This window comes from Xanthomonas sp. LMG 12461 (assembly GCF_009192935.1).
Classification (GTDB): Bacteria; Pseudomonadota; Gammaproteobacteria; order Xanthomonadales; family Xanthomonadaceae; genus Xanthomonas_A; species Xanthomonas_A sontii.
Map to the genome: position 1 here is coordinate 1 of NZ_NQYT01000067.1, position 50755 is coordinate 50755.

The 50755-nt window shown below is 67.9% G+C and carries 37 protein-coding genes and 1 tRNA gene; 19 read left to right on the forward strand and 19 right to left on the reverse strand.

Annotated elements, in window-relative coordinates; translation table 11 throughout:
• A partial coding sequence (locus tag CEK68_RS17025; RefSeq protein WP_152240091.1) for an integrase core domain-containing protein occupies nucleotides 1-140 on the forward strand: 140 nt, incomplete at its 5' end.
• Here CEK68_RS17025 and CEK68_RS17030 read toward each other — a convergent pair.
• Nucleotides 137-1183, reverse strand: coding sequence for a prealbumin-like fold domain-containing protein (locus tag CEK68_RS17030; RefSeq protein WP_152181671.1), 1047 nt, complete (start codon nucleotides 1181-1183; stop codon nucleotides 137-139). The two genes, CEK68_RS17025 and CEK68_RS17030, sit on opposite strands and share 4 nt — an antisense overlap.
• Nucleotides 1184-1748: 565 nt before the next feature.
• Between CEK68_RS17030 and CEK68_RS17035 the strand changes: the two genes are divergently transcribed.
• The 5 genes from CEK68_RS17035 to CEK68_RS17055 all read left to right on the forward strand — a co-directional run bounded on the left by CEK68_RS17035 (nucleotide 1749) and on the right by CEK68_RS17055 (nucleotide 11180).
• Entirely contained in the window at nucleotides 1749-4850 is a 3102-nt protein-coding gene (locus CEK68_RS17035; protein ID WP_226977929.1) for a maltotransferase domain-containing protein, read from the forward strand.
• A complete protein-coding gene (gene treS, locus CEK68_RS17040; RefSeq protein WP_152240093.1) occupies nucleotides 4847-8200 on the forward strand; it encodes a maltose alpha-D-glucosyltransferase in 3354 nt (1117 codons plus the stop codon). Before CEK68_RS17035 ends, treS begins: the two co-directional genes overlap by 4 nt.
• A complete protein-coding gene (gene glgB, locus CEK68_RS17045; RefSeq protein WP_152240094.1) occupies nucleotides 8197-10380 on the forward strand; it encodes a 1,4-alpha-glucan branching protein GlgB in 2184 nt (727 codons plus the stop codon). Before treS ends, glgB begins: the two co-directional genes overlap by 4 nt.
• Nucleotides 10381-10500: 120 nt before the next feature.
• Nucleotides 10501-10866: a hypothetical protein gene (locus CEK68_RS17050; RefSeq protein ID WP_226977930.1), complete on the forward strand. Its 366-nt coding sequence runs from the start codon at nucleotides 10501-10503 to the stop codon at nucleotides 10864-10866.
• 238 nt (nucleotides 10867-11104) lie between these two features.
• Nucleotides 11105-11180 (forward strand) — tRNA-Ile (locus CEK68_RS17055).
• Nucleotides 11181-11280: 100 nt separating this feature from the next.
• On the opposite strand, the gene CEK68_RS17060 is transcribed toward CEK68_RS17055, so the two are convergent.
• The gene (locus CEK68_RS17060; RefSeq protein ID WP_226977931.1) at nucleotides 11281-12063 is read right to left on the reverse strand and encodes a DUF3883 domain-containing protein; all 783 of its coding nucleotides are present in this window, start codon (nucleotides 12061-12063) and stop codon (nucleotides 11281-11283) included.
• 366 nt (nucleotides 12064-12429) lie between these two features.
• Between CEK68_RS17060 and CEK68_RS17065 the strand changes: the two genes are divergently transcribed.
• A complete protein-coding gene (locus CEK68_RS17065; protein WP_043094581.1) occupies nucleotides 12430-12684 on the forward strand; it encodes a type II toxin-antitoxin system Phd/YefM family antitoxin in 255 nt (84 codons plus the stop codon).
• A complete protein-coding gene (locus tag CEK68_RS17070; RefSeq protein WP_152240096.1) occupies nucleotides 12684-13112 on the forward strand; it encodes a type II toxin-antitoxin system VapC family toxin in 429 nt (142 codons plus the stop codon). Before CEK68_RS17065 ends, CEK68_RS17070 begins: the two co-directional genes overlap by 1 nt.
• Before the next feature lie 147 nt (nucleotides 13113-13259).
• Here CEK68_RS17070 and CEK68_RS17075 read toward each other — a convergent pair whose 3' ends face one another.
• Nucleotides 13260-13919 (reverse strand): hypothetical protein, encoded by a 660-nt coding sequence (locus tag CEK68_RS17075; RefSeq protein WP_152240097.1) that lies wholly within the window; start codon nucleotides 13917-13919, stop codon nucleotides 13260-13262.
• A 68-nt stretch (nucleotides 13920-13987) separates the two neighbouring features.
• Entirely contained in the window at nucleotides 13988-14125 is a 138-nt protein-coding gene (locus CEK68_RS21065; protein WP_193314234.1) for a hypothetical protein, read from the reverse strand.
• Between the two features lie 769 nt (nucleotides 14126-14894).
• Between CEK68_RS21065 and CEK68_RS17080 the strand changes: the two genes are divergently transcribed.
• Together CEK68_RS17080 and CEK68_RS17085 are read left to right on the forward strand one after the other, a co-directional pair.
• A complete protein-coding gene (locus CEK68_RS17080; RefSeq protein ID WP_193314235.1) occupies nucleotides 14895-15326 on the forward strand; it encodes a SymE family type I addiction module toxin in 432 nt (143 codons plus the stop codon).
• Nucleotides 15327-15710: 384 nt separating this feature from the next.
• A complete protein-coding gene (locus tag CEK68_RS17085; protein WP_152181663.1) occupies nucleotides 15711-15968 on the forward strand; it encodes a helix-turn-helix transcriptional regulator in 258 nt (85 codons plus the stop codon).
• 199 nt (nucleotides 15969-16167) lie between these two features.
• On the opposite strand, the gene CEK68_RS17090 is transcribed toward CEK68_RS17085, so the two are convergent.
• The 3 genes from CEK68_RS17090 to CEK68_RS17100 all read right to left on the reverse strand — a co-directional run bounded on the left by CEK68_RS17090 (nucleotide 16168) and on the right by CEK68_RS17100 (nucleotide 18067).
• Nucleotides 16168-16836, reverse strand: coding sequence for a serine/threonine protein kinase (locus tag CEK68_RS17090; protein ID WP_226977932.1), 669 nt, complete (start codon nucleotides 16834-16836; stop codon nucleotides 16168-16170).
• Between the two features lie 8 nt (nucleotides 16837-16844).
• The gene (locus CEK68_RS17095; RefSeq protein WP_193314236.1) at nucleotides 16845-17348 is read right to left on the reverse strand and encodes a sigma-70 family RNA polymerase sigma factor; all 504 of its coding nucleotides are present in this window, start codon (nucleotides 17346-17348) and stop codon (nucleotides 16845-16847) included.
• A 302-nt stretch (nucleotides 17349-17650) separates the two neighbouring features.
• The gene (locus tag CEK68_RS17100; RefSeq protein ID WP_152240101.1) at nucleotides 17651-18067 is read right to left on the reverse strand and encodes a hypothetical protein; all 417 of its coding nucleotides are present in this window, start codon (nucleotides 18065-18067) and stop codon (nucleotides 17651-17653) included.
• 516 nt (nucleotides 18068-18583) lie between these two features.
• Here CEK68_RS17100 and CEK68_RS17105 point away from each other — a divergent pair.
• The 6 genes from CEK68_RS17105 (at nucleotide 18584) to CEK68_RS17130 (ending at nucleotide 31108) form a co-directional block, all read left to right on the forward strand.
• Nucleotides 18584-21949 carry a GH92 family glycosyl hydrolase gene (locus CEK68_RS17105; protein ID WP_226977933.1) on the forward strand — a complete coding sequence of 1122 codons (3366 nt, stop codon included), beginning with the start codon at nucleotides 18584-18586 and terminating at the stop codon, nucleotides 21947-21949.
• A gap of 295 nt (nucleotides 21950-22244) precedes the next feature.
• Nucleotides 22245-25346, forward strand: a complete 3102-nt coding sequence (locus tag CEK68_RS17110) for a TonB-dependent receptor (RefSeq protein WP_193314237.1) — start codon at nucleotides 22245-22247, stop codon at nucleotides 25344-25346.
• 139 nt (nucleotides 25347-25485) lie between these two features.
• Nucleotides 25486-27930 carry a GH92 family glycosyl hydrolase gene (locus tag CEK68_RS17115; protein ID WP_152240102.1) on the forward strand — a complete coding sequence of 815 codons (2445 nt, stop codon included), beginning with the start codon at nucleotides 25486-25488 and terminating at the stop codon, nucleotides 27928-27930.
• A 75-nt stretch (nucleotides 27931-28005) separates the two neighbouring features.
• On the forward strand, nucleotides 28006-29181 hold the full coding sequence (locus CEK68_RS17120; RefSeq protein WP_226977934.1) for a LacI family DNA-binding transcriptional regulator: 1176 nt from the start codon (nucleotides 28006-28008) through the stop codon (nucleotides 29179-29181).
• Nucleotides 29182-29367: 186 nt separating this feature from the next.
• Nucleotides 29368-29811 (forward strand): DUF2231 domain-containing protein, encoded by a 444-nt coding sequence (locus CEK68_RS17125; protein WP_152240103.1) that lies wholly within the window; start codon nucleotides 29368-29370, stop codon nucleotides 29809-29811.
• Nucleotides 29804-31108: a sorbosone dehydrogenase family protein gene (locus CEK68_RS17130; protein WP_226977935.1), complete on the forward strand. Its 1305-nt coding sequence runs from the start codon at nucleotides 29804-29806 to the stop codon at nucleotides 31106-31108. Before CEK68_RS17125 ends, CEK68_RS17130 begins: the two co-directional genes overlap by 8 nt.
• A 128-nt stretch (nucleotides 31109-31236) precedes the next feature.
• On the opposite strand, the gene CEK68_RS17135 is transcribed toward CEK68_RS17130, so the two are convergent.
• The 5 genes from CEK68_RS17135 to CEK68_RS17155 all read right to left on the reverse strand — a co-directional run bounded on the left by CEK68_RS17135 (nucleotide 31237) and on the right by CEK68_RS17155 (nucleotide 41400).
• Nucleotides 31237-33789: a polynucleotide kinase-phosphatase gene (locus tag CEK68_RS17135; RefSeq protein WP_152240104.1), complete on the reverse strand. Its 2553-nt coding sequence runs from the start codon at nucleotides 33787-33789 to the stop codon at nucleotides 31237-31239.
• A 16-nt stretch (nucleotides 33790-33805) separates the two neighbouring features.
• Complete coding sequence (locus CEK68_RS17140) at nucleotides 33806-35206, reverse strand: 3' terminal RNA ribose 2'-O-methyltransferase Hen1 (protein ID WP_152240105.1); 1401 nt, start codon at nucleotides 35204-35206, stop codon at nucleotides 33806-33808.
• A 264-nt stretch (nucleotides 35207-35470) separates the two neighbouring features.
• The gene (locus tag CEK68_RS17145) at nucleotides 35471-36553 is read right to left on the reverse strand and encodes a macro domain-containing protein (RefSeq protein ID WP_226977936.1); all 1083 of its coding nucleotides are present in this window, start codon (nucleotides 36551-36553) and stop codon (nucleotides 35471-35473) included.
• 491 nt (nucleotides 36554-37044) lie between these two features.
• A complete protein-coding gene (locus CEK68_RS17150) occupies nucleotides 37045-40176 on the reverse strand; it encodes an efflux RND transporter permease subunit (RefSeq protein ID WP_152240107.1) in 3132 nt (1043 codons plus the stop codon).
• 15 nt (nucleotides 40177-40191) lie between these two features.
• The gene (locus CEK68_RS17155; protein WP_226977937.1) at nucleotides 40192-41400 is read right to left on the reverse strand and encodes an efflux RND transporter periplasmic adaptor subunit; all 1209 of its coding nucleotides are present in this window, start codon (nucleotides 41398-41400) and stop codon (nucleotides 40192-40194) included.
• Nucleotides 41401-41490: 90 nt separating this feature from the next.
• On the opposite strand from CEK68_RS17155, the gene CEK68_RS17160 reads away from it, so the two are divergent.
• Nucleotides 41491-42222: a response regulator gene (locus tag CEK68_RS17160; protein ID WP_051067644.1), complete on the forward strand. Its 732-nt coding sequence runs from the start codon at nucleotides 41491-41493 to the stop codon at nucleotides 42220-42222.
• Nucleotides 42219-43322: an ATP-binding protein gene (locus tag CEK68_RS17165; protein WP_152240108.1), complete on the forward strand. Its 1104-nt coding sequence runs from the start codon at nucleotides 42219-42221 to the stop codon at nucleotides 43320-43322. The genes CEK68_RS17160 and CEK68_RS17165 overlap by 4 nt, the downstream gene beginning before the upstream one ends.
• Before the next feature lie 12 nt (nucleotides 43323-43334).
• Here CEK68_RS17165 and CEK68_RS17170 read toward each other — a convergent pair whose 3' ends face one another.
• Nucleotides 43335-43946, reverse strand: coding sequence for a cytochrome b (locus CEK68_RS17170; RefSeq protein WP_152240109.1), 612 nt, complete (start codon nucleotides 43944-43946; stop codon nucleotides 43335-43337).
• A 43-nt stretch (nucleotides 43947-43989) separates the two neighbouring features.
• On the reverse strand, nucleotides 43990-44583 hold the full coding sequence (locus CEK68_RS17175) for a TetR/AcrR family transcriptional regulator (protein ID WP_043094607.1): 594 nt from the start codon (nucleotides 44581-44583) through the stop codon (nucleotides 43990-43992).
• Between the two features lie 423 nt (nucleotides 44584-45006).
• Here CEK68_RS17175 and CEK68_RS21070 point away from each other — a divergent pair, with 423 nt between their 5' ends.
• Nucleotides 45007-45162, forward strand: coding sequence for a hypothetical protein (locus CEK68_RS21070; protein WP_017910105.1), 156 nt, complete (start codon nucleotides 45007-45009; stop codon nucleotides 45160-45162).
• 34 nt (nucleotides 45163-45196) lie between these two features.
• Here the strand turns inward: CEK68_RS21070 and CEK68_RS17180 are convergent, their stop codons facing one another.
• The 5 genes from CEK68_RS17180 to CEK68_RS17200 form a co-directional block, all read right to left on the reverse strand.
• Entirely contained in the window at nucleotides 45197-45436 is a 240-nt protein-coding gene (locus CEK68_RS17180; protein ID WP_152240110.1) for a DUF1653 domain-containing protein, read from the reverse strand.
• 191 nt (nucleotides 45437-45627) lie between these two features.
• Complete coding sequence (locus CEK68_RS17185; RefSeq protein WP_152240111.1) at nucleotides 45628-46617, reverse strand: MBL fold metallo-hydrolase; 990 nt, start codon at nucleotides 46615-46617, stop codon at nucleotides 45628-45630.
• Between the two features lie 118 nt (nucleotides 46618-46735).
• Nucleotides 46736-48034, reverse strand: coding sequence for a carbohydrate porin (locus tag CEK68_RS17190; protein WP_193314238.1), 1299 nt, complete (start codon nucleotides 48032-48034; stop codon nucleotides 46736-46738).
• Between the two features lie 282 nt (nucleotides 48035-48316).
• Entirely contained in the window at nucleotides 48317-49246 is a 930-nt protein-coding gene (locus CEK68_RS17195; protein ID WP_026144587.1) for a dihydrodipicolinate synthase family protein, read from the reverse strand.
• Nucleotides 49247-49355: 109 nt separating this feature from the next.
• A partial coding sequence (locus tag CEK68_RS17200) for an MFS transporter (protein ID WP_226977938.1) occupies nucleotides 49356-50755 on the reverse strand: 1400 nt, incomplete at its 5' end.

Genomic DNA, 50755 nt, shown 5'->3' on the forward strand with positions numbered 1-50755 from the left:
TTATCGACTCCACGCAACGCGCCAACGCCTTCTCGGGCTGGCTGCATCATTACAACTGGCATCGACCACACGCCAGCCTCGGCTACAAACCTCCCATCTCCCGAATTCCACTGAACAACGTGGTGGGTTTACACAGCTAGATGCAACCGAGCAGCCCGGCCCGCCCTTTAAAGAAGCCTTTAGGCGAAAGCGTGACTTTCACGGTCTGTCCAGGGGTCTTGATCTCGACGAATTTCTCGAGGACATCATTGAATCTGGATGTGAAATTCTCGGTCTGATAATAGGTGGTCACCGTAGGCCGGCCTTCGACGCCTTCCAGGCTGGTGCCCAGATTCCTGGTGGTGCTTCCCTGGACATCCAGCGCCATCGTCGCCAGGAGGTAGTAGTTTCCCGGCTTGAGGTTGGAGAATTGAAATTGTCCCTTGTCGTCGGTCATGCCATCGACGCGGACCTGCAGGGCCATTGGCGAGACCTTGAGGGTGTCGCGCCCCTGCTTCATATTCGACGAAAGCGCAATTGCTTCCTTGAGGTAGGGCGTAACCGGGAATAGGGAGATGGATTGGTTGCGCGCCAGGTAAGTGCCTCCGCCATTCTCCACGTGATGCACCGCGCAGGCCGTGCCCTTGATGGTGGAGGTGCCCGGCTCGAGCGCGGCCTGAGCAGCGCCAAGGTCGAAGACCGATCGGGGTTCCAGCACGTTGAGCTTGCCGGATGCCGATGCCGTGGACTTCGCGGTCCCTTCGTTCCTGCCGTCGCCGGTGTCTAGTCTTACCTTCGCCAACATCCCGCACATGGCGCTGCGCATGTCCTCCGGCTTGGCTTGCATGCCGGGCGGCAATACGGCAATGAGCGTCAATGTATTAAGGTTTCGGTCCGCCGTGGCAACGACATCAAAGCTGCGGGAGTTGCTCGTGGCGTCCTGGGAAAACGTGAGTTCCGTTTTCCCGCCTTCGCTCTTCTGTTCGCCGATGGTGAATCCTTCTTGCTTGGCGACTTGATGGATTTGCGCGATGGCTTCGAGTGGGTCCAGTTTTTCCGACGTTCTCCATGCGCTGAACATCAAGACCTGCGACGAGGAACTCATGCTGAAGTTCTCTTCGCAGGAGGCTGCACTGGCCATTGGCGCATGACACGCCAGCAAGGCGCCGAACGCCGAAAAACAAATGAGTTTCGAAAATCGCATTGCGCTCTCCATGCCCGATGAGCTCCGAGTCCTTGCGAATTGTAGTCGATGCCAATTGCTTAGTGACGGCGAGAGCCTTGCGACGGTACCAGGGCTGCCTCTCTACCGTTCGAGCCGCCACGGCATCCCTGCGACCTGCGGTACGGCGTGTAATAGGAGTGTGAATTCGCGATGAAGTTAAGACGCACTGCCGTGGCGATACGTCTCATTGTCCCCTGAAACGCCAGGGGTGGCGGTGCGTTGGCGCCGGTCCAGCCCATGCGCGGGCGCGCCGGCGTATGCGCTTGCTTAATGCCATGAACACGTTTCATTGGCATCCCCTGTGGTCTTGTGACCCTGCCGCGTGCCACCGAGGGTCATGGGCGCTTCGGCGCCTGATTCGATCGCGACGCGGCGTATCGCAGTCGCACCCGTTTGCGCCCAGTGACATGGCTGATCCGGGTTGCCGATGTCGCCGCTGCGGTCTGGATCGCGTACTCCTCATCACGCTGAACGGGATATACGAATGCATGCTTGTCTGTTGGCCCCTCTTAGCCACCACGATGAGGCCACGCTTGAGGTGGCCATGGGCGCCGCCAAGGCCAATGGCTGCGATCACGTAGTGATGTCCAATCCTTTCGTTCAGGACGCGGATGGCCGCCTGCAGGATCCGACAAGCGAGGATCCGGCTGGGCAGGCGCGACTGCGGCACTGGCTGCAACGCGCCGAACAGCACGGCCTGCGCGTGCTGCTGGACCTGCGCATCGACGAGATCGGCGGCGGCAGCCGCCTGCTGCAGGAACATCCGCACTGGTTCCGCGCACGCAGCTCGGCGCTGCCGGATCCGCGCGCCGAACGCGCCGCGCCGGACATCGCGGTGGGCCGCTTCGCCTCCGCGGAAGAAGGAGCTGGACTGGCACAGTGGTGGAGCGCGCGGCTGCTCGACTGGGTGCATAGCGGCGTGGCCGGCTTCCGCGTATTGCAGCCGCAGCGCGTGCCGGCGTCGCTGTGGCGCACGCTGATCGACGGGGTCCACGCACATGCGCCGCAGGCGCGGCTGCTGGCGTGGACGCCCGGCTTGGGCCTGGACGCCTTGCGCGGCCTGGCCGGCGCCGGCTTCGATGCCGCGTTCTCCTCCCTGGCCTGGTGGGACGGTCGCGGCGACTGGTTCTTCGACGAGGACAGCGCCCTGCGTGCGCTGGCGCGCTGCGTGGTCGCCACCGTCGATGCCGAGACGGCCTCGGATACGCCGCTGCCCTTGCCGCGCGTACAGCGGCAACGCCTGGCCGCGGCGTTCGGGGGGGCCTGGGCGATCGCCGCGCAGGACACACCGACGGAACACGGGCAGCCCACGTCTGCGCAGCACGAATCCTCCGAGAGCGATGCGTCCACGCCGGCCGCATCGCTGCCCGACGCCACCGCGTCGCTGCGCCTGCGCCCGCTGCTGCGCGACGGCGCGCTCACCGCGGTGGCGGTGGAACCGCTGGACGCCGCGCCATGGCTGGTGCTGCTCAACAGCGACCGCGACCACCTGCTGCCGGTGCCCGGGCCGGCGTTGCTGCGCCTGCTCGGCGACAGCGAGGGTCTGCTCAGCGACCATGGCGAGCCGATCCAGGGCGAGCAGGGCGGCACCCTGGAAGCGGGCGAGGTGCGCATCTATCGCAGCCTGCCGGCGCGCCCGGTGCTGACCGCGGCGCGCGCACGCACCCCGGCCGAGGTCGCCGCCGGCGAGGCGCGGGTGTGCATCGAGGCGGTGACGCCGTCGGTGGACGACGGACGCTTCCCGGTCAAACGCACGGTCGGCGACCGCGTCTGCGTGGAAGCCGACGCGTTCTGCGATGGCCACGACCGCATTGCCGTGGCGCTGCTGTGGCGTGCCGCCGATGCGCGTACCTGGTCGAGCGCGCCGATGCGCGCGCTCGGCAACGACCGCTGGCGCGGCGAGTTCCCGCTGCAGCGCCTGGGCCGCTACGAGTTCCGCATCGAAGCCTGGCGCGACGTCTACGCCACCACCCACGCCGACCTGGAAAAGAAGCGCGCCGCCGGCACGCTGCTGCCGGTGGACGTGCAGGAAGCACTGGCCCAGGTCGAGGCCGCACGTGGCCGTAGCCGCGGCGCGCTGGCCACGCGGCTGAAAGCCATCGCCAACCGCATCGCCCGCACCGACGACCTGGCCGAGAAGGCGCAGTTGCTGCTCGAACCCGACACCGCCGAGGCGATGGCGCGCGCCGACGCCAAGCCGTTCCGCACCGAGTACCCGATGACCTTCCGGGTCGAGGCCGAACGCCGCGCCGCGCACTTCGCCAGTTGGTACGAACTGTTCCCGCGCTCGCAGAGCGGCGACCCGCAGCGCCACGGCACCTTCGACGACGTGATCGCGCGGCTGCCGCACATCCAGGCGATGGGCTTCGACGTGTTGTACATGCCGCCGATCCATCCCATCGGCGAGAAGAACCGCAAGGGCCGCAACAACGCGGTGACCGCCGAGCCGGGCGAACCCGGCAGCCCGTATGCGATCGGCTCGGCCGAGGGCGGGCATACCGAGGTGCATCCCGAGCTGGGCGGGCTCGACGGTTTTCGCCGCCTGCGCGCGGCCGCGGCCGAGTACGGCCTGGAACTGGCGCTGGACTTCGCCATCCAGTGCGCGCCGGACCATCCCTGGCTGCGCAACCACCCCGACTGGTTCACCTGGCGCGCCGACGGCTCCATCCCGTACGCGGAGAACCCGCCGAAGAAGTACCAGGACATCGTCAACGTCGACTTCTACGCCAGCGGCGCAGTGCCGGCGCTGTGGAACGCGTTGCGCGATGCGCTGCTCTTCTGGGTCAACGAAGGCGTCACCCTGTTCCGCGTCGACAACCCGCACACCAAGCCGTTCCCGTTCTGGGAATGGCTGATCGCCGAAGTGCGCGGGCGCCATCCGCAGGTGGTGTTCCTGTCCGAGGCCTTCACCCGGCCCAAGCCGATGTATCGGCTGGCCAAGGTAGGCTTCTCGCAGTCCTATACCTATTTCACTTGGCGCCAGCACAAGGCCGAACTGCAGGCCTACATCGAGGAACTCAACAGCGGCGCGCCCAGCGAGTGCTTCCGCCCGCACTTCTTCGTCAACACCCCGGACATCAATCCGCTGTTCCTGCAGCACAGCGGGCGCAGCGGGCACCTGATCCGCGCCGCGCTGGCGACCACGCTGTCCGGGCTGTGGGGCATGTACCAGGGCTTCGAACTGTGCGAGGCCACGCCGCTGCCGGGCAAGGAGGAATACCTCGACTCGGAGAAGTACCAGTTGCGCGTGTGGCCGGAGCGCGCGCCGGGCGACATCGTCGAGGAGATCACCCGCCTCAACCTGCTGCGCCGCCAGCATCCGGAACTGCAGTCGCACCTGGGCACACGCTTCTACGTCGCGCACAACGAGCAGGTGCTGTACTTCGGCAAGTTCCTCGACGCCGCGCATCTGGCGCGCGGGCGCAGCCTGGTGCTGGTGGCGGTGAGCCTGGATCCGCATGCGGCGCAGAACGCGCAGATCGAAGTGCCGCTGTGGGAACTGGGCCTGCCCGACCACGCCAGCGTCGCCGTGCGCGACCTGTGGGACGGCCACGACTTCACCTGGTACGGCAAGACCCAACACATCCGCCTCGATCCGTCGCGGCCGTTCTCCCTGTGGCGCATCCGCGCCGGAGTTCCTGCATGAATGTCGCCGCGCCGTCGTCCCCCCACCTCGAGCCGCGCGCACCGGTCGGCGATGCGCGCTGGTACAAGGACGCGATCATCTACCAGGTGCACGTCAAGTCGTTCTTCGATTCCAACGACGACGGCATCGGCGACTTCCCCGGGCTGATCTCCAAGCTCGACTACATCGCCGACCTGGGCGTGGATACGATCTGGCTGCTGCCGTTCTACCCCAGCCCGCGCCGCGACGACGGCTACGACATTGCCGAATACATGGCGGTGCATCCGGACTACGGCAGCATCGCCGACTTCCAGCGCTTCGTGGAGCAGGCGCACGCGCGCGGCATCCGCATCGTCACCGAGCTGGTGATCAACCACACCTCCGACCAGCATCCCTGGTTCCAGCGTGCGCGCATGGCCCCGGCCGGCTCGCCGGAGCGCGCGTTCTACGTGTGGTCCGACAGCGACCAGGACTACGCCGGCACCCGCATCATCTTCTGCGACACCGAGAAGTCCAACTGGACCTGGGACCCGGAAGCCGGCCAGTACTTCTGGCACCGCTTCTACTCGCACCAGCCGGACTTGAACTTCGACAACCCGGCGGTCATGGAAGCCGTGCTGGAAGTGATGCGCTTCTGGCTGGACCTGGGCGTGGACGGCCTGCGTCTGGACGCGGTGCCGTACCTGATCGAGCGCGAGGGCACCTCCAACGAGAACCTGCCCGAGACCCACGCCATCCTGCGCCGCATCCGCGCCACGCTCGATGCCGAGTACCCCGACCGCATGCTGCTGGCCGAGGCCAACATGTGGCCGGAAGACACCCAGCAGTACTTCGGCGAGAACGCCGACGAATGCCACATGGCGTTCCACTTCCCGCTGATGCCGCGCATGTACATGGCGATCGCGCGCGAGGACCGCTTCCCCATCACCGACATCATGCGCCAGACCCCGGAGATCCCGGAGAGCTGCCAGTGGGCGATCTTCCTGCGCAACCACGACGAACTGACCCTGGAGATGGTCACCGACTCCGAGCGCGACTACCTGTGGCAGACCTACGCCGCCGACCGCCGCGCGCGTATCAATCTCGGTATCCGCCGGCGCCTGGCGCCGCTGCTGGAGCGCGACCGCCGCCGCATCGAACTGATGACCTCGCTGCTGCTGACCATGCCCGGCACGCCGGTGCTGTACTACGGCGACGAGATCGGCATGGGCGACAACATCCATCTCGGCGATCGCGACGGCGTACGCACGCCGATGCAATGGTCGATCGACCGCAACGGCGGCTTCTCGCGCGCCGATCCCGCGGCGCTGGTGCTGCCGCCGATCATGGACCCGCTGTACGGCTTCCAGGCGGTCAACGTGGAAGCGCAGCAGCGCGACCAGTACTCGCTGCTGACCTGGACCCGCCGCGTGCTGTCGGTGCGCAAGCGCTACCGCGCCTTCGGCCGCGGTGCGCTGCGTTTCCTCTACCCGGGCAATCGCCGCCTGCTCGCCTACCTGCGCTGCCACGAGGACGAGACCGTGCTGTGCGTGGCCAACCTCTCGCACACGCTGCAGGCGGTGGAACTGGACCTGTCCGAGTTCGAGGGCCGGGTGCCGGTGGACATCCTCGGCGGCGGCAGCTTCCCGCCGATCGGGCGCCTGACCTACCTGCTCACCGTGCCGGCGTTCGGCTTCTACGCCTTCCAACTGGTCGGCAACGCCACGCTGCCGGACTGGCATGTACCGGCGCCGGTGCCGCTGCCGGACTATCAGACCCTGGTGCTGCGCAACGGAACCGACAGCGCCGGCCTGCAGCCGCATCTACCGACGCTGGAGCGCGACATCCTGCCGGCGTGGCTGTCCACCCGGCGCTGGTTCGCGGCCAAGGACCGCGCGCTGCGCAGCGTGCGCATCGCGCGGCGCACGCCGCTGTCCGGCGGCGACGGCCTGACCCTGCTGGAGATCGAGGCGGAACTGGACGATGGCGCCCACGAGCGCTACATCCTGCCGCTGGGCATCGTCTGGGAGCGCGAGCAGCCGAGCGTGCTGGCCGAGCAACTGGCGCTGGCGCGCGTGCGCCACGGTCGCGAGGTCGGCTACCTCACCGACGCCTTCGCGCTGAAGCCCTTCACCCTGAGCATGCTCGCCGCGCTGCGCGACAAGGCGGAGCTGCGCGTGGATGGCGAGGCCGGCGCCGAGGCGACGGCAGAGCGCATCCGCTTCTGCCCGACACCGGCGCTGCAGCGCGTGGACATCCCCGCCGATCTGGAGATTCGCTGGCTGTCGGCGGAGCAGAGCAACAGCTCACTGATCGTCGGCGACGCGGCGGTGTTCAAGCTGCTACGGCGCGTGTCGGCCGGCATCAACCCGGAGATCGAGATCGGCGAGCGCCTCACCGCATTGGGCTATGCCAACGCCGCGCCACTGCTGGGCCATGTCGCCCGCGTCGAGGCCGACGGCAGCGAGACCACGCTGGCCCTGCTGCAGGGCTTCGTGCGCAACCAGGGCGACGCCTGGCGCTGGACCCTGGATCATCTCGCACGCGGCGCCGAGGAATACGATGCCGCCCAGGACGATGCCGCGCGGCTGGAGAGCGTGGCCGGCTACGATGCCTTCGCCGCGCTGGTCGGCCGGCGCCTGGCCGAGCTGCACGCGGTACTGGCACAACCCACCGACGCGCCCGCCTTCGCGCCGCAGCCGGTGGACGCGGCCGCCGCGCAGCAGGTCGTGGACGGCGTGGTGCACGAAGTGCAGGCCATGTGGGACACGCTGCTGGCGCATCGCGAGGCCAACGACGACCCGGCCGAGCACGCCGCAGTGGACAGCCTGCTGGCCGAACGCGCGCGCCTGGATGCCTGGCTGCAGCAGGCGCCGTCGCTGTTGTCCGGTGCGCTGCTGACCCGCGTACACGGCGACTTCCACCTCGGCCAGATCCTGGTCGCGTTCGACGACGTGGTGCTGATCGACTTCGAAGGCGAGCCGGCCAAGTCGCTGGACGAACGCCGAGCCAAGGCCAGCCCGCTGCACGACGTGGCCGGTTTCCTGCGCTCGCTCGACTACGCCAGCGAAGTGTCCGCACGCGGCGAGGAGGGCACCGCGGCGCGTGTGGGCGCGGGTTTGGACACCGCGCAGGAGGCGTACCTGGCCGCGTTCCGCAGCCGCGCCAGCGCCGCGTTCCTGGCCGCCTACCGCGCCGTGCTCGATGCCAGCCCGCATCCGTGGGTGGCGCCGGCCGCGTTCGAGGCCACCACCTTGCTGTTCCTGATCGAGAAGGCCTGCTACGAAATTCGCTACGAGGCCGCCAACCGCCCGGCATGGATCATGGTGCCCATACAGGGACTGTTGCGCATACTCGACCGCTTTCCCGCGCCCCAGGAGTCGATTCGATGAGTGATGCCGTCCACGTCTGGGACGACGCGACGCAACGCGCCTTCGCCACCGCCCGCCACGGCGACCCGTTCGCCGTGCTGGGCGCGCATCGCCTCGGCGAGGCGCGGGTGCTGCGCAGCTACCAGCCGGGCGCCGATGCGGTGCTGGCGGTGCTGGAGGACGGCAGCGAGGTGCCGCTGCAGCAGGGACCGGAAGGCTTCTTCCATGCCGAACTGCCGGGCGAGGGGCGCTACCGCCTGCGTATCCGCTGGCCCGGCGGCGAGCAGGACACCGCCGACGCCTACGCCTTCGGCTCACAACTGAGCGACTTCGACCTGCACCTGATCGGCGAAGGCCATCACCTGCACCTGGCCGACGCGCTGGGCGCTAACGTGGTCGAGGTCGACGGCGAGCGCGGCACCCGCTTCGCGGTGTGGGCACCCAATGCCTCGCGCGTGGCGGTGATCGGCGACTTCAACAGCTGGGACGCGCGCCGCCACCCGATGCGCTTGCGCCACCAGGCCGGTGTGTGGGAACTGTTCGTGCCCGGCGTAGGCCCCGGCGCCCGCTACAAATTCGCCCTGCGCGGCCCGCGCGGCGAAGAACTGCCGGCCAAGGCCGACCCGGTCGCGCGCCAGGCCGAATTGGCGCCCGGCACCGCCTCCATCGTCGCCGACCCCACGCCGTTCCAGTGGCGCGACGACGCCTGGATGGACACGCGCGCGCGCCGCCACGCCCCGCAGGCGCCGATCAGCGTGTACGAAGTGCACGCCGGCTCGTGGATGCACGCCGCCGACGGCAGCATGCTCGATTGGGACGCGCTGGCCGAGCGGCTGATTCCCTACGTCGCCGACATGGGCTTCACCCACATCGAACTGCTGCCGGTCACCGAGCATCCGTTCGGCGGCTCCTGGGGCTATCAGCCGCTGGGCCTGTTCGCGCCCACCGCGCGCTTCGGCAGCCCCGAAGGCTTCGCCCGTTTCGTCGATCGCTGCCACCGCGAGGACATCGGCGTCATCGTCGACTGGGTGCCGGCGCATTTCCCCACCGATGCGCACGGCCTGGCCCACTTCGACGGCACCGCCCTATACGAACACGCCGACCCGCGCGAAGGCTTCCACCGCGACTGGAACACCCTCATCTACAATCACGGCCGTCGCGAAGTTTCCGGCTTCCTGATCGCCAGCGCGCTGGAGTTCCTGCAGCGCTACCACGTCGACGGCTTGCGCGTGGACGCGGTCGCCTCCATGCTCTATCGCGACTACAGCCGCAACGCCGGCGAGTGGGTGCCCAACATCCACGGCGGCCGCGAGAACTACGAGAGCATCGCCTTCCTGCGCCGGCTCAACCAGGTGGTGGCCGAGCAGGCGCGCGGCGCCATGACCATCGCCGAAGAATCCACCGCCTGGCCCGGCGTCACCGCCGACCTCGCCCACGGCGGCCTGGGCTTCGACTACAAGTGGAACATGGGCTGGATGCACGACAGCCTGCACTACATCGAGCTGGACCCGATCTACCGCCGCTACCACCACGGCGAAATGACCTTCAGCATGGTCTACGCGTATTCCGAGCGCTTCATGCTGCCCATCTCCCACGACGAAGTGGTGCACGGCAAGCGCTCCCTGCTTGGCCGCATGCCCGGCGACGACTGGCAGCGCTTCGCCAACCTGCGCGCCTACCTCGGCTACATGTACACCCACCCCGGGCGCAAACTGCTGTTCATGGGCTGCGAAATCGCCCAGCCCACCGAGTGGAACCACGACGCCGCGCTGCCCTGGCACCTGCTCGACCAGCCCAACCACCGCGGCATCCAGCGCCTGGTCCGCGACCTCAACCGCCTCTACGCCGAACACCCCGCACTGCACGCCCGCGACGACGAACCCGAAGGCTTCGCCTGGGTCATCGGCGACGACGCCGGCAATAGCCTGTTCGCCTACCTGCGCAAGGCCCGCAGCGGCGACACCCCGCTGCTGGTGGTGGCCAACCTCACCCCGCAGGTGCACCACGGCTACCGCATCGGCGTCCCCCGCGCCGGCCGCTGGCGCGAACTGCTCAACTCCGACAGCGAGATCTACGGCGGCAGCAACACCGGCAACGGCGGCAGCGTGCGCGCCGAGAACGTCGGCGCGCATGGCCATCCGGCGTCGCTGGCGTTGACCATCCCGCCGCTGGCGGTGCTGGTGCTGGGAGTGGAGGACTAGGAGTCGCAGTTGATCGTATGCGGTACGGCGTGGACGTGCGCGGCCATGGTGTCGCGGGCACACGCTATCCTGGTGCCGGCCCGCACCACTTGGCGGGGCAGGGGACGCATGGGAGGGCGCGTGGATGACATCCTGAAGTCGCTGCGAGCAGACGTCGACAACCAGGAAAGCGACGACGGCTACTTTTCGCTGGGCTTCCTGATCGACCAAGAGCATGCCGGCCAGCCGTACAACATCGGGCTCTGCCGGGACGAGATCGAGGATCCCGGGTGCCTCTACATCGAGGCGGACGACCAGATCCATGGATTCGCGACCAGGCGGGCGAGATACGCGTTCAACGGGAACGTACTCGCCGTCGAACTGCTGGATGACCACGTGTTCCACTGGACCGGCAGTAAAGTCGTGAAGATCATTGTGCCGGAGGGGCAGGCGCGGCAGGTCGCTGCTTGCGTCGCGAGCATGTTCTCTGGCATTGGGGGCCAGTAGCGGCGCTCGCTGTTTGTGGCTGGCGGAAGGTTGCGGCCCTGCTGATGGGTGTCAGCACGGCCCGCTACCGTTTTCACGCGTAGGGGTAAGCTGCGTGGGAGCCCCGACGCTCCTGTCCCGGGAAGACAGCGCGCCACGTCGAACTGTAAACTCACGCTGCTTCGGCGCCTCCCCAGCGAGTACGCCAGAGGCGCCAAGCCGGCGGCCGACGCATCGCCCGCCCGCTCCGGACGCATCCGGGCCTATAGCTCAACGGTTAGAGCAGAGGACTCATAATCCTTTGGTTCCAGGTTCGAATCCTGGTGGGCCCACCATCAGCATGCAAAGGCAATCGCATGCTGTCTGCTCTTCAAGATGAGCGGACGTTGGAAGTGAGCCTGATCTCATTCTTGTAGTGTTGGTGAGACCGTCGTCTTAGAAGCGCGCGATGTACATGTTTGCCTCGAGATGGCAATGCGAAGCTATGGCGCCGGGTAGATCGAATAGGCGTGGTTTTGCACGGAAGTCGAAGAGACGATAGAGGCGGTATTTGTCAGCATCGGCTTCCGAGCGCGCCAGTTCGTTGCGGCTGACATGGAATGGAGTCAGGATGCCGAACGCGGTGGTCTTTACCTCAATGAGTCGTTCTCGGCCATCGGTCTCATAGGAGAGTATGTCGTAGCCTAGGCCATCGCCTTGAGAAGCGGTTATGTGTTCGACCCGATTGGCCAGGCGTTTCTGGCCAGCTGCATGAAGGCGGCGGCTCTCCAGCTCTATTACGAACAACTCGCCGGCCCGCCCCAGCGATTGATTCCGCGCTTCTTGTGCCAGGTAGTCGCGTTGGACAGGCGAGAATCGGGGCAGGTAGATAGGTGGTGTCTCTCTTACCCGCGCCGCTGTCGGTGCAGGAACCCATATGGCTTCCGTATCCTCTGGGGCAATCATTACGGCAGGTCGCAGCACGGCGGATTGAGCAGCGGCCTGTAGTGCATCGTTCGACTGCGCTTGACTTCCCACCACGTCGAACAACAGGGTCTGGTAATTGCCACGCGGCTTGTAGCCATCAATGTACGGATAGCCGAGTGCGAGAAGGACTGCGCTGATGTTGCAGTGTTTGAACTCGATGGCGGCCCTGTTGCGCCCGTCGAGCCGCTCGGCCAGCGCACGTGCATGGACGGTCTTGCTATACCGCTGGCCGTTCAGTTCGAGCGTGAGCATGTGCAAGTAGTCGGCGACGCAGGCCTCCACTTCTTCATGCGACCAGTCTGTGCCTCGTGCCATATAGCTCCTCTCGCGTGTCACCAGGTTAACTAGCAGAAGTGTGGGGAGCTAGTCCTGGCAGCGATAGCTGCGTGGTGCGATGTGAAGCGGGCAGTAGCGATTGCTAGTGGTCTACCAGCAGCATGCAACGGCGACTGCATGTTGTCCGCTCCTGAAAATAGCGGATGTTAGGAGAGAACCCGGCCCGTTCTCGATAGGAGCGGCTGCCTGGCTGAGGCGCTTGTCGCCGTGTTGATCCGTCATTTGCCCCTCAAACGTCCTTGTAGTAACGTAACTACATTCAGCGGATCCAGGAGTCGCCTTATGACCATCACAACACTATCAAGTCGGGAACTGAATCAGGACGTGACGCGGGCAAAGAAGGCCACCAAGAGCGGCCCGGTGTTCATCACGGACCGCGGCAAGCCTGCACACGTGCTGTTGAGCTTCGAGGACTACCAACGGTTGACCAGGCAGCGGCGCAACATCGCCGATGCGCTGGCGATGCCGGGCGTTGCAGACATCGAGTTCGAGCCGCCGCGCGTGACGATCGGAGCCCAGCCGGCTGATCTTTCGTGATGTACGTGCTCGACACCAACGTGCTGTCGGAGTTGCGCAAGGTGCGGCTCGGCAAAGCGGATGCGAATGTAGCGGCCTGGGCGGAAAGCGTCGATGCCGCCGATCTCTTCATCTCGGCCATCACCGTCATGGAGCTGGAGCTTGGCGTTCTGTCGATCGAACGCAAGGACGCTAACCAGGGCGCCATGCTGCGCTCGTGGCTAGAGCAGCACGTACTGCCCGAGTTTTCAGGGCGAACATTGCCGATCGACACCGCTGTGGCGCAACGCTGCGCTCGGTTGCATGTACCCGACAAGCGCGGCGAGCGCGATGCGCTCATCGCGGCGACGGCGTTGGTGCATGGTATGGCGGTGGTTACGCGCAACGTCTCTGATTTCGAGCCTACGGGAGTTTCCATCGTCAATGCGTGGGAGCCGTTGTTGCCATGACCGCTTGTGGATTCATGCGCAAAGGCAATTGGGAAGTTGCCTGCTATGAAGAGACGCGACGGTTAGAAGTAAACCTGACCCCGTTTATTCCTGTCATTTGATGAGGGGGCGTAGCATGGGCTAAGCCCCCCGGTAACTACTTCGCCTTCACGGTTCGATGGTGGTCCACTGGCTTTCAATGTGCTGCGCCATGTCGTCAAGCATCTTCAGGGTCTCGGGCCTCATGGGCTGACCTTGGAAGTACTTTCCGGAAAAAAGGTCAATCAGTTCGAACTGATGCGGCTTGGCTTCAATGCCGTTCTGCGTTAAAACCCAATAGCCGAACTCCAGCGTAAGGCGAGCTTCTTCCGAGTCGCACTGCACGCCCTTCTCATGGAAGTAGATGTAGCGAACCTCGTTACCGTCCATCGCCACAACGTGCGGCGAGAAGCGGACCTCAAGAGTGCGCACATAAGCTTGGTAGCGATGCCCTGTAATAATTTTCAGTCGGCGCTTCGCATGCGGTGAAGCGATGAAGGCTTCCAGCACCCGCAACGAGTTGTTACGGCGTGTTTCCTGGGCAATGCCTTGCAGCTTCCCACGCGCATCGATGATGCCGGGAAAGCCGCGTTTCATTACGTCACGGATACCCGCAAGAGCCTTGGCGTAGTACGGCTGCATGAAAACTTGCGGCGTGCCCTTGGGATATTTCTGGTCGTGCAAGAACCGCATTTGCCGACTTGCGGACATGCGCACGAAACGCGCGAGGTTGCGATCAGAGAGACGGGGTTTCGGTACAACGGGAGAGAGCTTATGGATAGTACTCATGTTGTATGTAGGTCCTTAGCAATCTACGAATGAAAAGAGGTACGACCTAACGGCCGCCCTTCGTTTCCTCATTTCCCGCGCGACTTCGACGGCTTGCGAACAGTACGTTCGGTGACTGTCGTGGTCTTGTGCGCCTTGGCGTATTCCGGCGTGACGTATTTTCCGGTGATCGCGCTGCGGTTCTGAGTGGTCTTCTTGCTAGCCATAACAAGTTCCTCTTAGGTTGTTTGATGAACAGTTGGTATGACTGCCCAACGAAACACCGCCCCCCTGCAAGAGGCGCTAGTGGTCCGTGTCCGGAGAGGTGGGAGACCTACGTAGGTGCTTTACGAAAGTGGGCTATTGCGCCTATACTTCCGCGTCTGCCAGGACGAGCAGCTTGTTGGTGCTCCACCGTCCGAATAGTTGGACAGTTGTTCAGCTTTATCGATTTCGGTTGTTATCACCTCCATTCTTGCTAGTTGGACCAAACGCCCCGCCACAAGCGGGGCGTTTGTTTTTGGCATTTCGTTGGACTCTAGTCCCATTTTAACAATTTGGCAAGGGACTTAAATTTGGCGGCCACAACATGTTGTGGTGTCTCATCTGGTGAGACTAGATGTTGTGGTTTTGCAAGAACCGCTTGCACGCAAGATGAACGCAAAACCTAGTTTCGCAGGCTAAATTCTTACATTCGGCACAAAATAAGTGTGTTCTGCAGCATCTATCGCGGGTGATTCGAGTTTTAGAGGGTGACTGACCGGCCGGCTTCCCCTCCTCTGACGGCGTTTGTAAGCGGGGTTCTCATGCGCAGCGAGACCCAGGGTCAGGCTGACCTATCCCGTGCCGAAATCCTACAGATGTCTACAGGCATCCTGTTTTTTGCGTTGACAGCTTCTTTTGGGTCGAGCAACTATCTACTCGCTGCGGCAAATTCCGCAGCCGGGTTTGGTCTCCCGAAATCACTTGGCGACTCCCACTCCAATGGAGGACGTCATGTCCGGTAGTGCTGCCGTTCGTTCAAAGACCAAATCCCCTCGCCGCGCCGCCAAGGCACCACCCTGCTGTCTCAAGCTCGAATCCCCCGACCCCTTGGATGCGATTGCCGCCGAACCGCTGCCTGGCGCGTCGGCGCCGCCGTTGTGTTCCGATGCTGACAAGGACCCAGTGCCCAGGCGCTCGGTCCCGCGCCGGCCCACGCAATGCACCATCGGCTATCGCTACTACGATGTGGACCGCAATGGCATGCGGGTCGGGCGGCAGGTGCCCAGCCTGCGCTTGCATGGCCTGTGGCTGGAAGGCCTGGGCTTCGCGGTGGGCGGCAAGGTGCGCATCACGATGGCCAATGGCGCCCTGCTGATCACGGCTGTGCAGGTGGCGCCGCCGCCCGCGGCGAAGGCGCGACGCACGTCCAGGGTGACACCGTAGCCGCTCGGTTCTGGCAGTGGCATTGCTGGGGTGGCCGGCTCTTGCCGAATCGCTCGAGGGGCGGCGGCGGCGCGGTGCTGGCCGCGTCGTCACTACACGCCGTCCCCTTTGACGGAGTAGCCTCCTCGTACGGCGTACATCGCCGTCCCCTGCGGGCAATGCGGATGTTATGTGGCGATTGGCTGCCCTAATCACCGCAGAAGGTGCCGGCGATTGTGCCTCGGCGAATTGGGCAATCGGCACCGCTTCATGCGGTGCGAAAAAGCCGTATTCACCAGCGCTAGGACTAGCCGGCAGCGAACGGCTCTACCTGGATATCAGCTATGTGAGCTTTATTCGTTTTGCGGGTATCTTGCGATTAGCGGGATAACGGGTATTACTGCAATGTCGACACGCCACGTTCTGGTCACCGCAACGCAACTAGGCGCGACGCTGCAGGCCGCACGCAAGGCCAAGGGGCTGACTCAGGCTGCACTGGCCGGCCGTCTCGGCCTGAGCCAGTCGCGGGTTTCTCATCTGGAGTTGAATGCTCATGCGTTGAGCGTCGAACAACTCCTGGCCTGGTGCGCGGCGCTGGGGTTGGAGTTGACCATCGGCACCCGCGACGACTCCACCGCCGCCGCCAAGCAAGTGGAGTGGTGAGATGGGGCGTCGATCGCACAGTCGCAGCCTCACCATCTGGACCAATGGCGTTCGCGTGGCGCGATGTACGCTGCCTGCGCGCGGGGAGATGGAACTGCACTACGACGCGGACTGGGAGCGCTGCTCACAGGCGGCAGGGGTAAGCCGGTAGTTGGACCAAGCGACATTTGTGGATGGCGACGGCCGTGGGAAAGCGCGCTCAGTCGCGCTCGAAGCGCTGCAATTCGTCCAGTTGCGCCAGCGCCTTGCGCAGGCTGCCGCCGCTCAAGGAATCGTCCATCTTCCGGCCGAACTCGGCGCGGTGCGGGCGGCGCGCCCAGCGGTGGAACCACCAGGTGCCGAGCAGGCCGGCGATGCCGATGCCGTAGCCGCTCCACACCAGCGCGGGGGCCTTGGCCAGCAGATCGACGTCGCACAGGCCAGCCAAGGTCTGCAAGACCGCGATCCACAGGAACCACCACGGCAGACCGGCGACCATGCCGCTGCGGATGTACAGTGTGCGTGTGCGCAGCAATTGCTTCTGTATGCCGATGACCGGCTGCGCATAGTCGATGTTGCCGAGTCGCCCCAGCACCACGCCGGCCGCGGCGATCGTCAGTACGCCATATGCCTGCACAAGCACGCCGGCGACGATGGACGAAGCATGTGCTGGCTTGCTCACCCACAGCAGCGACGCGAGCAGGACGAACGCAATGCCGAACAGGATCTGCAGCACCTGGCCCCAGTACAGCGGGCGCAGGCTGCCGCGCGTCCTGTCCAGTTTGCGCTCGCGCAGTTTGTGCAGCTTCAATGTGTTGTCCAGTTGCAGCCGGCGGTCCAGCGTTTGCCAGGCCGATTTGAAGTCGTCGAGTTCCATCGTGGTCTCCATGGCGTGGTTTAGCGAAATTCGTCGCGGATGCGCTGTTTCAGGCGTCCGATCTTGGTGGAGACGTTGCTTTCGGTGATGCCGAGGATCTGGGCGATCTCGCGTTGCGGGCGGTCTTCGAGGTAGAGCAGCAACAGTGCGCGGTCCAGCGGCGGCTGGCGCGCGATGACGTCCTGCAGCAGGCGAAGCCGCTGTTCGTTCTCCGGGTCCGCGGCGTTGCCGTCGGCCACGTCGTGCAGGGTTTCGTCCAGCGGCATCGCGTCGTGCCGCTGCCGCAGTTCGCAGTTGCGCAGGTGGCTGATCGCCACGTTCAGCGCGATCCGGTACATCCAGGTGCTGACGCTGCGCGCTGGGTCGTACGTCGGCCAGGCGTGCCAGAGCTGTGCCGCGATTTCCTGGGCCAGATCGGCGCGGTCCTCGGCACCGCGCGCATAGCTGCCGGCGACCTTGAACACGATGCCGGAATGGCGCTGTAGCAGCGCGCTGAAGGCATCTCTGGCGTCGTTCGCGGTCATGGCGGTTGCGATGGTATCCATTGGTTCACCGGCGCGGCCTTCGCGCCCCTCGACACCATGATTCGCGCCAGCGCACGGAATCTCACACCGCGCCAGCAAGAATCTTCAACTGGTCATTGCGCGGAAGGACGTTGCTGGATCAAGCCGCGCGGCAGCGCGGCGTCGGCTTGAATGTAGCGTCAGGCTGTTTGTCGGCAAGTGGCAATGCCAAAGCTGACGGTGCTGCAGCGCGTTACGCTGCCCTTGTCGTCGCGATACGTCGTGTTGCCGAAGGAGTCCGGCGCTCCGCGAACCACGTTGCCCTAGTCGCTACGGGTCGTGGTATTGCCGTAGGAGTCTGTGCTGCTGCGTGTCACGCTTCCGTCGTCGCCGCGGCAGGTTTTATTGCCGTACGAGTCCGAGGAGCAGCGAACTGTGTTGCCCCGGTCGTCGCGGGTGGTGGTATTGCCGTAGGAGTCTGTGCTGCTGCGCGTCACGCTTCCGTCGTCGCCGCGGCAGGTCCTATTGCCGTACGAGTCCGAGGAGCAGCGAATCACGTTGCCCTGGTCGTCACGGGTTGTGGTATTGCCGTAGGAGTCTTTGCTGGTGCGCGTCACGCTTCCGTCGTCGCCGCGGCACGTGGTGTTGCCGTACGAATCCGTCGAGCAGCGTGTTGTGTCGGCAAGTGCGCTCGATGTGGCCAGCAGCCCAGTCAAAAGTGCGAGTGTGGCCATTTTCATTTGAAACCCCTGTGTGTGGAGCGATCCAGCGCTTGCCAGTGTAGCCGTTGATCGTCAGTCAGGCAGGGCGCTCTATCGCCTTCGATCGCTCCTCGTCGCGGGACGGTACAGCGTCATCCTTCTTCGTATTCAACGCAACGCGATCGATGCCGGATCGCGTGTCGATACGGAGGCGAACTGTTGCGCAGCAGCATGCAACTCATCAAAAGGCGTGTTACTTCTAGCTCAGTTGGATCGATCCAAAGCCGTTGATGCAGCGCATCTGGGGAAGACGGCGGGTAGGGATCGCGTGCTACGCGTTTGCTGAGGCCTGCTCTTGTGTCCGCATGCAGCTGCGGTCGTGAAGCGGTGTCGGATGCCGACTTGAGCTGCGATTCATCGGGTCGATCCGGTCCACGTTGCGTGCCTTCGTTGCGGGCCGTAGCCACCGGAGGTGCGTGACGCCATGCGTCGCGGCACAGCCGACCGAGAGAGTTTGGGGAGCCTGCCATGCCAATCCGCCCGTGCTTCGCGCACATGCCTGAGTCTTCACGCCGGTGGTTGGCGGCCGTCGCGGCATCGGCGCTGTGGTGCGCGGGCAGCGGCGCGGCTTGCGCGGCCGATCCCGGCTTCGCGTCTTCGTTCGAGCGGGGCGACCCTGCGCCCGCGTCGGCCAAGCAGTCCGACAAAGCGGCTCTCCAGGTCACCATCGGCAACGGCCCCGAGCAGCCCTACGCGGCCAAGGCCGGCATGGGCTACACCGGGCTGCATGCGCTGCACTATCGCGCCAATGCGGCCGGGCGCGCACAACTGTTCGCAGTCGATCTGCCGGTGGAGCCGGACACGACGCTGTCGTGGATGGTACTGCCGGAGATCGTCGACGGCGAGACGGTGGCGTCGACCGGCGTGGCGGTGGATCTGTTGTTCGACGATGGGCGCCGCTTGTCCGAGTTGGGCGTGGAGGATCAGCACGGAGCGCCGGTCAGTGCAGCGGGGCAGGCGGCGTCGAAGACGCTGTATCCGCAGCAGTGGGCGTTCAAGCAGGTGCGGCTGGGTGAGGTGGCGGCCTTGCGCGGCAAGCGCATCCGTGCGATCGAGGTGCAGGTACATCCCGGCGCCGGCAAGGTGGCGTCGGGCTGGATCGACGATGTCGCGGTGCGCCGCGAACCAGCGCCGCAGGTGGCACGGCGGCCCAGCGACGAGGTGGTGACCACGCGCGGCACGCAGTCCAACGGCACGTTCTCGCGCGGCAACAACATCCCGGCCACGGCGATGCCGCACGGCTTCAATTTCTGGGTGCCGGCGACCGATGCGGGAACGCTGAGCTGGCTGTACCGCTGGAACGAGCAGAACGGCGACGACAACCGGCCGCGGCTGCAGGCGCTGTCGATCAGCCACGAGCCCAGCCCTTGGATGGGCGATCGCCAGACGTTCCAGGTGATGCCCTCGTCCACGCGCGGGGTGCCGGAGGCGGACCGTGCCAAGCGCGCGTTGTCCTTCAGCCACGACCACGAGGAGGCGCGCCCGCATCTGTACCGGGTGGACTTCGACAACGGCATCCGCGCGGAGCTGACGCCGAGCGAGCGTGCGGCGATCTTCCGCTTCCGCTTCCCCGAGGGCGGCGATGCCAATCTGCTGTTCGACAACGTCGATGCACGCGGCGGGCTGACCCTGGATGCGGCGACGCAGACGCTGCGTGGTTACTCGGACACGCGCAGCGGGCTATCCAATGGCGCCACGCGCCTGTTCGTGTATGCGCGCTTCGACCGTCCGTGGACGGCCAGCGGCAAGATCGCCACCGGGCGCCCGACTGGCTACGTCAAGTTCGCGCCGGGCGCGGATCGCACGGTGGTGATGCGCATCGCCACCTCGCTGATCTCGGTGGAGCAGGCGCAGCGCAATCTGCAGCAGGAGATCGGCGACGCCGGGTTCGAGCTGGTGCAGTCGCGTGCGCAGGACGCGTGGGACGCGGTGCTGGGGCGGATGCAGGTGCAAGGCGCCAGCCATGACCAGCGGGTCACGGTGTACTCCAATCTGTACCGGTTGTTCCTGTATCCGAACATCGCCCACGAGAACGTCGGCGATGCGGCGCATCCGGATTGGCGGCATGCCGACCAGAACAGTTGGTCCAAGGACAACACCGGCGGCGATGCCGAGCGCACCGCGGCGCCGATCCTGCCAGGCAAGGTCTACGTCAACAACGGCTTCTGGGACACCTTCCGCACCAGTTGGCCGGCGTATGCGCTGTTCGCGCCGGAGCAAGCCGGGGCGATGATCGATGGTTTCCTGCAGCAGTACCGCGACGGCGGCTGGGTGGCGCGCTGGTCCTCGCCGGGCTATGCGGATCTGATGGTCGGCACCAGTTCCGATGTGGCCTTCGCCGATGCCTGGCTGAAGGGCGTGCGTGGGTTCGACGCGCACGAGGCCTATGCGGCGGCGCTGCGCAATGCCACGGTGGTGCCGCCGGTGTCGAATGTCGGCCGCAAGGGCCTGGCCCGTTCGATGTACCGTGGCTATGCGGCCAACGACGTGCACGAGGGGCTGTCTTGGACGCTGGAGGGCGCACTCAACGATTTCGGCCTGGCGCAGATGGCGCAGACGCTGGCGGAGCAGGAACAGGAGCCGCAGCAGGCGCAGCGCTACCGCGAACAAGCCGAATACTTCCGGGCGCGCGCCACCGATTATGTGTATCTGTTCGACCCGGCCACGCGTTTCTCCCGTGGGCGTACGCCGGCTGGCCAATGGGACATGCCGGCCTCGCGTTTCGATCCGCGGGTGTGGGGCGGTGACTACACCGAGGCCAATGCCTGGACCTTCGCCTTCACCACGCCGCACGACGCGGCCGGCCTGGCGGGGTTGCTGGGCGGCGAGGACGCCATGGCGGCGCGGCTGGACGAACTCTTCGCCACGCCGGAGACCGCGGACAAGCGTTTTGCCGGCAGCTACCGCGGTGTCATCCACGAGATGACCGAGGCGCGCGACGTGCGCATGGGCATGTACGCGCACAGCAACCAGCCCTCGCATCATCTGCCGTGGATGTACGTGGCGGCGGGGCAGCCGTGGAAGACCCAACGCCTCACCCGCGAGGTGTTGCGCCGCCTGTACCTGGGCAGCGAGATCGGCCAGGGCTATCCGGGCGACGAGGACAACGGCGAGATGTCGGCGTGGTACCTGTTCGCCATGCTCGGGCTGTATCCGCTGCGGATGGGCGCGCCGGAGTACGTGATCGGCTCGCCGGCGTTTTCGCGTGCCGAGGTCGATCTCGGCAACGGTCGCAAGCTGGTGGTGATCGCGCGCAACAACAGTGCGCGCAACGTGTACGTGCAGTCGCTCACGCTCAACGGCAAGCCGTGGAAGAAGGCCTGGCTGCGCCACCAGGACATCGCCGACGGCGCCACGCTGGAGTTCGTGATGGGGGCGACGCCGTCGCGCTGGGGCAGCGGCGCGGACGCGTTGCCGCCGTCGCTGACGCCGCCGGGCAGCGCGCCGCGTGGGCTGGAGGATGTGGCGTCGCAGGCCGTGGCGGTGTCGCTGGAAGGACAGCCCAAGGCCGCGGCCCTGATCGACGACGATGCGACCACGGCGCTGCCGCTGCCGGCCGGTGCCAGTGTCGACTTGCGTTTCGCAGCGCCGCAGCGCGCCACGCACTACACGCTGACCAGCGGCGATGCCGCGGTGTCCGGCCTGGCATGGACGCTGGAAGGCCGCAACGGAGACGGCGCGTGGACCACGCTGGACCAGCGACGCGCGCAGACATTCGCCTGGGCGCGGCAATTGCGGCCGTTCCGCATCGCCAAGCCCGGCGCGTACAGCGCCTACCGCCTGCGCCTGGATGCGGGCAAGGACGTGGCGCTGGCCGAGATCGAATTGCTGCAGCCGGTGACGCGGCAGGCCATGCCGTGACCGCGTGCGAACGCGGTGAGCGCGGCCTGCCTGACGCGCCTGGCGGACGTCGTACGACGTACTAGGCCTGTTGCGCGGCAGCATGCGCTGCTGCATGGGCTGTGATACTTAGTTTTCCACTGCATTAGAACGATCCAATCGCATCTGCGCAGAAGGGGGAAGGAGACGTAGGGAAGCCGGCTTGCCGCAAGGGCGCCGGAGAGTTTTCGTGTCACACCGCGCGGGGTTCTCGCCCGATCCTTGGATCGATAGAAACCCGCCGCAGCCGATCAATCTTTGGGAGAGGATGATTGAAATGAACTGCATGCCATCCGCACGCAACCGCAGCACGCTGTCCGCCGGCATCGCCATCGCCTTGTTCGCGACGGCTGCCTCCACCACCGCCTTCGCCCAGCAGGCCGACGGCACGCCGGCCCCCACGGGTCAGGCCGAGGTCAAGGCCACCGACCTGGATGCGGTGACGGTCACCGGCTACCGCTACGCGATCGAGAAGAGCCTGGAGCAGAAGCGCAACGCCAATGCCGTGGTCGATGTGATCACCGCCGAGGACGTGGGCAAGTTCCCCGACAAGAACGTGGCCGATGCGCTGCAGCGCGTGCCCGGCGTGGTCATCACCCGCGACGGCGGCGAGGGCAAGAACGTCAGCGTGCGCGGCCTGTCCTCGGAGCTGGTGCTGACCGAATTGAACGGCAACTACATCGCCACCGCCGAATCCAACGGCGACCCGACGCGCTCGTTCAACTACACCCTGCTGCCGTCGAACCTGCTGGGCAGCGCCGAGCTGTACAAGACGCCGGAAGCGCGCATCGACGAAGGCGGTATCGGCGGCACGGTGATCCTGCAGACGCGGCGCCCGCTGGAGCTGGAGCCCAATTCCGGCTTCCTCTCCGCCGAGGGCGTGTGGTCGGACAGCAGCAAGAAGACCGACGGCCAGTTCTCAGGCTCGTACTCGTGGCACGACCAGGACAACCGCTTCGGCGTGTTCGTCGGCTACACGCAGCAGAAGCGCACCGCGCGCACGCTCAACGCCAGTACCGAGAGCTGGCAGTGGTACGGCCGCGACGAAGGCGGCCCGGCGGTCGACGTCAACGGCAATCCGTCGGACTTCAACGCCAACTGGTGGGGCGGCACCGGCTTCTGGGACCAGAACGGCAAGTACTACACCCGCTTCATGATGCCCACGGCGGTCAGCCTGGACGTCAAGCAGGAGGAGCGCGAGCGCAAGGGCGGCCAGCTGACCTTCCAGTTCAAGCCGACCGACGACTTGACCCTGACCGCGAACTACTTCCGCTTCGATCTATCGCAGAACTCGCAGACCAATACGGTCAAGATCCCCGAGTGGAACATCGCCCGCTACTACGGCGACGGCAACTGGCGTGGCGGCCGCCTGCTCGACGGGCTGCAGTTCGATCCCAGCGGCACCATCGTCACCGGCGCCAACTACAGCCTGCATCCGGGCAAGGCCTACTACTGCAGCGAGGCGCAGGCCGCCGCGGCCGGCCTGCCGCCGGGCGGTTGGGGCTCGGATGACTGCACGGTGCCCACGCCGCAGATCACGGGCAGCTACAACATCGAGAAGTCGCTGTCGCAGACGGTGGACCTGGGCGGCGAGTGGCGTGGCGAGAAGGTGGACGTGTCGTTCAAGGCCGGCCGCACCTGGGCCAAGGGCGGGCCGGAACTGCAGTTCTCGCTGCCGATCAAGCCGCGCCGGCAGAACGCCGACGGCAGTTGGACCAACGGCAACTTCGCCAGCGCCTGGGACCTGACCGGCACGCCGACCATGACCTTCTCGCCGGAACTGATGCAGAACCTGCGCGACGGCATCCTGCAGGTCGACCTGGGTTCGACCGGCTCGTCCTGGACCCGCAACACCAACCAGCAGCAGTACGCGCAGATCGATACCACCTGGCACATGGACGGCGCCTTCTTCGACTCGCTGCAGTTCGGCCTCAAGCGCCGCGACGGCGGTATCCACCGCAACACCGGCAACAACTACTGGGTGTGCCCGGGCACCGACCCGAGCGACTACAACAACCGCTACTGGAACGGGCGCTGCAACGCGCTGGCCACGCAGTTCTCGCCGGACCTGCTGTTCCCGCTGGACAACCTGGCCGGCGGGGTGAAGTCCAGCGCGTTCCCGGCGATCAACTTCCCCGGCTACATCGGCTACTTGAACCAGACCTACGGCGCGATGCAGACCCGTAACGAAGACAACTTCGTCTACAACGTCGACGAGAAGATCTATTCGACCTACCTGCAGCTCAACTTCCACACCGAGCGCCTGCGCGGCAACGTCGGCGTGCGGGTGGCGCGCACCGGCCAGCATGCCGATTCCACCGACAAGGTGACCGCCTACAACGATTATTTCTTCGATGGTGCCGACGGCAATCCGCTGGCCTGTCAGCAGGGCGCGGCCATGCCCGCGGGCGCGCCAGCCGATACCTACTGCGGCACCGAAGGCTATTGGCGGCTGTCCGACACCGAGCAGCGCACCGAGTCGTTCGTGGTCAGTGCGCTGGACCGCAAGTACACCGACGTGCTGCCGAGCTTCAACCTGGCCTACGACCTGACCGAGAACCTGCTGCTGCGCGCGGCGGCGTCGAAGGTGATCGCGCGGCCCAGCTACAACGCCATCGCCGCGCCCGGCAGCCTGGAGTACTACAGCCCGGAATACGTGGCCGACCGGCGCCTGACCGGCGGCGCCAGCGAGCAGGGTTGGTACGGTTCGGGCAGCAACAAGAAGCTGGAGCCGTACAAGGCCAACCAGTTCGACCTGGGCCTGGAGTGGTACTTCCAGCCGGGCTCGGTGGCGGGCGTGGGGCTGTTCCGCAAGAACGTGGAGAACTTCTCGGTCGACGTGATCAGCGACGTCAACATGCTGATCAACGGCCAGACGGTCACGGTGCAGAACTACAGCACCAAGGCCGGCGGTCAGGATGCGGTCTCGCAGGGCGTGGAGCTGTACGCGCAGCACACGCTGCCCTCCGGCCTCGGCGTGCAGTTCAACTACACCTACAACGATGCCAGCAAGGCCGCGGTGCGGCTGGAGGACGGCACCGAGGTCGGCAAGACCTCGATGCCGGGCAGCGCCAAGAACCAGACCAACCTCACCGTGTTCTACGAGACCGACCGGCTGCTGCTGCGCGCCTCGTACAACCGTCGCGGCGAGCTGGTGCAGGGCCTGGTCAACGGCTTGAACGTGTATGAGGAGCCGTACTACCAGATCGATCTGAACGCGGCGTACAACATCACTCCGGCGCTCAGCCTCACTGCGTCGGTGCTGAACCTGACCAAGCAGGAGTCGCGCCAGCACCTGGGCGACGACACCCGGGCGCGCTTCTACACCGGCGGCTACGCCGGGCGGCTGGCGTACCTGGGGCTGACCTACAAGTTCTAAGCTAGCGCGTGTCGTGCCCATGCCTGCCGCGCGGCGGCCGGCATGGGCGCGACGGCCCGGCGATGGCCGGGCCACCGTTTCCGCCGTCCACGACCGCGCCGTCGCGCCGGTCGCGGTCGTTCACCACAGGACCCATCGCATGACGCGTTCCCCGTTGCCTTCCCTGCTGCGCGCGCTAGCCCTGTCCTTGCTGCTGGTGACGCCGGCACTGGCCGCCGCGCCGCGGCTCAGTGCCGAGGTCAACACCTTCATCGGCAGCAAGGACGACGGCAACACCTTCCCGGGTGCGTCGGCTCCGTTCGGGATGATCCAGGTCAGCCCGATCGGCGCGCATTACGCCGGCTGGCGCTACGACGATCCGCAGATCCGCGGCTTCGGCCATTCCTTCCTGTCCGGTGCCGGCTGCTGGGAGCAGGGCGGCCAGGTCTCGGTGCTGCCGGTGACCGGGCGCATCGGTCCCGGCGGCGCGTTCGATACGGGCGACCCGAAGGCGTTCGACCACACCCGCTATGGCGCGCGCTACCAGCACGACGGCGAGCGCGGCCAGGCCGGCTACTACAAGGTGCGGCTGACCGATTACGGCGGCATCGATGCCGAAGCCACCGCGCTGACCCGCGCCGCGGCCGAGCGCTACACCTTCAGCACCTCGGGCGAGGGCCACGTGCTGGTCAACATCGGCCAGGCCAACGCCCGCCACACGGTCACCGGCAGCACCCTGAACGTGGTCGGCGACCGTGTCGTGGAAGGCAAGCTGGTGACCCAGAGCTTCTGCGGCGGGCACCAGTACACCACCTGGTTCCGCCTGGAGTTCGATCGCCCGTTCAAGGCCTTCGGCACCTGGGGCGAGGCCGGCGGCGTGCCGGGCTCGCGCCATGGCATGGAGGGCGAGGGCAAGCCCAGCGGCGCGTGGCTCACCTTCGACCTGAGCAAGGGCCGCGCGGTCACCGCCATCTCGGCGATCTCGCACGTGGACGCCGAGGGCGCGCGCGACAACCTGCGCCGCGAAGGCATGGCCAATGGCCGCCTGCTCGGCTTCGATGCGATGCGCGCCCGCGCGCAGCAGGCCTGGGACAAGGAACTGGCCAGCGTGCGCGTGCAGGGCGCCAGCGGCGACGACCGCGTGGTGTTCTACACCGCGCTCTATCACGCGCTGCTGCAGCCGCTGACCGGCAGCGACGCCGATGGCCGTTACCGCGGCTACGACGACGGCATCCACCACGCCGACGGCTGGACCTACCACGAGTTCTTCTCGCTGTGGGACACCTATCGTGCGCAGAACCAGTTGCTGGCGTTGCTGCGGCCGCAGCGCGCCGCCGACATCGGCCGTTCGATCCTGGCGATCAACGCGCAAGGCGGCTGGCTGCCGCGCTGGGGCTATGCCAACTTCGAGACCAACGTGATGACCGGCGATCCGGTCACGCCGTTCCTGGTCGACCTGTGGCGCTTCGGCGCGCTGCAGGGGCGCGAGGCCGAAGCCTACACCGCATTGCGCCGCAATGCGTTCGAGATGCCGCCGATGAACTCGCGGCACGCGGGGCGTTCCGGCAATGCCAACTACCTGGCGCAGGGCTTCGTGCAGTACGACCGCGCATTTCCCTCCAAGGGCATGGACGTCGACCCGCACCACGGCGGCTCGGCGACGCTGGAGTACGCACTGGCCGACTGCGCGCTGTCGACCATGGCCGGTGCGCTGGGGCATGCCGAGGACGCGGCGGTGCTGAATCGGCGTGGGCGCAACTGGCGTTCGATCTGGGATCCCTCGGTGCGCGATACGCAGACCGGCTTCACCGGTTTCCCGCGGCCGCGCACCGAGGATGGGGCGTGGTACACGCCGGCGGATGGCCATTACGATCCGCGTTCGCAGCATGGCTTCCACGAGGGCACGGCCTGGCAGTACCAGTGGCTGGCGCAGCAGGACGTGCCGGGCCTGGTGGAGGCGATGCACGGGCCGGAGCAGACCGCGCGGCGACTGGATACCTTCTTCGCCTACGACGCGCTGCTGGCCGACCCGGCCGGCGCGGCGCGCAAGGAATGGGTGATGGGGCCGTACAGCTACTACAGCCAGTTCCGCTACAACCCCAACAACGAACCGGACCTGCATGCGCCGTGGATGTACACGCTGATCGGCCAGCCGTGGAAGACCAGCACCGTGCTGCATGCGGCGCAGACGCTGTTCACCAATGCGCCCAACGGCGTGACCGGCAACGACGACCTGGGCACGATGTCGGCGTGGTATCTGTTCAGCGTGATGGGTCTGTACCCGGCGGTGCCCGGCACCGGGCAGTTCCTGCTGCACGCGCCGCGCTTTTCGCGCATCGAACTGGACGTGGGGCCGGGCCGTACGCTGCGTGTCGATGCGCCGCAGGCCGGCAACGGCAAGCTGCGCTACATCGGTGGCGTGTCGCTGGACGGCCGCGCGCACGCGCCGGTGTGGCTGGACTGGGCGCAGTTGCGCCAGGGCGGCCGCCTGCGTTTCGACCTGCGCGATGCGCCGCAGCCGCAGGGCTGGGGCACGCAGCCGCAGGACCTGCCGGTGTCGCCGTGCGCGGCGCCGCCGTCCGCCGCCAGCTTGGGCTGGCGCTGAGTCCGTGCCGTCGCGCGGCAGGCGCGCGCAGTCGATGGTTTACGCTGCGCATCTCGTCCGAAGGGAAGCGATCCGATGAGCCAGAAGCGTCCACCCGGAGCCGGATCCGCAGGTTCCAAGGCTGCCAAGGCCGCCGCGCGCAAGGCGGCGCCGGTTGCGGCGGAGCATGCGGACAAGCCGAAAAAGGCCACGAAGACCGCACCGGCCACCGCCGCGCGCGACCGCCAGCGGGTGGTGACCGTCACCGACATCGCCGATGCGGTCGGCGTCTCGCGCGCGACCGTGTCGCTGGTGCTGCGCGGCAGCCCGTTGGTGCATGCGGACACGCGTGCGCGCGTGGAAGCGGAACTGAAGCGGCAGCGCTACGTCTACAACCGCGGCGCCGCCAATCTGCGCCGGCGTACCTCGACCTGCGTGGCCCTGGTCATCAACGACCTGGCCAATCCGTTCTTCGCCGAGTTCGCCGCCGGGGTGGACGAGGCGCTGGGCGAGCAGGGCTACGTGACCCTGCTCGGCAGCACCGGCGAATCGCCCGCACGGCAGCAGGCCGTACTGGCCTCGCTGATGGAACACACCCCGGCCGGCGTGATCCTGTCGCCGGCCGAGGGCAGCGACGCCGCCGAACTGCACACGGTGCTGGACGCACGCGCGAACGTGCTGCTGTTCAACCGCGAACTTGCCGGCGCCGACGACTGGGGTTTCCTCGGCCTGGACAACCAGCGCGGCGCGCAACTGGCCACCGAGCATCTGATCGCGCTCGGCCACCGCCGTATCGCCTTCTACGGCGGCCATGCCGATTCCAGTTCCTGCCGGCAGCGTCGCGCCGGCCACGCGCAGGCGATGCGGCAGGCCAGGCTGCCGGTCGACCCGGCCTGGCTGATCGAGTCCGCGCCCAATCGCCTGGAAGCGGCGGCGCGCCACGGTGAACTGTTCGCCCACGACGCACCGCCCACCGCAGCGGTCTGCTACAACGATACGGTCGCGCTCGGCCTGATGCTGGGCCTGCTCGCGCGCGGCGTCCGTCCGGGCCAGGACTTCGCGATCACCGGCTTCGACGACATCCCCGAGGCCGCGGTGAGCACGCCCGCGCTGACCACGCTCGCCGCGCAACCGCGCGCCCGCGGCCGCCAGGCGGCGCAACTGGTGCTGGAGCGGCTGGATGCGGCCGCGCCGCCGCGCAGGACGATCGTGCCGGTGCGCCTGACGGTGCGCGAGAGCAGCGGCGCGCCGATCGCGCCCACGCGCGCCTAGCGCCGCGATCCGCGGCGGCGGCCGCGGCGACGAACTGGGATGGCACGCCGGCACGCGCGGTGCCATCGCGACGCCCTCTCGACAGGGGCGGGCAGATAGTGGGTTGCACCCTCACAGCGGCGCGTCCCGCGGGTTCGTGCTGAGCGAGCGCTTCGCCCCCTTCTTCCTTTCGTCGAGAGCCGTCTCATGCATCTGCAGACTGCACCGCGCCGTTCCGTGGTGGCCAACGCCTTCTACGGCCTGCTCAATCCCATTCCCTTCGGCTGCTTCGTCGCCGCGCTGATCTTCGATATCGTCTATGCCCGCAGCGGCGTGATCCTGTGGACCAAGGCGGCGGCCTGGCTGATCGCGATCGGGCTGGTCATCGCCATCGTGCCGCGCCTGATCAACCTGGTGCAGATCTGGATCACCGCGCGGCGCTCCACGCTGCCGGTGGAACGGCTCGACTTCTGGCTGAACCTGCTCGCCATCGTCGCCGCCATCTTCAATTCCTTCGTGCACAGCCGCGATGCGTATGCGGTGGTCCCGGCCGGGCTCTGGCTTTCGATCGTCACGGTCGCGCTGTTGGCGATCGGGCATGTGCTCATCGCCATCCGCACCACGCCACGCGAGGGTTACGTCCATGGCTAAGCGCCTGTGCCTGTCCGTTTTTGCGCTGAGTTGCGCCATGGCCCTGGCCGCCTGCGGCGGCAAGGCCTCGCTCGAGCCCACCCAGCAGGCGGGCAACGCGCCGCCGCTGCCACAGCCGCGCAACTTCCTGCTGCCGCCGATGCAGGTTCCCGAGGGGGTGGGCTGGAAGGAGGGACAGGCGCCCACCGTGGCGGCTGGCCTGAAGATCGAGAAGATCGCCGGCGGCCTGAAACATCCGCGCCAGCTGTACGTGCTGCCCAACGACGACGTGCTGGTGGTGGAGGCCAATTCGCCGGGGATGGAACCCGTCACCACGCCCAAGCAACTGATCGCGGGGCTGGTCCAGAGCCGCTCCGGCAAGAGCGCCAAGGGCGGCAACCGCATCACCCTGCTGCGCAGGACTGCGGACGGCCGGTGGGAACAGCATGCGTTCCTGAAGGGGCTGCACTCGCCGTTCGGGGTGCAGCTGATCGGCGATGCGCTGTACGTCGCCAACACCGACAACATCATGAAGTTCCCCTACGTCCCCGGCCAGACCGAGATCACCGCGCCCGGCACGCTGTTCGCCGATCTCCCCGGCACCATCGAGCACCATTGGACCAAGGCGCTGCTGGCCAGCCCCGACGGACGCAAGCTGTACGTCGGCGTGGGTTCCAACAGCAACATCGGCGAGAACGGGCTGGACGTGGAGTACCGCCGCGCGGCCGTCCTGGAAGTGGACGTGGCCTCGGCCAGCAGCCGCATCTTCGCCTCGGGCATCCGCAATCCGACCGGACTGCAGTGGGAGCCGCGCACCGGCAAGCTGTGGGCGATCGCCAACGAGCGCGACGAGATCGGCGCCGACCTGGTGCCCGACTACCTGACCTCGGTGCAGGACGGCGGCTTCTACGGCTGGCCGTACAGCTACTACGGGCAGAACGTGGATGTGCGGGTCAAGGACCAGCGCCCGGACCTGGTGGCCAAGGCGATCAAGCCGGACTACGCGTTGGGCTCGCATGTGGCCGCGCTAGGCCTGTGGTTCTCCCGCGGCGATGCGCTGCCCGCCAAGTACCGCGAGGGTGCGTTCGTGGCCGAGCACGGCAGCTGGAACCGTTCGCCGCTTAGCGGCTATCAAGTGGTCTACGTGCCGTTCCAGCAGGGCCGGCCGGTCGGCCCACCGCAGACCGTGGTCAGCGGCTTCCACTCGCAGGACGAGTCGCAGCTATACGGCGCCCCGGTCGGCCTGGCGCAGGACAAGGACGGCGCGCTGCTGATCGCCGACGATGTCGGCAACAGCGTCTGGCGTGTGCGCTTCTGACCGGTCGCACGACGCCGCCCACCGGTATGTGGGTGGCGTCGTCTGTACGCGATGCCGCCTGGGCGCGGTGCGGTATGTGGATCGCCCGGGCGCGTGGCTGGATGGCGGAACAGCACGGACATGGGAGGTTACAGCCGTACGTCCACCGGCTCGCTTTCCAGCGCCAGCACGCCGAACACGCATTCGTGCACGCGATAGAGCGGTTCCTGCGCGACGAAACGCTGCAATGCTTCCAGGCCCAGCGCGAACTCGCGGATGGCGAGCGACTGCTTGGTGCGCAGGCCACGCTGGCGTAGCCGATCGAGGTTCTGTGGTTCGGTGTATTCGGGTCCGTAGATGATGCGCAGATACTCGCGGCCGCGGCACTTGATCGCCGGTTGTACCAGCCCGCGCTTGCTGCGCGCCAGGCCTTCGACCGGCTTGATGACCATGCCTTCGCCGCCCTGTGCGGTCAGCGCCTCCCACCAAGCGATGGCGTCGGCCACGCTGGCCTGGTCGGCCAGATCGACGAATACGTGCCGGGTCAGCCGCACCAGCGGTTCGACGTCGGCCAGGCGACGGGCGATGTCCAGGTGCCAACGGTGGTCGCGCTCCAGGCCGACCACGCCTTCGCAGGCCAGCACGTGGAACGGCGCGATCTTCAGGTCCTCCAGGCCGTTCACTGCCCAGCAGTAGCGGCGATAGGCGTCGACGAAGCGGCTGGCGTCGCTGTGGCGCGCCTGCGCCTGCTGCTGCCAGGACTGCACGTCGAGGCCACGCGCGGCGGCCGCGTCCAGCCAGGTGCGGGCGGTGGCAAGCGCCGCTGTGGCGGCGGCGCCGGTCGGCGCGTACTGCTCGCGCAGCAGGTCCTGGGCCTTGGCCGACCACGGCAGCAATTCCGCATCGAGCACGATCCAGTCGGTATTCAGTTCCTCCCATAGGCCTGCACGCTGCAATGCCGCGTCGAGGCGATCGAGCAGGGCGTTTTCCAGTTCGCGCTCGCCGAAGAAGCGGCGACCGGTGCGGGTGTAGACGACGCCACGGCCATCGTCGCCGATGCCGAAACGTCGCTGCGCGACACCGGCATCGCGGCACAGCACGACGACCGCACGCGAGCCCATGTGCTTCTCTTCGCACACCAGCGTGGCGATGCCTTCCTGGCGATAGAAGTCGAGCGCTTCCTGCGGGCGTTCGAGCAGGTCGCCGGACTTGGCGGTCTCCGGCGGCGCCATGGTCGGCGGCAGGTACACCAGCCAGCGCGGATCGATGGCGAAGCGGCTCATCACCTCCAGCGCGGCGATGCTATTCTCCTCGCGGATGGTGACGCTGCGGAAGGCGCGGGTGTCGATCACGCGCTTGCCGGCCACATCGTCCAGGTCGAGCAGCAAGGCCTCGCGCGGCGAGGTGGCCGCGCCGCTCGTGTCCTCGGCCGGAAGCAGCGGCTTGACCGGCGCGTAGTACTCGCGCGCGGCCGCGACCGACACCAGTTCCTTCTCCGGATAGCGCAGCGCGGTGAGCTTGCCGCCGAACACGCAGCCGGTATCGAGACAGATGGTGCGGTTGACCCATTCCGGCTCCGGCGTCGGCGTATGGCCGTACACCACCATCGCCGGGCCGCGATAGTCGCGGGCCCAGTCGGAACGGACCGGCAGGCCGAACGCATCGATCTCGCCGGTGGTCTCGCCGTACAGCGCGAACTCGCGCACGCGTTGCGAGGTGCGGCCCTGCAGCTCCTGCTTGAGACCGGCGTGGGCGACCACCAGCTTGCCGTCGTCGAGCACATAGTGGCTGACCAGCTTGTCGATGAAGGCGGCGACCTCGCGGCTGAACTCCTCAGGCTCGGCCTGCAGTTGCTCCAGCGTCTCGGCCAGGCCGTGGCTGATGCGCACGTCGCGTCCGGCGAGCTTGCGCTGCAGCTTCACGTCGTGATTGCCCGGCACGCACAACGCGGTGCCGTTGCCGACCATGTGCATGACCAGGCGCAGCACGCCGGGCGAATCCGGGCCGCGGTCGACCAGGTCGCCGACGAAGACCGCCTTGCGTCCTTCCGGCGCGGCGACCTCGGGTGCCTCGCGGGTGCCGCCGACGGTGTAGCCCAGGCGGCCGAGCAGGGCGACCAGTTCGTCGCGGCAGCCGTGCACGTCGCCGATCAGATCGAACGGCCCGTGCTCCTCGCGGCGGTCGTTCCAGACCTTGATACGTTCGATCGTGGCGGCCGCCACGTCCTCCACCGAGCGCAGCACGCTGACGTGGCGGAAGCCCTCGCGTTCCAGGCCGCGCAGGCCCTTGCGCAGCGCCTGTTGCTGGTTGCGGATGACGTGCGGGCCGAAGTTGCGGTCCGCACGCGCACTGTTGCGGTCCTGGCATACGCGCTCGGGCAGGTCGAACACGATGGCGCAGGGCAGGACATGGAACTCGCGCGCCAGTTCGACCAGGCGCTTGCGGTCTTCCGGGCGCACGTTGGTCGCGTCGACGACGGTCAGGCGGCCGGCGGCCAGGCGCTTGCGCGCGATGAAGTAGAGCACCTCGAAGGCGTCGCCGGTGGCGGTCTGGTCGTTCTCGTCGTCGGCGACCAGGCCGCGGCAGGCATCGGAGGAGATCACCTCGGTCGGCAGGAAGTGGGTGCGGGCGAAGGTGGACTTGCCGCTGCCTGACGGGCCGATCAGGGCGACCAGGCTGAGCTTGGGAATGCGTATCGTCATGAGGATGCCGAAAAGGTCAGGCCATGTCGCGGGTAAACACCGCCATCTGGGTCGGCGGGCCGACCTCCGGATCGTCCGGGCCGATGGGGGCATGGCGCACGCTGTAGCCGTTGCGCTGCGCCACGCCATCGGCCCAGGCGCGGAATTCCGCGCGCGTCCACTCGAAGCGGTGGTCGGGGTGGCGGAAACGCCCGGCCGGCAGGGTCGGGAAGCGCACGTTGTACTCGCTGTTCGGCGTGGTGATCACCACTGCAGGCGGCCTGCCGAAACCGAACAGGGCGCGCTCGAACGCCGGCAGGCGCGGCGCGTCCATGTGTTCGATCACCTCGATCGCGCAGGCCGCATCGAAGCCTTCGATACGGCGATCGCGGTAGGTCAGCGCGCCGTGGGCCAGGGTGATGCGTTGACGCTGCAGCGGCGGCAGCCGTTCGAGGTGCAGCCGATCGGCAGCATGATCCAGCGAGCGCAGCGACACGTCGATGCCGAGCAGGTGCTCGATCTGTGGCTCCTTGAGCAGCAGGCCAAGCAGGCGCCCTTCGCCGCAGCCCAGGTCGACCACGCGCCGCGCGCCCAGGGTGCGCAGCGTCTCGACCACGGTCTGCATGCGTTGGTCGTTGAGGCTGAGCGGACGTTCGATCGCGTCCTCGGCCGCTTCCTTGCGCTCTTCCTGGGCGTCGATCGCCTCCTCTTCATCGTCCAGCAGGCGCGCCAGCGCCGCACGCACCAACGGCTTGTGGCGGCGCAGGTAGCGGCCGACGATCGCCTCACGTTGCGGGTGCGCGGACAGCCAGGTGCCGCCCTTGTCGAGCAGCTTCTCGATTTCGTCGTGGCCGACGTAGTAGTGCTTGTCGCCGTCGATGGCCGGCAGCAGCACATACAGGTGGGTCAGCAGATCCTGCAGGCGGACGGTTCCGGCGAGCTGCAGGCGCACATACGGACTGTCGCCCCACTCGGGAAAGCGCGGATCCAGCGGCAGGCGCTCGACCGTTACGGTGTAGCCAAGCGGTTCGAACCAGGCCTGCAGCAGTTGCTCGCCGCCGCGACACCGCAGCACCGGAATCTCCGCTTCCAGCGCAATGGGCGTGTCCGCCAACGCCTGGCGACTCTTGCTGGTGCCGGCCATGGCGGTGCCGAACAGGCGCTTGAGCGCTACCGAGAGGAAGGAACTGGCAACGTACGGCCGGTCGTTGACGTACTGCGACAGGCTGCCTTCGGCTTCGCCGCGACCGCGCACCAGCCCCACCGGATCGATGTCCAGCATCAGCACTGCGGTGCAACGGGTGTGGTCGGCCTGTGGGTAGAACACCCGGGCGGTACCGAACGGCAGGTCGACCTCGTGGGCACGCTCGGGGTGCTTGACCAGCAGGTAGCCGAGATCGGTGGCGGGCTGGGTGGTGGTGGAGAGGGACAGCAGCACGGTGTGATGGCTTCGCGAGAAAGGCCGTGAGTCTACCGCGCCGCCATTGCCACCGTGCGGGGGCTGGGAAGGTGCGCTGGTCACCGCTGGCTTGAATGGCGAGTGCGCATGGCGGTGGATGTGGCACGCCACCAACGACTCGGCCGTGTCTGTCAGGACGATCGAGGGTGCCGGTTGTCGACCCATAGTCGCCGCGATGCGGTGCCACCTTACCGCGATTCGCGCTGGATTGAATGCGTGTCGGCGCGCCTGGCAGCGCCGCGCTCAGTGTAAGCGAATCCAATCCAGCGCCAGTAGCGTCTCGATTGTCGTTGTCGCAGTACGCCGCTGTTCTTCCAGCGCCGCAATCGCGTTTGCATCCCGCAGATGGGCAATGAGCTGCTGTGCATCGTGCCGTTGCCCGGAATGCGCCACCTGCAGCCGGCGCGCGGCCTGGAACACCGTCATGATGTCCTCGGCCTGGTCGATGTTCCTGATCTGTGCGAACAGGTCCACGGCCTTCGCGATCTCGGTGTCGTAGGGCGCATACGCCGCGGCGAACCGCGCATGCTCCTTGTCGTACTGCGGCGAGGCGCGCAGCGCCATGGTCCGCCCCTGCGGCTGCTCCTGCAGCCAGTTGCGGTTGGCCAGGTCGGTCAGGATCGGCCGGACGTCGCCCTGGCGCGGGCCGCGGCCGGCAGTGCCGAACGTCAGCCCGGTCGGCACGCCCAGTTCGGTCACGGCCCAGCAGAGCGTCTGGAACAGCGTGCGCCCGATCGGCCGCGCCTCCGGCCGGGCCTGCAGCCGCCGCAGCACTTCCATGATCGCGATCCAGCCCGGCTGGGTCGCCGTGCGTTTGCCGGCGCCCTCGGCCGAGGCGTTTGCCGGCCTCGTCAGGAAGGCGGTTTCGAGTTGCGCCAGCGGCGTGCCGTACGGCGCATAGACCTCGATGTCGACCGGCAGATGCGCCAGCGTGCGGTAGATCAACGGGCCGACCTCCTCCCAGGCCAGGCCGCCGTTGCCGCAGCCGAGCGGCGGCAGGGCAAGACTGCGCACGCCCCATTCGCGCAGATGCGCGGCGAGGTGGTCCAGCCCTGCCGCGATGTCCTCCAGCCGCGACGGCGAGCGCCAATGGCGCTTGGTCGGGAAGTTGAGAATGCGGATGCCGCTGGCGTCGTCGTACAGATAGGGCTCGCCGATACGCACGCGGCCTTCCCGGCAGCGCACGGCATAGTCCTCGAACATCGCCGGGTAGCGCCGCTTGAACGCCTGCGCGATGCCCTTGCCCATGATGCCGGCGCAATTGACCGCATTCGCGTGGACGTGGGCGTGGCTGGCGAACAGGTCGCCGATTCGTGCCTTGAACATGGTGCGATCCATCGATGGAGAGATCCCCGTGGTGGCGCCTGTCGCTTGCCCGCACTGACAGGCGCCGCGTGTGCGGTGGTGCTGTCCGCGGCCTGGCCCAGAAAGGCCGGCGAGGTGCTGCCGACGTCAGCGCATGTGCGCACCTGGCTGTCCTGCAGCAAGGGGCGCCAGGGCAGCAGCGGGGGGCGCGCAAGCATGCGGCAGCGGCGTCTCACCTCCTGAGATCGGGCGAGGCCAGGAGAAGAGGTGCTGCTCAGTGCCGATCGACGGCAGCGATTCTTTTTCGTGGGAGCGGCTTCAGCCGCGACAGGCATTCCCAGTGATGCCTCGTCGCGGCTGAAGCCGCTCCCGCAGGCGCTTGCGGCGAGCCAGTCGTGTGCACTGTGGGAGGGACTTCAGTCCCGACGCATTGCGCCATCGGAAAAGCACACCACGTCGCGCGGCCCGGCTGCACGACAGTTGACGGCCACAACGGCAGCGGCAGCGCCGATCTAGTTCTCGGCAGACGCACCCCCGCCGCGTCGCGCACGCCAGCGCGCCACCCGCTCCTGCAGCCCCACCACGCAGACGAAGAATGCCGGCACGAAGAAGATCGCCAGCACGGTGCCGCTGACCATGCCGCCGAACACACCGGTGCCGATGGCGTGCTGGGTCTCGGCGCTGGCGCCGCTGGCCAGCATCAGCGGCACCACGCCCAGGGCGAAGGCCAGCGAGGTCATCAGGATCGGGCGCAGGCGCAGGCGCGCGGCGTTGGTCGCCGCCTCGAGCAGGCCCTGGCCGTCGCGGTGCAGTTGCCGGGCGAACTCGACGATGAGGATGGCGTTCTTCGCCGACAGGCCGATGATGGTGATCAGGCCGACCTTGAAGAACACGTCGTTGGGCAGGCCGCGCAGCATCACCGCGGCCACCGCACCGAGCAGGCCCAGCGGCACCACCAGCATCACCGACAGCGGGATCGTCCAGCTCTCGTACAGCGCCGCCAGCACCAGGAACACCACCAGTGCCGACAGCAGCATCAGCAGCGGCGCTTGCGCGGCCGACTGCCGCTCCTGCAGCGATTGCCCGGTCCAGGCCACGGCGAAGCCCGGCGGCAGTTGCGCGGCCAGCCGTTCCATCTCGGCCATGGCCGCGCCGCTGGACACGCCAGGCGCGGCGCCGCCGGTGATGCGCACGGCCGGGAAGCCCTGGAAGCGCGCCAGCTGCTGCGGCGCGTCGGTCCAGGTGGCGGTCACCACTTCGCGCAGCGGCACCATGCCGCCCTCGGTGCTGCGCACGCGCAGGCCCAGCACGTCGTCCAGTTGCATGCGCGACGCGGCGTCGGCCTGCAGGATCACCTGCTGCATGCGCCCGGCGTTGGGGAAGTCGTTGACGTACAGCGAGCCCATCGCCGCCGACAGGGTGTTGCTGATCGCGGAGAACGGCAGGCCCATGGCTTCGGCATGCTGGCGGTCGATCTCCAGGCGGATGCTCTTGCCCGGCGGCAGCCCGTCCTGATACACGCCGCTGACCACCTTGCTGCCCGCGGCCAGTTGCAGCAGCTTCGCCTGCGCCGCCATCAGCGCGGCCTCGCCGCGGTTGCCGCGGTCCTGCAGGTACAGGGTGAAGCCGGAAGAGGTGCCGAGCTCGTCGATGGCCGGCGGCAGCAGGCTCATCACCGTGCCCTCGGGCAGGTCGGCCATGGCCTGCTGCACGCGGTCGGCTTCGTCGCTGGAGGTGGCGCCGTCGCGCTGGTCCCAGTCCTTGAGCATGGTGAAGGCCATGGCCGCGTTGGTGCCCGAGCCGGAGAAGCTGAAACCCAGGATCACCAGGTTGGAGGCCAGCGCCGGGCGCGTGGCGACGTGCCGCTCGAACGCCTCGACCACCGCCAGCGTGCGCTCGCTGGTGGCATCGGTGGGCAACTGGATCGAGGTCATGAAGTAGCCCTGGTCCTCTTCCGGCAGGAACGCCGAGGGCAGCACGCGCATGGCGAAGACCAACGCAACGCACAGGACCGCGAACACCGCCAGCACCCGCGCGCTGCGCTGCAGCAGCCGCGCCACGCGTGCGGCATAGCTGCCGGTCAGGCGCTCGAAGCCGCGGTTGAACGCGCCGAAGAATCCGCGCTTGGCATGATGGCCGGGCGCGATCGGGCGCAGCAGGGTGGCGCACAGCGCCGGGGTCAGGGTCAGCGCCAGGAACGCCGAGAACAGGATCGACACCGCCATCGCCAGGGTGAACTGCTGGTAGATCACGCCCACCGAGCCGCTGGCGAAGGCCATGGGGATGAACACCGCGGTCAGCACCAGGGTGATGCCGACCACCGCGCCGGTGATCTCGCGCATCGCCTTGGTCGTGGCCTGCCGCGGCGGCAGGCCTTCGCTGGCCATGATCCGCTCGACGTTCTCTACCACCACGATGGCGTCGTCGACGATGATGCCGATCGCCAGCACCATGCCGAACATCGTCAGCACGTTGATCGAGAAACCGGCCAGCAGCATCACCGCGAAGGTGCCCAGCAGTGCGATCGGCGCGACGATGGCCGGGATCAGCGTGTAGCGCACGTTCTGCAGAAACAGGTACATCACCAGGAACACCAGCACCATCGCTTCGAGCAGGGTCTTGACCACCTGCTTGATCGAGAGCTTCACGAACGGCGCGGTGTCGAACGGGATCGAATAGCGCATGCCGGTCGGCATGCTCGCGGCCAGTTCCGCCAGCCGTGCCTTCACCGCCTGCGCGGTGCGCACCGCATTGGCGCCGGGCGAGAGCTGGATCGCCGCGCTGGTGGCGGGAGCGCCGTCCTCGCGGTTGGAGAAGCCATAGGACTGTGCGCCCAGCTCCACCCGCGCCACGTCGCCCAGGGTCACACGCGCGCCGCCGCTGTCGGCACGCAGCACGATGGCGGCGAACTGCGCGGGCGTGGTCAGTTGCCCGGCCACGGTCAGCGGCACGGTCAGGCGTTGTCCGCGCACGGTCGGCTCGTCGCCGAGGCGGCCGGGCGCGATCTGCGCGTTCTGCTGTTCGATCGCCTGCGCCAGTTCGGTCATGGTCATGCCGTAGGCGACGAGCTTGTCCGGGTCCACCCACACGCGCATGGCCTGCTCGGCGCCGAACAGCTGCACACGGCCGACGCCGTCGATGCGCCGCAGTTCCTGCACGATGTTGCGGGCCAGGTAGTCGTTGAGCGCCACCTCGTCGTAGCGGCCGTCCGGCGAGGTCAGGCCGACCAGCATCAGGAAGCCGGACGCGGCCGATTCCACCTGCAGGCCGTTCTGCCGCACCGCCTGCGGCAGGCGCGGCTCCACCGCCTTGATGCGGTTCTGCACGTCCACCTGCGCCAGCTCCGCATTGGTGCCGGGCTTGAAGGTGGCGGTGATCTGCGCGCTGCCCGAGGTGTCCACCGTGGACTCGAAGTAAAGCAGGTTCTTGACCCCCGACAGCTCGCGTTCGACCAGGCTCACCACCGAGTCGTTGAGGGTCTGCGGCGTGGCGCCGGGGTAGGACGCGATCAGCGACACCGAGGGCGGCGCCACCGAGGGATAGCGCGCCACCGGCAGCTGGCCGATGGCCAGGGTGCCGAACAGCACGATGAACAGCGCGATCACCCAGGCGAAGACCGGGCGTTCGATGAAGAACTGTGGCATGGCGGCGTTCCCGGTTCAGTCCGCGGCGGCGGTGGCGACCACCGGCGGCTGCCACGCACGCGCCTTCACCCGGGCGCCGGTGCTGAGCCGGTCGATGCCTTCGACCACCACCTGCTGCCCGGGTTGCAGGCCGGCGACGACACGGTAGTGCCCCTGCACCAGTTCGCCCAGCTGCACCGTCGCGCTGTGCGCCTGAGCATTGGCGTCCAGCACCCACACCTGCGCGCGCTTGCCGACATGGGTGACCGCCTGCTGCGGCACGCGCAGCGCCTGCGCGTAGTGGGCGCGCGGCACCCGCGCCCGCACGTACATGCCGGGCAACAGGCGCCGCTGCGGGTTGTCGACGAGGATGCGCAGCAGCACATCGCCGGTGCCGGCATCGACGGTGATGCCGGAGAACAGCACGCGCCCGCTCAGTCCCGAGGGCGTGCCGCTGCGGTCGAGGATCTGCGCCGGCAGGCCGTCGTCGCCGGTGGCCTGCGCGCGCGCGGCCGGATCCAGCGGGTCCAGGTCGCTGGCGGACTGGCGCACGTCGACGTAGACCTGGTCGATCTGCTGGATCACCGCCATCGGCGCGCTGTCGCTGGGCGAGACCAGCGCACCCTCGGTGAGCAGTGCCTGGTCGATGCGGCCGTCGATCGGTGCGTCGACGGTGGCGAAGGCCAGGTCCAGGCGCCGCCGCGACAGCGTCGCCTTGGCCTCGGCGACCGCCGCGGCGGCCTGGCTGCGCTGCGAGGCGGCGTCGTCGTACATCTGCCGGCTGACCATGCCGGATTCGACCAGCCGCTGTAGCCGGGCATGCTGCACGTCGGCCAGTACCTGCGCGGCCTCGGCACGGTGCAGTGCGGCTGCGGCGGTGTCCATGTCGGCCTTGAACGGTGCCGGGTTGATCTGGAACAGCGCATCGCCGCGCCGCACATCGGCGCCCTGCTCGAAGAAGCGACGCTGCACGATGCCGCCGACCTGTGGGCGGATCTGTGCGCTGCGCAGCGCGGCCACGCGGCCGGGCAGGTCCACGCTCACCGTCATCGGCGCAGGGTGCAGGGTCACCGCGGTGACCTGTACCGGCGCGGCCACCGCTTGCGGCTGCGCGCCGCCGCCGCAGCCCGCCAGGGCCAACGCCAGCGCGCCGCCGAGTCCCAGAGTCCGTACCTGTTGCCGCATGCCCATGCCTCGTGCCTCGTCGCTGCCGCCGCGGATGCGGCGGACGCCAAAGCCGCGCATGGTCGCGGCCGCGGGTTGCGCGGCGTTCGATGCGATGTGGAGATATGATGGAGATCCGCCCGTCCGGGCCGATGCGCCTTCGCTGCCTCCATGTCCGTTTCCTCTCCGGGCGCCGCCGTGCCCGCGTCCGCGCCGCTGGTCCTGATCGCCGAAGACGAGAGCGAGATCGCCGAGATCCTCAGCGCCTACCTGGCGCGCAGCGGGCTGCGCAGCGCCCACGCCGCCGATGGCCGCGCCGCGCTGGACCTGCACCTGGCGCTGGATCCGGATCTGATCCTGCTGGACGTGCAGCTGCCGGCGGCGGATGGCTGGAAGGTGCTGGCCGAACTGCGCCACCGCGGCGAGACTCCGGTGATCATGCTCACCGCGCTGGACCAGGACATCGACAAGCTGATGGGCCTGCGCCTGGGCGCCGACGACTACGTGGTCAAGCCGTTCAACCCGGCCGAGGTGGTGGCGCGGGTGCAGGCGGTGCTGCGGCGCATCCGCGGCAACGGCGCCGAGGAGGCGCGCAGCCTGCGCGTGGGCGCCTTCCATGTCGATCTCGACCAGCACGAGGCCAGCGTGCGCGTGGGCGAGCAGCGGCACACGCTGGACCTCACGCTCACCGAGTTCAAGCTGCTGGTGCGGCTGATGCGCGCGCCGAAGCGGGTGTTCAGCCGCGCCGAACTGCTCGACGCCTGCCTGCCGGAAGGCGACACCCAGGAGCGCACCATCGACAGCCACATCAGCAAGCTGCGCAAGAAGCTGGAGGCGCTGGGCGTGCAGGGCACGCCGGCCAGCGTGCGCGGCGTCGGCTACCGGTTCGGATCCGGCGCATGAATCGCGCCCCCGGGCTGCGCCGCCAGGTCATCCTGTCGCTGGGCGCGCTGGCGCTGTGGATCATCCTGCTGTCGGTGGTCGGCTCCTACGTGTTCTACGCGCTGGCGGCGGCCTACCAGCCCAACAGCATCTCCGACACCTGGGTGCCGTCGCGGGTGGAGATGATGTGGATCGGCGCCACCGCCGCACTGGCCGTGGCGATCGCGGTGGCGGTGGCGGTGCGGCTGTCGCGGCGCATCCTCACCCCGTTGAACTCGGTGGCGCACAGCCTGCGCGAAGTCGCCCAGGGCAACTTGCACGCACGCGCGAGCATGGATGCGCATGCGCTGGGCGAGACCGCGCAGCTGGTGCGCGACTTCAACGCCATGGCCGACCGCCTGCAGGCGATGACCCGCGAGCGCGCATTCTGGAATGCCGCCGTCGCCCACGAACTGCGCACGCCGGTGACGATCCTGCGCGGGCGACTGCAGGGCCTGGCCGAGGGCGTGTTCGCGCCGGACGTGGCGGCGTTCGAGAGCCTGCTGCGGCAGGTGGAAGGCCTGAACCGGCTGATCGAGGACCTGCGCGTGCTCAGCCTCACCGACAGCGGGCACCTGGAGTTGCAGCCGGCGCCGGCCGACCTGGCGCGGGAAGTGGAGGCCGTGCTGCATGCCTTCGGCGCCAGCCTGGACGCGCGCGGGCTGGTGCTGGAACCCGTGCTGGCGCTGCGCACGCCGGTGCTGTGCGATGCGGTGCGCATCCGCCAGGCGCTGATGGCCTTGCTCGAAAACGCGCAGCACTATGCCGAGCCGGGCCCGCTGCGGGTGGGCGTGCAGGCGGACGCGGGCCAATGCGTGCTGTTCGTGGAAGACACCGGCCCCGGCATCGCGCCCGAGATCGCCGCGCGGGTGTTCGATGCGTTCCGCCGCGGCGATCCGTCGCGTTCGCGCAAGAGCGGCGGCAGCGGCCTGGGCCTGGCGGTGGTCAAGGCCATTGCCGTGGCGCATGGCGGCGATGCGCTGTGCCTGCCGGCCTGCAGCGGGACACGATTCGAAGTGCGCTGGCCGCTGGCGCCAGTGGAGGCCGCGACGCGCACAGCGCAGGTGCCGGCGTCGCGCTAGAGGCGCGTTGGCTCAGGCGGAGGTCGCGTCGCTGCGCACGCGCGGTGCACGCCCCGGCAGCATGCGGGTCAGCACCTCGTCGCGCCGGACCCAGTGATGGAACAGCGCGGCGGCCACGTGCAGCAGTACGACGACCCATGCGATCCATTTGCCGATGAAGTGGTGCACCACGTCGATCGGCGCTTCAAACGCCTCCCAGCTCAGGTGCCAGGTGCGGCTGATCCAGGCGAACAGCGCGGTCTCGTTGAAGCCGGGAATGCGGAACAGGCCGAGGTCGGTCGGCGCGCCGGTGCCGATGTAGCCGGTCAGCGGCATCACGATCAGCAGCGCGTACAGGCCCCAATGCGCCAGATGCGCGAGCCGGTGTTCCAGCGCCGAGCCCGGCGGATCGTCCGGTTGCACGTCCAGCCAGCGCCACAACAGCCGCGGCAGCACCAGGAACCCGACCAGCAGGCCCAGCACCCAGTGCAGGTTGAGCACCGGCAGCGAGGCGTCCGACGTGTCGTCCATGAACCAGATGACGTAGTACACCACCGCATAGGCGCCGATGAAGGCGGCGGCGGTGGTCCAGTGGAACAGCTTGGCGAGGGCGCCGAAGCGCTGTTCGGTATTGCGCCAGTGCATGTGCGTGATCCTGGTCGAGTGGCGAGGCGGGAGTGCTGCGGAATCAGGGCGTGCGCAGGCTGTCGAGCAGCCGGTCCAGGGCGTCCAGTGCGTCGGCCAGCCGTGCGTGCAGGTCGGCGTCCGGCTCGGCGATCCAGAACGCCGCCTCGGTGATCGCGCCGTAGAGCATGCGTGCCATCACCCCGGCATGCAGCGGCGCCACCGTGCCGGCGGCGATCAGGGCTTCCAGCGCCGCCTGCAGCGCGGCGATGCCCACCGACTGCGCCGCCGGCGGCACGTCGCCGAACACGGCGCGCGCGTCCTGCAGGATGATCCGGCGGATCTCCGGTTCCAGCGCCAGTTCCAGGTAGGTGCGGCAGCGGCGGCGGAAACCGTCCCACGGCGTGGGCGCGGCGTCGGACACCGCCTGCAGGCGCAGGCCCACCTCGGCCTCGATCTGCTCGATGACCGCGATCAGCAGGCCGTCCTTGCTGCCGAAGTGGTGATACAGCGCGCCACGGGTAAGACCGGCCTCGGCGGTCAACACGTCCATCGAGGTGTGCGCGAAGCCGTGCGTGGCGAACGCCTGCCGCGCCGCAGCCAGCAGGCTGGCGCGGGTTGTCTCGATCATCTCGCGGCGGCTGCGGCGTTGGTGCATGGGCGGGCCTTCATTCACATACGTGGCGTACGTTATTTGCGTACAGTGCGTATGTCAATGTGTCCCGGTCGGTTCGGCGTGCGCTGGGCGGCTTGGCCGGCACGGCGGCCGGTGCGCTCCGAAGGCCTGAGATTCGAGTGGCTTGCCCGTCCTGCGAACGTCTCGGCCAGGGCCTCTCAGGCATCGACAGCGCGATCGCGGCGGCGTGCGGAATGCGCCTGGTCGCAAACCCAAATGATGCTGGTGCCTGTCGCGAAGGCCGTCGTAAAGGGCGCCGTCGCGGCGGCTCAGGACTGCGCGACGGAACCGCCCATCGTGCGCATGCGATGCACCGGCACGACGCCGACCTCACCGTCGCACTAGCCAAGGCCTTCACTGCGGGTGTGGTCTGGTGACCGCTGTGCAACCGAATTGGAGTGTCGAATGGACACCACGCTGATGCCCTGGGTCGCCGGACTGTTCGTCCTGCTCATCGCCGCGATGCTGTATCTGGTCACGCGCGCCAAGAAGAACCGCAACCGCCCGGCACAGGATCACGCCGCGACCAAGAGCGACGTGGACAGCGCGGCCAAGCGCTAGCGTCTCGCGTCGGGCGCGGTCGCCTGCGCCGTGCTCAGGCGTCCGCGTCGATCGGCGCGAAGCGCGGGCGGCGTACGCCATCGATCTCCACCTGCTCGACGAACATCGGATACGGCCGCACCCACAGCGTGCCTTCGCCGTACAGCGGCCGGTACAGCACCAGCGGTTCCAGCGTTTCGCTGCTGCGGACCATGCCCAGCACCTCGTATTCGCCGCCCTTGAAGTGGCGGTAGCGGCCGAGGGCGATGGAAGGCAGTGGGCTGAGGTCGCGCATGACGGTGTCCTGGTGGGCGGGAGCGCGAGTGTAGCCGTCTGCACCTGCGCTCTCTGCGTCGCGAGGGCGAATTGCGCGACCGCGGCGGTTCGCCGCGTCGTGACGACGGAACGCTCCTGCGGGGGAAACTCAGGCAACCGGCCTTAAGAAGCAGCGTCCATTGTCGCCCGCAGGCTTCACTTCTGCGCACGTCAAGGCGCCAAATCGGCGAAGTCGAACGCCTGCCCCGGCTCGGCGGCGACGAAGTCCGTTGCGGCGATGCCGGCCAGGTGCAGTGCGGCGGCCAGCGCTTCGCGCGGCTCATCACGCCCTTCGTCGGTGAGCTGGAAGGTGCCCCAGTGGATGCCGAGCGCGCGCCGCGCGCCGGTGTCGCGGAAGATCCGCACCGCTTCGGTGGGGTCGATGTGCTGTGGCGCCATGAACCAGCGCGGCGCGTAGGCGCCGATCGGGATCAACGCCACGTCGGGCGCGCCGTGTCGGTCGCGGATCTCGCGGAAGATGGCGCCATCGCCGTAGCCGGTGTCTCCCGCGAACCACACCGATCCCCGCGCGGTCTCGACGAAGAAGCCGGACCACAGTGCCATCCTGCGGTCGGCGATGCCGCGGCTGGACCAATGGTTGGCGCGGGTCAGCGTCGCCGTCGCGGTGTCGCCGATCGGCAGCCGGTCGTGCCAGTCGCCGGTGGCGATGCGCGCATCGGGCACGCGCTTGCGCAGCAGGACGTCGTTGCCCAGCGGCATCACGAACAGCGGCTGGTGCGCGTCGTGCAGCGTGCGCAAGGTCGCCAGGTCGAAGTGGTCGTAGTGGTTGTGGCTCAGCAGCACCGCATCGATGGGCGGCAGGTCTGCGAAGCGGATGCCCGGTGCCGTTACCCGCTTGGGCCCTGCGATCTGCGAAGGGCTGGCGCGCTGCGACCACACCGGGTCGGTGAGCAGGTTGAGGCCGCCGGCCTGGATCAACAGCGTGGCGTGGCCGACCATGGTGATGCGCAGGCCGTCGTGCCGCGGTGCAGGCATGGCCGGCGTCACCGGGACCTGCGCAGGCCAGCGCACCGCGCCCATGGCGGCCTTCCAGCGCAGGACCTTGCTCAGCGCATTGTCGATCGTGGGCTGGCCGGGGTTGAAGAAGCGCACGCCATCGAAATGGTCGCTGACGGGGCCACGGTAGTAGGGGTTGGCCATTGAGGCGCGATCCAGGCGATGCATGGGGAAAGGGGAGGTTACCCGCAGCGGCGCAAGCGTGCGTGCGCGCCTGCCTCGGCTGCCGCGATACCGGTCCCGGCCCGTGCCACGCGCGGTGTCATTTCGGCGTGCCCAGCCCACCCATGTTGAGCATCACCCGCAAGCCGATCGCCAGCGCATCGTCGGGCGCACGGCGCGCCGCGGGATTGCCCAGGATGTCGGGATGGACGATGTACTGCACGTTCGGCACCAGGAACAGCGGCGTCTGCGCGATGCGATAGCTGTAGTTGAGTTCGAACATGAGTTCGTTGCGCGCGATGTCCGCGGCCGCGCCGCGCTTGCGCAGCAGGTCGTTCATGTAGCCCTGCTGGTCCGCACTGAAGCGGTAGTAGTGCGCGATCGCGCCCATGCCGTCGCCGGGCCGTGCCGCGAACGGGCCGCTGTAGTACAGGCCGGCGGTGACCTGCAGGTCGTAGACCTGGTGCTTGTCGAACGGTGCGGCGATGTTGCCGAAGGCGACCAGCATGCGCTTGCTCGCCATGCCCTGCGGCCGGTACAGCGCGCGTTCGCCGAGCGCGTAGGCGCCCCAGCGCCCGCCGTCGTACAGGCGCGCGGGGCCGCCGACCAGCCCGCGCAAGCCCCCGGCCTGGTTGTAGCGCAGGTCGCTGTAGTCGGCCGAGTTGTACCAGAGGCCGGCGAGGTAGCGCGGTGCGCCCTTGCCCAGTGCGGGATCGGGTTCGTAGCCGACCTCGAGCGTGCCCAGCACGCCGGTGCTGTCGGCGGTGCTCCAGTCCAGGCCGTGGTTGTTCTTGCGCTGCGGGTTCAGTTCGAACGCACCCACCGAGACATAGGTGGCCTCGGGCTTGTAGCGCAGCTTCGCGCCCCAGTTCACGTAGGGAAAGCCGACGAAGCCGCCATCGGCCTGGCTCAGCTGGAACGGGCAGTCCGAGGCGCTGACGAAGCGGCAGCCGTAGCGGCTGCGCGCGAATTGCCAGGTGGTGTTCATGCGCCCGGCGACCAGTTGCCAGCGCCCGTCGGCGAAGGTCTGCTCCCAGGTCAGTTGCGCCAGTTGCGCCTGCTGCTGCGGGTACCAATAGCCCTGCACCTTGACGCCGTTGCCGATCTGCCGCTGCGAGAGGCTGTCGCCGTAGTACCAGGCGCCGGTGGCGTGCAGCGTGGCACCGGAAATGCCGAACAGGCGTTGCAGATCCAGGTCCGCGCCGGCGATCACGCCGCCGGCATTGCGGTCGCCGCGCGACAGGCCGCCGTCGACATTGCGCGCATAGTCGTTGGACCAGACCAGGCGCGGCGCGATGCCGTGGTCGTCGAGCCATTGCGTGGTGTCGGCGGCAATGGCGCAGGCCGGCAGGGCGGCGGCCGCCGCCAGCAACGAGACGCAGGAAAGAGAACGGGACATGGGACGCTCCACGGACGAGACGAAGCACTCGCCGGACGTGCGCGGTGGGTGCGCGGCGACGCGGCAGTGCGCGAAGGGAAGACACCTTCCGGTCGTGGAGCCGCAGCACGGCGTCGCGTCCGTCGGAGAAGGGCACGCCTGTGTGCAGACCTGTGGGGGGACCGGCAAAGAAACGCGAGGGCAGACCGGAGCGCGTTGCGCGGCGCCGAGGCGCACGCCATCGCCGCAGCGGATGGGCCGCGCAACTGCGCGGCCCATCGAGCTGGAGGCAACCCGTGCGGGTCAGCCCACCTTGCCAAGGCCGGCGGCGGCCATCGCCGCGGCGATCTCCTTGTCGGCGCCCTCGGCCAGCGGCAGCAGCGGCGAACGCACCGTGGCGTGGTCGAGCAGGCCGCGCGCGACCAGCGCCCACTTCAGCGCCACCGAGCCTTCCATGTGCGAGCCGCGGTGATAGACGCTCTTGGTCACCGGCAGCAGGCGGTCGTGCAGTGCGCGCGCCTTGGCATAGTCCTTGGCCTTGCCCGCGGCGATCATCTCCAGCAGCGGCTCCGGGGCGATGCAGCCGTAGCCCACCAGCGCGCCATCCACGTCGAACATGGTGTGCAGCAGATACTCGTCGTGGCAGGTCAGCACCGGCACGTGCGGGCGCTCCTTGCGGAACACCGGGATCTCGGTGTCCCAGCGCTTCATGTTGCGCACGCCGTTCTTCATCGCGACCACGCCCGGCAGCGCGGCGATCTCCAGCAACGTCTCCAGGTCGTAGGTGGCCTTGGTCGCGTCCGGGTACTGGAACAGGATCATCGGCAGCCCGCTGGCCTCGTGGATGGCCTTGTAGCGGTCCTGCGGCGCGCCCTTCTGGTAGCCGAAGCGCAGCCAGCCGTGCGACGGATAGATCAGGCCGGCGGAGGCGCCGGCGGCGACCGCGCGCTTGGCTTCGTCGGCGGCGACGCGGGTGCCTTCCAGGGTGATGCCGGCGATGATCGGGATGCGGCCGTCGACGGCGTCGCGGAAGGCGGTGATCACCTTGGCCTGTTCGTCGCGCTCCAGGAACGTGCCTTCGCCGGCGTGGCCGAGCACGGTCAGGCCCTTGACCCCGTCGATGCCGCCGAGCCAGGCGCCGATGCGCTTGATCGCGGGATAGTCGACGGCGCCGTCGCGGGTGAACGGGGTGACCGGGGCGGGGACCAGGCCTTTCAGGTCGATGGTGCTCATGCTCATTTCCTCTTCTTTGGATCAACGGGGGATGGAATCGAACGCGGGGTCCGACGGGGGTGGTGCGGAGGTGTTGTGCGATGCGCCAGCGGCAGTGCCGGCGATACGCTCAGGGCGACAGCTGCTCCAGCGATTTGCCCTTGGTTTCCAGGGCGAAGCGCCAGGTCACGACGGCGCCGGCCAGCAGCACGGCAGCGAAGGCGGCGAACACGTAGCGGATGCCGAGTCCGGCGATGACCGCGCCGACCAGCAGCGGCCCGCAGGCCGAGCCCAGGCGCAGCCAGGCGCTGCCCAGTCCGGTGCCGATGGCGCGGATGCGGGTGGGGTAGAGCTCGGCCGAATACAGGTACAGCGAGAAGGTGATGGTCTGCACCGCGGCGTAGCCGAGCGCCGCGAACACCAGCACCTGCGGCGCCGAGGTGCCGCCGAGCGCCGCCAGCGCCAGCAGCGGCAGCCCGCCGGCGGCGAACGCCAGCCCGTACCAGCGCTTGCGCCCGACCTTGTCGATCGACAGCGCGCACACCACCGCGGCGGCGACACCGGCCAGCGAGGTGAAGAAGCCATAGGCGATGCTCTGCTGCAGCGACAGCCCGAAGTGCGTGCGGTACAGCGTCGGCAGCCAGGTGATGATGCCGTTGGCCACCAGGTAGGAGCAGAACCACAGGCTCCAGATCACCAGCGTGCGCTTGCGATAGACGCTGCCGAACAGCTCGCGCCAGTCCGAGCGCTGCGCCTTGGGCAGCGCGCTGCGGTCGAACACCGGCGCCGGCAACGGGCCATGGCGGCGCTCGGCGCTGCGCTCCAGTTCGGCCACGATCGCGTCGGCCTTGGCGTAGCGGCCCTTGGAGGCCAGCCAGCGCGGCGATTCGAACATGAAGAAACGCAGCGGAATCATGATCGCCGCCGGGATCAGCCCGACCATGAACATCGCTTTCCAGCCGTAGGCCGGCACCAGGAAGTAGCCGATGCCGCCAGCGGCGACCAGGCCGAGCAGGAACATCACCTCGTACAGCAGGAAGAAGCGGCCGCGCTTCTTCGAACCGATGAGTTCGTTGATGTAGGCGCTGGCCACCGGTACCTCGCCGCCGGTGCCGATGCCCTGGACGAAGCGGAACGCGATCATCGCCGCGGCGCTGCCGGCGAACAGGCAGGCCACGTCCATCGACACGAACAGCAGGATGGTGAACAGCAGCACGTGCAGCCGGCCGATGCGCTCGGCCAGCCAGCCGAAGAACACCGAGCCCAGCAGTTGGCCCAGGTAGCCGGCCGACAGGATCGTGCCGATCTGCGCCGGCGACAGCTGCCATTCCTTGGTCAGCACCGGCATCGCGTAGGCGATGGCGATCACCGTGTAGCCGTCGAAGAACGTGGCGGCGCCGACGATGTTGCGTGCCCACCACACCTTGCGGGTGATCGGCAGGCGTTCGAGGCGTGCGCCGATCTCCGCCTGCGCCTCGGCGATGGACGGGGTGCGGGCGGTGGCGTTGGCGGTGGGGGCAGGGGCTGTGG

What these genes read in the sequence shown, in the direction of transcription:
- CEK68_RS17115 (WP_152240102.1), top strand. Translation starts at nt 25,486, where the DNA reads ATGACGCGTTCCCCGTTGCCTTCCCTGCTGCGCGCGCTAGCCCTGTCC.
- CEK68_RS17155 (WP_226977937.1), bottom strand. Translation starts at nt 41,400, where the DNA reads ATGCGCGGCTTTGGCGTCCGCCGCATCCGCGGCGGCAGCGACGAGGCA.
- CEK68_RS17190 (WP_193314238.1), bottom strand. Translation starts at nt 48,034, where the DNA reads ATGTCCCGTTCTCTTTCCTGCGTCTCGTTGCTGGCGGCGGCCGCCGCC.
- CEK68_RS17125 (WP_152240103.1), top strand. Translation starts at nt 29,368, where the DNA reads ATGCATCTGCAGACTGCACCGCGCCGTTCCGTGGTGGCCAACGCCTTC.
- CEK68_RS17095 (WP_193314236.1), bottom strand. Translation starts at nt 17,348, where the DNA reads ATGACCGCGAACGACGCCAGAGATGCCTTCAGCGCGCTGCTACAGCGC.
- CEK68_RS17180 (WP_152240110.1), bottom strand. Translation starts at nt 45,436, where the DNA reads ATGCGCGACCTCAGCCCACTGCCTTCCATCGCCCTCGGCCGCTACCGC.
- CEK68_RS17195 (WP_026144587.1), bottom strand. Translation starts at nt 49,246, where the DNA reads ATGAGCACCATCGACCTGAAAGGCCTGGTCCCCGCCCCGGTCACCCCG.
- CEK68_RS17150 (WP_152240107.1), bottom strand. Translation starts at nt 40,176, where the DNA reads ATGCCACAGTTCTTCATCGAACGCCCGGTCTTCGCCTGGGTGATCGCG.
- CEK68_RS17130 (WP_226977935.1), top strand. Translation starts at nt 29,804, where the DNA reads ATGGCTAAGCGCCTGTGCCTGTCCGTTTTTGCGCTGAGTTGCGCCATG.
- CEK68_RS21065 (WP_193314234.1), bottom strand. Translation starts at nt 14,125, where the DNA reads ATGGCTAGCAAGAAGACCACTCAGAACCGCAGCGCGATCACCGGAAAA.
- CEK68_RS17035 (WP_226977929.1), top strand. Translation starts at nt 1,749, where the DNA reads ATGGGCGCCGCCAAGGCCAATGGCTGCGATCACGTAGTGATGTCCAAT.
- CEK68_RS17145 (WP_226977936.1), bottom strand. Translation starts at nt 36,553, where the DNA reads ATGTTCAAGGCACGAATCGGCGACCTGTTCGCCAGCCACGCCCACGTC.
- CEK68_RS17160 (WP_051067644.1), top strand. Translation starts at nt 41,491, where the DNA reads ATGTCCGTTTCCTCTCCGGGCGCCGCCGTGCCCGCGTCCGCGCCGCTG.
- CEK68_RS17135 (WP_152240104.1), bottom strand. Translation starts at nt 33,789, where the DNA reads ATGACGATACGCATTCCCAAGCTCAGCCTGGTCGCCCTGATCGGCCCG.
- CEK68_RS17110 (WP_193314237.1), top strand. Translation starts at nt 22,245, where the DNA reads ATGAACTGCATGCCATCCGCACGCAACCGCAGCACGCTGTCCGCCGGC.
- glgB (WP_152240094.1), top strand. Translation starts at nt 8,197, where the DNA reads ATGAGTGATGCCGTCCACGTCTGGGACGACGCGACGCAACGCGCCTTC.
- treS (WP_152240093.1), top strand. Translation starts at nt 4,847, where the DNA reads ATGAATGTCGCCGCGCCGTCGTCCCCCCACCTCGAGCCGCGCGCACCG.
- CEK68_RS17060 (WP_226977931.1), bottom strand. Translation starts at nt 12,063, where the DNA reads ATGCTCACGCTCGAACTGAACGGCCAGCGGTATAGCAAGACCGTCCAT.
- CEK68_RS17170 (WP_152240109.1), bottom strand. Translation starts at nt 43,946, where the DNA reads ATGCACTGGCGCAATACCGAACAGCGCTTCGGCGCCCTCGCCAAGCTG.
- CEK68_RS17085 (WP_152181663.1), top strand. Translation starts at nt 15,711, where the DNA reads ATGTCGACACGCCACGTTCTGGTCACCGCAACGCAACTAGGCGCGACG.
- CEK68_RS17120 (WP_226977934.1), top strand. Translation starts at nt 28,006, where the DNA reads ATGAGCCAGAAGCGTCCACCCGGAGCCGGATCCGCAGGTTCCAAGGCT.
- CEK68_RS17065 (WP_043094581.1), top strand. Translation starts at nt 12,430, where the DNA reads ATGACCATCACAACACTATCAAGTCGGGAACTGAATCAGGACGTGACG.
- CEK68_RS17175 (WP_043094607.1), bottom strand. Translation starts at nt 44,583, where the DNA reads ATGCACCAACGCCGCAGCCGCCGCGAGATGATCGAGACAACCCGCGCC.
- CEK68_RS17070 (WP_152240096.1), top strand. Translation starts at nt 12,684, where the DNA reads ATGTACGTGCTCGACACCAACGTGCTGTCGGAGTTGCGCAAGGTGCGG.
- CEK68_RS17185 (WP_152240111.1), bottom strand. Translation starts at nt 46,617, where the DNA reads ATGGCCAACCCCTACTACCGTGGCCCCGTCAGCGACCATTTCGATGGC.
- CEK68_RS17105 (WP_226977933.1), top strand. Translation starts at nt 18,584, where the DNA reads ATGCCTGAGTCTTCACGCCGGTGGTTGGCGGCCGTCGCGGCATCGGCG.
- CEK68_RS17075 (WP_152240097.1), bottom strand. Translation starts at nt 13,919, where the DNA reads ATGAGTACTATCCATAAGCTCTCTCCCGTTGTACCGAAACCCCGTCTC.
- CEK68_RS17165 (WP_152240108.1), top strand. Translation starts at nt 42,219, where the DNA reads ATGAATCGCGCCCCCGGGCTGCGCCGCCAGGTCATCCTGTCGCTGGGC.
- CEK68_RS17100 (WP_152240101.1), bottom strand. Translation starts at nt 18,067, where the DNA reads ATGAAAATGGCCACACTCGCACTTTTGACTGGGCTGCTGGCCACATCG.
- CEK68_RS17080 (WP_193314235.1), top strand. Translation starts at nt 14,895, where the DNA reads ATGTCCGGTAGTGCTGCCGTTCGTTCAAAGACCAAATCCCCTCGCCGC.
- CEK68_RS21070 (WP_017910105.1), top strand. Translation starts at nt 45,007, where the DNA reads ATGGACACCACGCTGATGCCCTGGGTCGCCGGACTGTTCGTCCTGCTC.
- CEK68_RS17090 (WP_226977932.1), bottom strand. Translation starts at nt 16,836, where the DNA reads ATGGAGACCACGATGGAACTCGACGACTTCAAATCGGCCTGGCAAACG.
- CEK68_RS17030 (WP_152181671.1), bottom strand. Translation starts at nt 1,183, where the DNA reads ATGCGATTTTCGAAACTCATTTGTTTTTCGGCGTTCGGCGCCTTGCTG.